This window comes from Actinomyces marseillensis (assembly GCF_900155605.1).
Taxonomy (GTDB): domain Bacteria; phylum Actinomycetota; class Actinomycetes; order Actinomycetales; family Actinomycetaceae; genus Pauljensenia; species Pauljensenia marseillensis.
This window is the reverse complement of sequence record NZ_LT707420.1, coordinates 470,375-528,045: the sequence shown is the minus strand read 5'-3', so window position 1 is coordinate 528,045 and position 57,671 is coordinate 470,375. Positions and strand designations below refer to the sequence as shown.

Genomic DNA, 57,671 nt, shown 5'->3' with positions numbered 1-57,671 from the left:
GGGCATCGCGTTCCTCGAGGCCAAGCTGGGTGTCCTCGAACTTGCGGATGGTGCGATGTGCGCGCAGCACGTCAATCGTTGGATTGGTCACTCCAACTTCGGGGACCTTGCGGTAGTCTTCGGCCTGCATTTTTGCTCCTTTGGTTGCAACGGTCGCTCTTATTGTCCGTTTTTCGGCTATTTTTCGCCAGTGCATCCCACTTTTGCGTCAACCGCGGATCGTCTTCACCCTGGGATTTTGGCAGCATTGCTTCATCACAATTCGGTCGCAGTTTAGGTGCAGACTTCCGAAATGTGGAGTCTGAGATGGACGCTCTTTCGAGGATGGCTAGACTGAGAGTCATGCGTAAATCTCTCATTGCAACAATGTGCATTGCCGTCATGGCAGCAACCGGCCTCGCTGCTTGCTCCAGCGGCCCCCAGTCAGCAACCAACGAAAAGTTCATTACCAAGGATCCGGCCACGGTCGTCGAAACCGGCGTGAAGCTCCCCGAGCAGCGTGACCTCGAGTTCAAGCTCGATGGCAGCGTCTCGAAGGCAAAGGTCGAGATTGCTGACGCGGAAATTGCCGAGCAGGTCAAGGGTTCCAAGAACCTTCGTATTCACCCCAAGAAGGTCGGTGAAACCACCATTAAGCTCACCGACCCCAACGGCAAGGAATACCAGATTCCTCTCGAGGTTGTTGAAGGTAACAACTGACATTTATTCAATCTCGTCCCCGGGGGCCAGGTGAGCTGGCCCCCGGGGCGTTGTTTTACCTAAGTCACCAGACTCATATTCATGTACTTTTCCTTGAACTTGTCTAGAAAATACGTACATGATGGATATTGACCTGTATATGATCTACATCATATATTGTCGCCTGTCCGCAGATTGCAAAGGAGCATGAGGTGACAAGCATTTCCCCTCCGGTCTACGAACAGATCGCACAGACTATCAGACGCCAAATCCTGGACGGCGATCTCACCGCCGGTTCACGGATTCCTTCTGAGAGCATTCTGTGCGAGCAGTTCTCGGTGACTCGGGGAACAGTTCGCCGCGCACTCCAAGTCCTCGTCAGTGAGGGCTATCTTCGGTCCTACCAAGGTAAAGGAACCTTCGTTACCTCACAGGAAAACAAGCGTGTTTTGTGGGGATTCGGCTCGTTGACCGACCGCCTCGAGGGAACAAGCGACCACGCACGCGCACGCGTCTTGGATCACTCGGTGGTACTGCGTCAGAATCGCCCCTTCCTACGACTCAAGCGCCTTCGCTTGATTGAGAACGACAACGGTTCTTTCCCGGTGAGCCTCGATATTTCTTTCCTTCCGATTGATCTATTCCCCGGCATCCAAGAAGTTGATTTCACCGATGCCTCGATCTATCACATCCTTCGCGATGCCTATCGGACAACTCCGAAGTTCTCGGTGGTTTCGATGAGCGCGCGAAGCATTGACCAAGAAACCCGCACGATCCTTGGCGAACCGGCGGGTACGCGCTGCCTTCTTCACCTCACGGGCTCTACCTACGACCACAACGGGGCATGCATTGAAGAAAGCGAAGTCACGTACTCCACACGCGTCCAGGCAACCATGACGATTGATCAGGTCAGAGGATATGCCGAACCTGTAACTCTCAAAGAGGAGAATACCCATGTCTGCTAAGCAGATGAACAAGATGACGCTCTACGTCATCCCCATCGCCATCGCTCTTAATATTGTTGTTTCCAATATCGTTTTTGCCCTCAAGCTCCCAATTTGGCTTGATTCGATCGGCGTTGTACTCACCGCAGTCATCTCCGGCTTCTGGCCAGCAACGATCGTCGGTGTTATCACTGGCCTTGCATCTCTGATTACGAACCCCTCCAATATCTTCTACATTCCGCTTTTCGTTATTACCGGTGGAGTCGCGACAATCTTGTCCCACTACAACGGCTATTCGACATTCCTGCGTTCATTACTCTCGGGAATTATTGGCGGAATTACTACCGGCGTATCGGGATCACTTATCACGATCATCGTGTACCACGGTTTGTCCTCAACAGGAACAGGCATCATCGCTGGTCTCCTGCGTCAGATTGGTGCTCCAAACTGGTTGGCAGCAATGAGTGCCGGCGTTTCAGGCGATATCACAGACAAAGTCATCACAGCTCTTGTCGTTTTCTACATTTTGATTGCCTTGCCACAGCGCACACTGGCGAAGTTCCCCAATGGAGAGAAATACCTCCAGTCTCGTCAAAAGGTTACAAAGTAAGCATTCAGACGCACACAAAGTAGTGTCATGACTACGTCTTCTAGCCAGAACACCGCGGAACACACCACGATGCGGCAGGCAATTCTCGACGAGATTGCGCAGGATGTTCCACAACGATTCGTTGAGAGAATTCACCCTCTGCTACGCCTTGCCATACCCGTGATCCTCATGATCGGGGTGCTCAGCACCGGCGATGCGCCGACATACTATGCCTTCTCATTAGTGATCATCGTTGCCTCCACTCTCTTCGGAGTTTTCTCGGTGTTCTGGCCAAGGTTTTGGAAGATTGGCACAACGATTGCGGTTTTTACCCTCTTTGTTCGCGCCTTCTTCGAATACGGAGATTCTGTTCTCTTCCATGTTGGCCCCCTAACTGTCACTCAAGAAGGGGTCGATTCTGCAATTTGGTACATCGCCATGTTGCTTGCGGTATGCGCTCCACTCATTCTTCTGAGTTCAATACTTTCCCTCAAAGACATGGCTCAGGCTCTTGAGACTATGGGAGCGAGCCGACAAGCCTCTTATGTCGTCATGAACTCCATCCGCTTGGTCCCTGAACTTGGACAGCGCGCAAGTGCCGTCCAAGATGCTCAACGATCACGCGGGATCCAAGTGGACGGAAGTCGCTGGATTCGCCTACGCGCGTTACTTCCAACGGTGTCTCCGCTGGTTCTTTCTTCTCTCGCAAGCGTTGAAGAACGCGCGATTGCAATGGAAGTTCGCGGTTTTGGTGTCTCAAAAGATACACAGCTTCTCAAACCTCACCAAAAGTTCTCTGTTAGGGACGCTCTTTACCTACTTATCTCTTTATTTGTATCAACAGCCATTGCTTTGGGAGGTCGATTCCTATGGTGAACGCAATAAGCGTCACTGATCTTTCGGTTCGCCACCCACTAGCTCCGACCAATGCCCTCGACGGCATTTCACTTGAACTCGAGCAAGGAAAGATCTACGGATTAATCGGTCCAAACGGATCTGGAAAGACGACTCTGTGCAATACTCTGCGCGGACTCATTCCCTCTATTCTTGGGGGAACAGTGACCGGAAGTATCCGTATTCTCGGTGAGGATCTCACCGAGCTAGACGAACGACAACTTGCAGCCTCTATCGGCCTCGTCTTCGAAAACCCCTACACACAACTCACAGGGGTGTGCACTACAGTCGTCGAAGAAATCGCATTCGGGTTAGAAAACCTGGGCTGGGACCGCGATCGCATGATTGATCGTGTCGCCCAGATCATTGTCGATACACATCTACAGTCCCTTGCCTTTAAAGACCCCCTCGAACTCTCAGGAGGTCAGCGTCAGCGAGTCTCCTTGGCTGCTGTCTTGGCCATGGATACTCCCATTTTGCTCATCGATGAACCGACTTCACAGCTCGATCCGCTGACCACCGACATGATTCTCGAGGTAATTTACTCACTGAAGAACACAGGAAAAACAGTACTTTTGGCGGAAAACAAAGTCGATCTACTTGTAGATATCGTCGATGAATTTATTATCGTCGACCAGGGACGTACCTACGCTCAAGGAAGTGCACAACAAGTACTCCCCAAAGCACTGGAGGATGGCGTACGCTGCGGTTTCCCTGAAGTACTGCGTCTATCGGCCGAAGTTGGGCGTTCACCATGGCTCACTCGTGAAGACGCCTGGGCTGACATCTCCACATCTACCCGAGTGACAGGTCTCGGAGCACATCATGATTGAATGCCGCGATATTTCGTTTTCATACCCGGACGGAAACCTTGCTCTCGACAGAGTTTCCGTACGCTTTGCTTCGGGGGAACGAGTTGCACTTGTCGGGCAAAATGGTGCAGGAAAATCAACGCTTTCAAAGCTTCTCAACGGTCTTATCACACCCTCGTCTGGCGAAGTTTTCCTTGATGAGACAAGCCTTACACGTATGCGGAGTGATCAGATTGCCCAACAGATCGGCTACGTTTTTCAAAATCCGAATGATCAGATCTTCTGCACGAGCGTGCGTCATGAGTGTGCCTACGCTCTGGAACGTCGAAAGACGCTCACCACCGAAGAGATCGATCAGAGAGTTAGCGATGCTTTAGAAGTCTGTGCCCTCACGGGTGAGGCCGAGACTAATCCTTTGGATCTGCCTCTTGCTCAGAGGAAATTCGTCACCTGCGCCGCAGCTCTTGCACTGCGACCTGATTACCTCATCATTGACGAGCCCACCGCGGGCCTCGATGACATCGGGCGGGAAACACTGAGTGGAATACTCCAGTGGGCTTCCCAAGAAGGAATATGCGTTATTGCGGTATCGCACGACATGCGTTTCGTGATTGAGAATTTCCCCAGAGTTGTCGTTATGTCCGAAGGAACAATCATTTGCGACGACACTGCATCCTCTGTATTCGCAAACGAGGCAGTCCTTAAACGCTCGTATTTGCGTGTTCCTCCAGGTGTTGAGGTTGCCCGCCGCGCGAATGCCTCACCGGATCTCATCACACTTGATGCTCTGCGCGCATTTTTTAATCAACTCTTCATTACTACAGAAAGCTAGGAATAATGACTCCTTCACGTAGTGCCTGTCTTGGACAATGGCCGCTCAACCGATCAAAGCTCCTGTTGGGAATGCTCCATCTCAAAGGCGAGGGACAGCAGGACATTCTGGACCGCGCGCGCAAAGAAAGTGAGATCTTCAGTGAAGAAGGTTTCGACGGAGTTATCGTAGAAAACTACTTTGGAAGCTATGACGATGTTGTCTACTGCCTTCCTCGTATTCTCGAAGAATTCCCTCAACTGTTTGTCGGTGTCGATATCATCTGGGATAACGACAAAAGCTTCGATCTTGCCGTCGAGTACCAACTTCCATTCATTCAACTCGACTCCCTGGCGGGGCAGCTTCCTCCCGAGCAAGAACCAGCTTTTGAAGAGCGAGTGAACTGGTGCCAAGAAAACTCCCCCACTGTGATCTTGGGAGGCGTGCGACTTAAGAATCAACCCGTACTTAGCGGAAACTCTCTTGAAGAGGATCTTCACCGCGCAATGCGACGAGGTGATGGAATCATCGTCACCGGACGTGCGACAGGTGTTGAAACTGAGATCGAGAAAATCTCAACATTTCGCGAGATTATTGGTGATTTTCCACTAATTGTTGGCGCCGGAGTGCGTGCATCAAATTGCGTCGAACAACTGAGGATTGCCGACGGAGCAATCATTGGCTCTTCGTTGAAGACAGACGGCGACGCCCACGGCGACCTTGAACGTCCACGTGTCGCAGAGCTTGTCCGCCTAGTTCGTAAACTTGAGGGGCACTGATGAAATCCCATGTTCGTCCCACTTATACGGTGGGTATCGATGATATCTCCGCATGGGGACAAGAATTATGTTTTTCTCCGGAGCACCCCACCGTCATTCAAGCATCCGGTGAAGGCTGGGAAGACTTCAAAAGCCGGGAGAAGATCAACAGCAATCCTGTTAACCTCGCAATGACCTTCGTGGAATGCTTCGACACGCCCGTAACTGCACTCGAGCGACATGACCACACCCAAGAAACCTTGCTCCCAACCTCCGAACCTATCATCTTCGCAGTCTGTTCTTCACAGCACCCCGTACCAACTGCTGAAGACTCAGCATTTATTGTCATCCCACGTGGCTGTGCGATGATCCTCCATCGTGGGACATGGCATTCACCGTGTTTCGGAATTGATAGTTCGACTGCGTATCACTGGCTTGCTGACTCTGACCCTTGTTTTCCTTCCGAATGGATCCCCATCGAAGGCGGTTGTGTCACAAGCGCACTATTTGCTCACTGCACAGACGGAGGGCCGAGGANGAAGTTGGGCGTTCACCATGGCTCACTCGTGAAGACGCCTGGGCTGACATCTCCACATCTACCCGAGTGACAGGTCTCGGAGCACATCATGATTGAATGCCGCGATATTTCGTTTTCATACCCGGACGGAAACCTTGCTCTCGACAGAGTTTCCGTACGCTTTGCTTCGGGGGAACGAGTTGCACTTGTCGGGCAAAATGGTGCAGGAAAATCAACGCTTTCAAAGCTTCTCAACGGTCTTATCACACCCTCGTCTGGCGAAGTTTTCCTTGATGAGACAAGCCTTACACGTATGCGGAGTGATCAGATTGCCCAACAGATCGGCTACGTTTTTCAAAATCCGAATGATCAGATCTTCTGCACGAGCGTGCGTCATGAGTGTGCCTACGCTCTGGAACGTCGAAAGACGCTCACCACCGAAGAGATCGATCAGAGAGTTAGCGATGCTTTAGAAGTCTGTGCCCTCACGGGTGAGGCCGAGACTAATCCTTTGGATCTGCCTCTTGCTCAGAGGAAATTCGTCACCTGCGCCGCAGCTCTTGCACTGCGACCTGATTACCTCATCATTGACGAGCCCACCGCGGGCCTCGATGACATCGGGCGGGAAACACTGAGTGGAATACTCCAGTGGGCTTCCCAAGAAGGAATATGCGTTATTGCGGTATCGCACGACATGCGTTTCGTGATTGAGAATTTCCCCAGAGTTGTCGTTATGTCCGAAGGAACAATCATTTGCGACGACACTGCATCCTCTGTATTCGCAAACGAGGCAGTCCTTAAACGCTCGTATTTGCGTGTTCCTCCAGGTGTTGAGGTTGCCCGCCGCGCGAATGCCTCACCGGATCTCATCACACTTGATGCTCTGCGCGCATTTTTTAATCAACTCTTCATTACTACAGAAAGCTAGGAATAATGACTCCTTCACGTAGTGCCTGTCTTGGACAATGGCCGCTCAACCGATCAAAGCTCCTGTTGGGAATGCTCCATCTCAAAGGCGAGGGACAGCAGGACATTCTGGACCGCGCGCGCAAAGAAAGTGAGATCTTCAGTGAAGAAGGTTTCGACGGAGTTATCGTAGAAAACTACTTTGGAAGCTATGACGATGTTGTCTACTGCCTTCCTCGTATTCTCGAAGAATTCCCTCAACTGTTTGTCGGTGTCGATATCATCTGGGATAACGACAAAAGCTTCGATCTTGCCGTCGAGTACCAACTTCCATTCATTCAACTCGACTCCCTGGCGGGGCAGCTTCCTCCCGAGCAAGAACCAGCTTTTGAAGAGCGAGTGAACTGGTGCCAAGAAAACTCCCCCACTGTGATCTTGGGAGGCGTGCGACTTAAGAATCAACCCGTACTTAGCGGAAACTCTCTTGAAGAGGATCTTCACCGCGCAATGCGACGAGGTGATGGAATCATCGTCACCGGACGTGCGACAGGTGTTGAAACTGAGATCGAGAAAATCTCAACATTTCGCGAGATTATTGGTGATTTTCCACTAATTGTTGGCGCCGGAGTGCGTGCATCAAATTGCGTCGAACAACTGAGGATTGCCGACGGAGCAATCATTGGCTCTTCGTTGAAGACAGACGGCGACGCCCACGGCGACCTTGAACGTCCACGTGTCGCAGAGCTTGTCCGCCTAGTTCGTAAACTTGAGGGGCACTGATGAAATCCCATGTTCGTCCCACTTATACGGTGGGTATCGATGATATCTCCGCATGGGGACAAGAATTATGTTTTTCTCCGGAGCACCCCACCGTCATTCAAGCATCCGGTGAAGGCTGGGAAGACTTCAAAAGCCGGGAGAAGATCAACAGCAATCCTGTTAACCTCGCAATGACCTTCGTGGAATGCTTCGACACGCCCGTAACTGCACTCGAGCGACATGACCACACCCAAGAAACCTTGCTCCCAACCTCCGAACCTATCATCTTCGCAGTCTGTTCTTCACAGCACCCCGTACCAACTGCTGAAGACTCAGCATTTATTGTCATCCCACGTGGCTGTGCGATGATCCTCCATCGTGGGACATGGCATTCACCGTGTTTCGGAATTGATAGTTCGACTGCGTATCACTGGCTTGCTGACTCTGACCCTTGTTTTCCTTCCGAATGGATCCCCATCGAAGGCGGTTGTGTCACAAGCGCACTATTTGCTCACTGCACAGACGGAGGGCCGAGGAGGCACTTGTGAACGCACGTGTGACATTCATCGGGGAACCGATTATGGATGTCCTATGTCCGCTCGATCACTGGCCACAGCTGGGGGACAAAGCGACATTTTCTTCACTGGCTCGAATCCCGGGGGGGACAATCGCCAACATGGCTGTCGCTGCTCGTTGCAGCACAGCCGATGTTGCTCTCATTGGCTTCCTCAAAGATTGTCCCGATTCAGGTACTTTGCTCGATGATCTCAATAGCTGTGGGATCGATACTTCACTCATTACACAAATCGCTGACGGTGTTGAGCCAGTCTGTTTAGTGTTCATAACCGAAGGTTCTAACGCTGTCATCTACCCTGATCGCCAATCTGAAACAGTCACCCTAGATGAGCAAGCTCTGGAACGAATCTCGACTTCGACTATCCTGTGCTCGACTCCTGAAAAGATCCGCAGAGTGCGAAATAACGACCAACTTGCTAAGGCCATTTCCTCTATGCAAGTGAGCGATGGCCGATTCGTCATCGATGCAGACACTGGTGCCGAATTTGACCCTACTGATCCAATCCTGTCAACAGCCAACATTCTCATTGTCAATGAGTTTGGTGTCCGCAGGTGTTTTGCGACCAGCTGGGATGACATTACAAACGGAATGTCCTTACTTACCAGCGAACACAAAGATACGACCTTGCCCCCGATTCTTGTCGTGACCGGCGCGGAGAAAGGTGCCTGGGTTTATACCAGGGAAACAGATTCATGGGAGCATCGCCCCGCAATCCCCACGCATGTAGTTGATCCGACTGGTGCAGGAGATGCTTTTGTCGGAACCCTGGTTGCAGAACTGGCCCTCGACAAACCCCTGGGCTCCGCTCTTGATAGTGCAATCAGAAGCGGAGCCCAGGCAGTCAGTACCAAAGGCGCAAGGCTCCCGCTCCCCTCAAGGAAGCACGGCCTCGGCAATCCCTAGAAACGGACGCTACGCGCAAGCGGTTCGCACTCCGCCAGCACTCGGCCGGCGCGGAAGTTCGCAAGCACGGGGGCACCGAAACTCAGCGCGTGGAACCAATCCTCGGCATCCAACACAATGAAGTTCGCGGTGTTCCCAATCTCGATGCCGTAATCGGAGAGGTTCAGCGTGCGCGCAGCATTGTGAGTGATGAAGTTGTACGAGCCCGTAATCTCCGGGCGCGCCATCATCTGCGTGACGTACAGGCCGTTGAGCACGACATCACGCAAGTTTCCAGTACCCATGGGATTCCACGGATCCTCAATGTCATCCTGCCCGAAGGAGACGTTGATTCCCGCCTCGGTCAGTTCCTTCACGCGGGTGACACCTCGGCGCTTCGGGTAGGTGTCGACACGTCCCTGCAGGTGCGTGTTGACCAGAGGATTCGACACGAAGTTGATGCCACTCATCTTGAGCAGGCGCACCAGACGCAGGAAGTACGCATTGTTGTAGGAGTGCATCGCCGTCGTGTGCGAGGCGGTCACTCGCGGCCCAATCCCGGCTTCGAGTGCGCGCGTGGCCAGGGTTTCTAGCCCGCGCGAGGCCTCGTCGTCGATTTCGTCGCAGTGTACGTCCATGAGCAGGTTGTATTCCTGGGCGAGCTCGACTGCGAAGTTCAGCGAGGACACGGAATACTCGCGGGTGAACTCAAAGTGCGGGATCGCACCGATGGCGTCCACACCCATTTCCGCCGCGCGGCGCATCAGGTCGCGTCCGTTGGGGAAGGACTCGATGCCCTCCTGCGGGAAGGCGACCAACTGCAGGGTCATGGAGTCCTTGAGTTCCTCGCGCAGATCGATAAGCGCGCGAAGGGCCGTCAGGTCCGGGTCCGTCACGTCGACGTGCGAGCGCACGTACTGGATGCCGAACTGTGCCTGCTGGCGAAGTGCCCGGCCGGCGCGATCTTTGACGTCCTCGTAGGTCAGGGTCTGCTTGCGCTCGCTCCACACCTCGATGCCCTCGAAGAGGGTTCCGCTTTCGTTGTAACGCGGCTGTCCCGAGGTAAGCGCCGTATCCAAGTGAACGTGGGATTCGATATAGGGGGGCAGCACCAGCTTGCCCGTGTAGTCGCGGACCTCTTCGCCTTCACGAGGCGTCAGTCCCGCGCCGATTTCCGCGAACTTTCCGTCCGTGATGCGGATGTCGACTCCGGCGGGTCCGTCTTCAATGCGGACACCCTTGATGAGCAGGTTCGCTCCAGCATTTGCGGGGGTGCTCATCGACGGATTCCCTTCTCGATTGCGCTTCCGATGAAGTAGACGAGGATCGCGACGACCATGGCGTTGATCGAGACGATTCCGAAGCCGGGGGTCAGCCAGCCGGTCAGCGCGCCCGCGACCAAGGCGACGATCGGTGCCCACTTGATGGTGGTTGCGCTCTCACCCTCAGTCATGTAGGTCTTCCTGCGGGCGAAGTAGTCCGCGACCAGGACCGCACCGATGGGAGGCAGAGTGGCGTTGAGCAGGCTCAGCCAGCCGACGAAGTTGTCGTAGAGCCACAGGGCGCCCAGGGTGCCGATGACTCCAGCGACCAAGACCAGGGGCTTCTTGTTGATTCCGGTGATGTTCGCGTATCCAAGACCGGTCGTGTACAGGGCGTTGTTGTTCGTGGTCCAGATGTTGGCGCCGAGGACGATGAGGGCGGGGATCAGCAGTCCCTGGGCCATCATGACGTAGAAGATGTCGTCCTTGCCGGTGAAGGCACCGCCGACCGCGCCGAAGGAGAACATCAAGGTGTTGCCGATGAAGAAGGCGATGACCGTCGTGATGACCGCCGAAGTGGTGGTCTTCGCGAAACGCGTGAAGTTCGGGGTTGCGCTTCCGCCGGAGACGAAGCTTCCGATGACGAGGCCGATTGCGGTCACCGTGGTCATTCCCTGGTTTTGTCCGAAGACTGCGTGGAGGCCGCCTCCGTCGTTCACTGCGGCGATCATCGAGTAGCTACCGAGGATTGCGATCAGGGGCACCGAGATGAAGGAGACGATTTCGATGGCCTTGATTCCGAAGTAAGCGGAAGCGGTCATGAGTCCACCTGCAACGATGACGACCGGCCAGGGGCTGATTCCCAGGGTTTCAGCTGCGGGGATGCCGAACATTGCGACGCCGACACCGAACCAACCCATCTGCGTGAAGGAGATGAGTGCCGAGGGGAGGTAGGAACCGATGCGTCCGAAGGTGTGGCGAGACATGAGGTCGAAGCTCAGTCCGGTCTTTGCGCCGATGTAGCCCAGGGATCCGGTGTAGACGGCCAAGATCGCGCCGCCGATGATCACCGCCCACACGTACTGTGAGTAATTGAGGCCGTTTCCGAGCTTTGCTCCAACGCTCATCGAGGCGGAGAAGAAGGTGAAGCCGAGCATAACAAAACCGACGGCCCAAAATGACCGTCGGTTCTGAGATGGAACTGCTTCAAATGAGAAGTCATCATCGTGTCGAGTGACTTCTTCTTTTTCTCGGGTGGGGGCGATCGTGCTCATCGGTTATCCTTCCTGTTTCTAAGGTTTCGTGGCACTACATTCGTAAACTTCATCAACCTGGTGCTGAACCAGCCCAAATTGCCAAAAGAGTATCGCGCCACGAACACTCATTGCAAACCCATTCCATGTGAGACTTAACGCACCCAGAAAAAGACCGTGGCCCCACCTCTCCCTCCAAGGAAATGGGGCCACGGCCGCTACGGAGTTCCCCAGCGGCTACCGCTCGAAACTCCATTTTTCAGTCTGCCCTGAATGACAATCCCATAGGTGAATGACTGTCCCGTTTTCGGAAGAGTCTTCCCGAACTGCCAGACATTTCCCAGTCGCCACGTTTTGCAGTTGACCGCCTGACAACTGCCTCCATTCCTGCGTGGGCGCGGGGACGCAGTCCCACAGGTGAATGGGAGTTCCGTTCTCATTGCGCTGCTCGAAGATGTCGAGGCACTTGCCGGCCAGTATGAGTTTGCCCTGATCAAAGGTCACATTCTGTGCGTAGATCGGCTCGGAGGCGCTTCGGTCAGAAGACGTCGTGCGCACACAATCCCACTCCTGAATCTTGCGACCATTGAGGCTCGCTCCGTCCCACAGGTCCAAGCACTTCCCATTTCCATTGACCAACGCACCCTGCTGAAGCTGAGTACTCGGCGTGTTGTCGGGAGTGCTGGCGTCCGAGTGACCGTCGGTGTTGCCGCCATCGTTGTGCGAGGCCTCGTCCTTTTGCGTGTAGAAGAAGTCCCACACGGAGAGCACGTCTGCCGTGAAGTTCACGGTGAGCTGTCCTTGATCGTTGGTCTTGACGGTGAAGGGAATCTCACGCGCACGACCGCCGTCAACATCAGGGCTGACCGCGTACAAGTGCGCGGGAACTTCACCGTCGCCAATCGTGTAGGAAACGGGCAAGCCAAGCAAAGTCTCGGGCTTTGCGGTGGGATCACGCCACTTGTCGTCATTGTCCTTCTCGAGGTTGATCAGGTGAAGGACCTGCGTATCGCCATTGGTCATGGCGTTTGCCCAAATGGTGTTTGCGCTTCCGTTGGAGCTGACGTTATGCCCCTGGATCGACACGCCTCGGCTGACGCGGTGAAGGTTGGGTCCGTAGAGGACATTTTCGTAACCGGTAATGACGTTGTAGTAGTTACGCAGCCAGTCCTGCAGCTCATAGCTCATGAACTTGATGCGGTCAGGGAAGAAGGGGCCATTGAGCATGTTGTTGTCCTGGCCCAGTTCCAGGTGGTGCGCGCCGTTTGCCGCGAATACCGCGTCAGCCAACTGAACGGAAGGAGTGTCGAAGGAAGAAACCGTCAACGAGTCAACGTTGATATCTCCGTAATCGCCCTCATCGAACTGGTAGGTGATTGTGTGCTGTCCCTTGTCCAGCCACGTGCTCCTGGCCTCGCCCGTGCTCCACCGGGTCCAGATGTCAGAGTTGTCGTTGAAATGTGTCGGGCTTGATCCCATGTACAGGACGCCGATCTTCGTGCCATCGACGTACACGCTGCGCACAGCCATGCGTCCGGTTGCATTCGCCCAGCGCAAGACCAGACCGTAGTTGCGACTCTCAGTGACATTGACGTTGAAGGAGACAGCCTTCCTTCGCCATTCGGGCTGCTCGACGAATCCCTTGCCCGTGTAGCCTTCGTGGTCCGAGGCCGTGGGCAGTCCCGCGTGAGACGCGTCCTCGGCCTCGTATCGGTCGCCCGTCACGGAGTCGGAGTTCATGTATGCAGCGACGACTGCGCTCTTGCCTCCGGACTCCTTGCGCTGACGTTCCAGATAGTCCGCCAAGTTCGAGTTCGAGGCCTGGCTGCCCCACAGCTCGGTGTAGAGGTAGTCGGCTTTGGACTGAGCCAATTGGCTGGAACCGTAGCCGTCAACGGCATTGAGTCCAACAGGCTTCTTCGTCTGCTCCGAAGTCTCGTTCACGAGCGACGCAAAACCGGCTTCGAGGTCGACGGGGTTCCCGTTGACATCCCACGCGCCCTGAGGGTTACCGAGCTGGTCGATATGCGTTCCCTCGAAGCCCAGTTCGATCTGCTTCTTGTACTGATCGACCATATGCTGACGCCACTGAGTATTCTGCGGGTTCATCATGTGCAGGGTTGTGTCCTGCTGGCCGGGGATCATGACGCTTGTCCAGGGGACGCGGGTGTCGTTGTCGCCTCGGATGTTGATTGCCCAGTCGCTGCTCACGCCGTGGTTTTGGTACCCCTCAAGTGCTGCATAGCTCATGGAGTAGGGCAGCGAGGCGACGCCGGCATCATCGCCCGAGGCGATGAATTGCTTGATGACGTCCGAGGAGAAGTTCCACTTCTTCCAGTCGCTCCACTGCGGCGCGACCTTGCCGTCTTCGTAGCGCACCGGGTCTTCATGACGCCACATCCAGTCGTAGTACTGGAGCGAATTGATGTGGTAGTCCTGGGCCAGCTGATCGATGATGCCGTCAGTCTTTCCGCTGAGATCAGCGCTGTAGTTACCCAGGTAGCCAAAGCGCGGGTATCGCGTCCAAGTGCTGGAAACGTCAATCGCCGTATTCGCCTGGGAATCTTTAGTGTCGACTTCCACCATGTAGCCCGTGAAGTCCGTGCTCGGGGGAGTAAAAGTCCAGGTTGTTTTGCCGTTTTCCGAGGCCTGGGCGGTGTAGTGATCGATCTGCTTTCCCAGGTGGGTGAGTGAGAAGTTTACTTCCCCGCTCCCTTGAGTTTGGGCAGTGACAGTGACAGGTGTCCCCGGCTCATAACGCGCTTTGTCGGCCCAGACTTTCGTAATTGTTGGGGCGGCTTCTGCTCGGTATTCTGCGCCGAGTACTGTCGCGCTTCCCGCGAGTACACCGGCGGTTACGAGCGCCCCGATCTTCTTTGCGGTTCCAATCCGCATGCGTATCCCTCACTCTGTTTTTCTGCGTGTTATCAGCGAAAACAGCCTGTTAAAGCTTCGCGATGACGCTACAAAGATCGCCTGAACGCATCCAGAACCATTCCTGCACGCAACATTGGCATAACAATGAATCACAGCGACTTAATTCTGGATTGAAAAATCGTTGAAATACCGCGGAAGAGTGACAATAAAACAGCTCTGACCTGCACTGATAACTATCAGCGCAGGTCAGAGCCTCAATTCACCGAATACGTATTCACTATTTCTCAGAAAAATCGTGAATTTCCAGCGAGTTCAAACATGAATGGTCTCAATGGTTGACACGATGACTATCGAAGAAAAACCCGCGCCCTCCACGGAGCAAGCGGCGCACCCATCTCTTCCCACACATTCGCATTGGTCAGGACTGGGACAAACGCAGGTACGGCCTCGGAAATCTCTGAAGGAAGGACCGGGGCCAGATCTTTCGAGGAAAGATTTGCAATAACTACCAGCTGGCGCTCACCCAAGGTGCGGCGGAAGGCGAAGATCTCACGATGTCCCGCATCGATGCGCTCGAAGCGCCCATCGGCAACAACCGGCAGGTGATGACGCAGGCGAATGAGCGCGCGGAAGTAGGAGAACACCGAGACCGGGTCCCCCACCTGCTCGGAGGCGTTGATGACCGGGTAGTTCGGATTGAGAGCAATCCACGGCGTACCCGTCGTAAAACCAGCATTGTCCGACGCATCCCACTGGACGGGAGTGCGCGCGTTATCGCGGCCCATCGCACGCAGGCCATCAAGGACGCGCTCGGGATCATCTCCGTGTTCGGTGGCCACACGGTAGTAGTTGGTGGACTCGATGTCCTCAAAGTCCTCGATCCCCGCGAAGACCGTGTTCGTCATGCCCAGTTCTTCACCCTGGTAGATATAGGGGGTTCCGCGCAGGAGATGAAGAATCGTCGCAAGCGCAGTCGCACTGTCATACCAGTACTTTTCATCGCCGAAACGACTGACCGTGCGCGGTTGATCGTGGTTGCACAGGTAGAGGCTGTTCCATCCCCGCTCGGCGAGGCCTTCTTGCCAGCGCGTGAGCGAGTCCGCGAGGTCTCCCGCTTCCAACGTGCGGCGGCCGAATTTTCCTTCAGGCAGCCCTAAGCCGACGTGCTCGAATTGGAAGATCATGTTGACTTCGTGGCGCGCGGGATCAGAGTAGAGAGGCGCATTTTCGAGGAGTACCCCGGGGGTTTCCCCAACGGTGAAGATCGCTCCACGGCCCTCGAAAACTTCACCGTGCATTTCCTGGAGGAATTCATGCAGGCGCGGCCCCTCCATGTAGAAGGGGCTTCCGTCGGCAAGATCCTGACCGGGCTGGCAGGTGCCATCGGGAAGGCCGGGGACCTTGGAGATCAGGTTGATGACATCCATTCGGAAGCCATCGACCCCGCGGTCCAGCCACCAGCGCATCATTTCGTAGACGGCCTGGCGAACTTCGGGGTTCTCCCAGTTCAGGTCGGGCTGTTTTTCTGCGAAGAGGTGGAGGTAGTACTGACCGGTATGCGGGTCGTATTTCCACACGGGACCTGAGAAGAATGACCCCCAATTTGTGGGTTCGGCTCCGGGGGTTCCTCCTTCAAAACCCGGACGCGGGTCACGCCAGTAGTACCAATCGCGCTTTGGATTATCGATCGAGGAACGCGACTCAATGAACCACGGGTGCTCGTCCGAAGTGTGGTTGACGACCAGGTCCATGACCAGTTTCATCCCTAGGGAGTGAACGTCTGCGATGAGCTCATTGAAGTCGTCCATGGTCCCGAAAGCGGGATCGATGTCCTGATAATCGGAAATGTCGTAGCCATTATCGGCTTGGGGTGAACGGTAGATCGGCGAAAGCCACAGGACATCAACGCCCAGTTCCTTCAGGTATCCCAACCTGGAGCGGATCCCTTGGAGATCGCCGAAACCATCTCCGTTCGCGTCATTAAATGAGCGGGGATAGATCTGGTAAACAACCGCGCTCTTCCACCATTCATCGGCCGGAAAATGAAGTGCCGAGTGCGTTTCGGGAAGTTGAGTTTCATCGAATAACACAGAGAACCTGCCAAATCTTCGTTGGTGGAGGTGCGAATGCCCTGCGGACCTTGGATGTTCGTGATCTCAGTGAACACCAACTTCTGGGCGATGTCTACACGCGTCCATCCCCTCCTGCTTTAGCTCGCTCACCTACGGCCTCAGAACAGTCATAGGCCCGGAGTCAGTGAGCTAAAGCAGGAATGAGAGAGCGAAGTGGGGAGGGCACGCCCCGGCCTCGCCGCGCTGTATCCCCTTCGCCGCGTCCTCACCCCTTCGTCGCGCCACCGGCGAGGCCAGCAACGATGTAGCGCTGCAGAGCAATGAAGAGGATCAAAACCGGGATTGCAATAACCGTGGCCACAGCCATCAGGTCATTCCAGTTCGTCGCATACTGACCAATCAAGCGGTTCAAAGCAACCGTCAAAGGCTGCAGATCCGCCTTCGTCAGCAAGGTCAACGCGAAGGTGAACTCACCCCAGGTCATGAGGAATGAGAAGGACCCGATCATGATGACACCAGGGCGAATCGTTGGGATCACCACGCGAACAATGGTTCCAATGATTCCGAGGCCATCAAGTCGCGCCGCCTCCTCAACTTCCTTCGGGAACTGCTTGAAGAACGGTCGCAGCATGATGATCGCGAAAGGCAGGGTACCCGTCACGTCCGCCAAGATGATCGAGGGGAGGGTGTTAACCATTCCCGCTTGGCGGAAAAGCACGAACATCGGGATCGAGATCGCGATGGCTGGGAGGAGCTGAACGACGCTCAACAAGATCAGCATTCCGGTTGTCACTGCGCTCCTCATTCGCGCGATCGCGTAGGCCGCGGGGATTGCAAAGAGCAGCGTCAGTACCAGACACCCAGCAGCGATGATCGCCGAGTTCCCCAGTGCCTTCCAGATCCCAAAGTTGTCACTGAAGGCGACTCGGAAGGAATCAAGCGTCGGATTTTGAGGGATGAGGTGCGGTGGCTGAACGAAGGTTTCTTTCTGCGTCTTGAAGGCGGTGCACACCATCCAATAGACCGGGAAAAGATAGAAGATCGCCATGACCCATGCGGCGGCAGATTTTGCGATGCGCACGCGGCCTTCACGCTTCTCGTGCTTTGTCTTCGCAAAAGTCCTCGTTTCCGAGGCCTCGGCGCGCTTTCCGCCCTTGGGTGCACTTTCGCTGGCCACACCTTGGGCTTCAGAAGTCTCCACAGACATCACGCGTCCTCCTTATCCAGCGAACGAACATAGAACCACGACAGCGCCAGCGGGAGAACCATCGTCAGCATCGAGGCGGCTGCCCCATTGCCGAAATCGAAGACCTTGAAGGTCTGCAGGTAGGTGAAGATCGGCAAAGTCGTCGTCGCTTCAACGGGCCCGCCTTTCGTCATCGTGTAGATCAGGTCGAAGACCTTGTAGGTATTGATGACGCCCAAGAGCAAGAGCGAGAAGACGACAGGACGCATGAGGGGTTCCGTGATGGAGAAGAACGTACGGATAGGGCCCGCACCATCAACTTCGGCGGCCTCGTACAAGCCATCGTCAATGGTGTGCAATCCCGACAAGATCAGGAGCATGTTGAAGGGCATTCCAACCCAGAGGTTTGCGACAACGACCGCAACCATTGCGGTTGTTGGACCGGTGAGCCACATGACCGGTTTGTCCACCAGGTGCATTGAGGTCAAGAAGTAGTTAATGACGCCAAAATCAGAGTCGAACATCCAGCGGAAGATCGTACCGGTCACAACGGCGGGAAGAATCCAGGCGACCAGCAGTAGCGCGCGAATAATGCCGTTTCCGGGGAAGGGCTTGCGGAAGAACAGTGCCAGCGCGTATCCGACGAGGAACTGCAAAGCAAGGGACGCGACGGTGAAGATCGCCGAAAGCTTGACGCCATTCCAAAAACCGGGGCTGGCCAGCATTTCCTTATAGTTCGCAAAGCCCGTCGGGTGGTAGTCGCCCGTAATGAGATTGGAACCGTTGGCGTCAGAGATTGACAGCCAGATGTTATAGACCAGGGGAACAACGAGGAAAATTGTTATGTAGATGATTGCGGGTAGCGCAAGGAGGAACCCCAGGCGACGAGTGCGCGCCATGGAACGAGATCCTGCGTCGTGACCCGCTTTCTTTGTTCGCGTCATCGTAAATTCACTTACTCAGAGTTGCGGGCTCCCCACGCGAGTAGGGATACCGTGGCTTTGCCACGGGCTCCCATTGTTGCGTTCGTACTCGCGTGGGGTGCCACTAGGTATTGTGCGGTCCTTGACGAGGCCTACGATACTCGCCGGACCTGTGTCCTTTGCCGCTCAGTTCTTGGGCAGCAAGGGGTTCATCGTGTCCGCGGCCTTCTTTGCTGCGGCCTCGGGAGTCGACGCACCGGTCAGGGCTTCCTGCATGGACAGCTGGATGGCCTCGGAAATCTTCGGGTAGTCCTTTCCGTATGCGCGTGCGTGTGCATACTGGAGCTGATCTTCGAAGACCTTGAGCTTAGGATCGCTCGAGAGCTTGAGCTTGCCCTGCAGGTCGGGGCGCGAGGAGAGCTGGCCGGAGCCGTCGCAGTAGATCTTGGCGCCTTCTGCGCTGGTCAGGTACTTCGCGAGCTTCACGGCTGCCTCGGACTGCTTTGCACCGTTCATGACGACAACGTTTTCGCCACCCATCGAGGTTGCTGCGCGCTTGTCCTTAGGAAGCGGAGCGACGTCCCATTCGATCTCGGCATCCTTGGTCAGGGTCGAGAGCTCCCACGGGCCATTGATCATCATTGCGGCCTTGCCGGTGATGAACTGGGTACGCGCATCTTCCTGGGTGTAGTTGGAGACGGCCTCGGACATCGAGCCTTCTTCAATCATGCCGCGCAGGTAGGCCAGTGCGGTTGCGCCGGACTCGCTGTAGTTGGACAGGTCGCCACCGGTCTGCCACACGAAGGGCAGGATCTGGAAGGTTGCGGACTCAGACTTCACACCGGAAATCGCCAGGCCCTTGACGTCGCCCTTTGTGGTCTTCTTTGCAACTTCCTTCAAGGACTCCCAGTCGGTCGGAACCTCAACACCGGCTTCCTTGAGCATGGTCTTGTTGTAGTACAGGGCGAGGTTGTTCGAGTTCAGCGGAATACCGTAGGTCTTTCCATCGAATTCAACCGAGGACCAGGGGCCATCGAAGAAATCAGACTTGTTGATGCCATCACCGCTGAGGTCCTTGAGCATGCCCAAAGACGCGAAGTTCTGGTTGTCGACCACGTCCACGACTGCAACGTCGGGGACCTCGCCGCCGACCGAGCCCTGGAGAATGGACTTCGACAGGTCAGCGAAAGCAAAGGTGGTGCGCTTGACCTTGATGTCGGGGTTTGCCTTCTCGAACTCTGCAATCGATGCTTCGATCGAGCTGTTGGCGGTGTCACCGCTCAGGTAGTCCCACATTTCAACGGTGACCTGTCCACCGGAGGCGCCAGACGAAGAATCCGACTTTCCTCCTGAACATGCGCCCAGTCCCAGTGCCATCACTGAAGCACCGAAAAGGGCAACGCCGCGCATTGCGAGCTTCGATGTGTGTGCCATTATTCTCTCTCCTTTGAGTGTTGATAGTTGTCCGTCAGCAACTACCAAGTTCCGTGTTTTCACGGACAAATACGGGGATGCACTCAAGTGGTGCATCGATGGTGACCTCTTGCCCACCCTCGAAGACGTCTCCCAGGGTGTACGAGGCCGTACCTGCCTTTTCTTCGCCGCCTGCGATCAGCAGCTGCTGCCAGCGCACTCCCGCGGGAAGGTAGACGCGGGCGCTGCGGGCGCCGGCCTCGACAATGGGGGCGACAAGGAGGTCGGGACCAAGGAGGAATTCTCCTTCTTCTTCCCACGCGCGCGGATCCTCGGGGAATTCGAGGAAGAGTGCGCGCATCGGGGGGATTCCACGCTCGGCGGCCTCGTCCATGACGCGGCCGATGTAGGGGCGCAGCGCTTCCCTGAGGTGGATGTAGCGTGCGCAGATCTGTGCGACTTCCTCACCGTAGGACCAGATTTCGTTGGGTCCGCCGGGGTTGTCCGAGGCCACGTCCTCGCGGGGTTCGCGGTGACCGTGGACGCGCATGAGCGGGCAGAAAGTACCGAACTCGAACCAGCGAGCGAAGAGCTCCTGGTACGCGGGGTCGCTGGGGTCGCCTCCGTGGAAGCCGCCGATGTCACTGGTCCACCATGGGATCCCCGAGATTCCAATGGATTGGCCTGCTCGGACCTGAGTGAAGAGCGCTTCCCAGGTGGGGGCAATATCGCCGCTCCATACCGCCGAGCCGTACTTGGCTTGGCCGGCCCACGCGCTGCGACACAGGCTGAGGAATTCGTCTTCACCCTGTTCGCGCATTCCTTCCCAGACCATGCGCGCGTTCTCGCGCGGGTAGAGGTTGGAGACATTCAGGCCGCTTCCGGCGTAGAAGCGCAGGTTGGAGGGGTGACCGGGGTTGAGTTCAGGTTCGCAGGCATCGAGCCAGAACACGCGGACACCCAGATCGAAGTAGTTGTTCTTCAGCTTGTTCCAGACGTACTCGCGGGCCGCGGGGTTTGTCGGGTCGTAGAAGGCGACGGGGAGCGGCCGATCCATTCCCTTATCGCGGAATGTTTGGTGGTATTCGACTCCGGCTTCGGTGCCGACCAAGAGGCCCTTTGCGCGAATTTCTGCGTCCGTTTCAGCCAGAGGTGACACTGTTGGCCACACGGAAACCATCAGTTTCGTACCCATTTCCTCCAATTCGGCCATCATCGCCTCGGGATTTGGATATTCGTTTTCGTCGAAGCGCCACTCCCCCATTGCGGGCCAGTGGATGAAGTCGGTGACGATCACGGACAGGGGCAGGCCGCGGCGCTTGTATTCGCGCGCAACATCCATGAGTTCTTCTTGGCTGGTGTAGCGCAGCTTGGATTGCCACAGGCCCAGTGCCCACTGCGGAATGCGCGGCGCGTGGCCGACCGCGTCGGCATAGGCCTCGAGGATTTCCTTGGGGGTATCGCCCACGCACACCCAGTAGTCGATCCACTCGCTTTGCTGTGCGACCCAGCGGGTGCTTTCTTTGGCGAATTCGACGCGGCCGACGGAGGGGTTGTTCCACAAGAATCCGTAGCCCTTGTCAGAGAGGACGAAGGGGATGGAGACTTCTCCGTTGCGTTGGATGAGGTCAGAGACGATTCCTTTGTGATCGAGGAAATCGTAGGAGTGTTGTCCCATTCCGTAGAAGCGTTCGCCGGGGTCGGAGGCGAAGCACTGGTGGACTTCGTGTCCGCCGAAACCGGGGTAGATTCCGTGGGCGCCTGGCCACCAGAAGTGCTCGGGGGCTTCGCGGAGGATAGATTCGCCGTCCTTGCGGAAATCCAGAAGGAAGCGGGCAATTCCTGTTCCACCGTCAAGGTTGGCAACGACGCTGATACGCCCGTTGGTGAAGACTTCTTCGGGTGTGTCGTAGCCGGGGATCTCGGTGACCTTTGCTTCTTCCGTGCTTGTCCCGAGGCCGGTGGCAGGCCCCGCTTCGAGGGCTCCTAGTCCTTGTGGGAAGTCTGCAGAGGGGCCGATGCGCACACGAAGCGCATTGCGCCCCCATGCCTCAATGCGGATGAACTCGTGCGCGAAGCAGAGTTCAACTGCGCCGGGGTACTGCTTCTTCGTGTACACCTGTGCTCCTTTTTGACCGGACGAATACGTATTCGTTTAATGACAATTTTCAGGAGTTTTTCTGGTATTATTCATTACGCATACGTATTCGTCGGATAAAAAATATTTGCGGGCATCGACGCCCGCACATGTGATGCGGAACTCACAATAAGTTGTTCACGCGATCCTGTCAAGATACCGGGAGGACCTGAGATGGCGCGTCAGCCAACCAGCAGAGATGTCGCAAAACTAGCGGGAGTCTCGCAAACCACGGTCTCGTATGTCATGAGTGGACGCCGAGCCGTCTCCCCCGAGACGGAAAAGCGTGTCCAAATTGCAATGAAAGAGCTGGGGTATCAGCCCCATGCGGGTGCCCGATCCTTGCGTTCACGAAAGTCCCGCGTCCTGGGAGTGGTGGTCCCCTACCACGAGGGAGCGGACGCGGCGGCCCAGCACTACATGCTGATCACTTTGGCGCAGCTCTTGCGCGAGCACGATTTCGACCTGCTGTTGATCACCGCCGACGAGGGCGCCGCCGGGCTTCGAAGAGTCATGCAGACCGCGCTGTGTGACGGCCTGTTCATCATGGAGGTGCGCTTCAATGATGCTCGTTTGGGCGTCGTTGCAGAGAGCAAGATCCCCACGGTTTTCATTGGAACCCCGGGCTCTGGGCCTTTTAATGCACCGATCCAGTCCATCGACGTTGATTATTACGAGGCCGGGCGCGCCGCGGTTCACCGCCTGCGTGACGCGGGAGCGCGCAACATTGCTTTCGTCCATTCGGCAAGCCCCGATGTGCAATCGTTGAACTTCGTCTCGCAGTTCAGGCAGGCGGTTGTTGATACGGCGGGCGAGTCCGGGATTCCTTTGCTCTCGCGCACGTGCGGGACGGGAATTCGCGAAATCCGTAAGCTCGTTGGGCAAATTGCCGGTGATAATCGGATTGATTCCTACATTTTGGGGCCGACGATCTCTGCGGATGACTGGTGCAACGCCCTGATCGATCTGGAGATTCGTCCCGGCCGTGATGTCTCGCTGGTAGCCAGCGGCTGGTCTGCCGAGCGCGCGCACTGCCTATTCGATGTCGATCACTTTGATACGCGCCCCGGCGAGCTATTGAGGCGTGCGGTTGAAATGTTGGTCGCCCAAATTGATGGCGAGCCCCAAAAGGAAGCGGCCGCGGAAGCTGTAGCCGCCGGTTCCGTGACGTCGGCAGATTCCGAGGCGAAGATCCGCCGCCCTGTGCATGGTCTGACCCTGCTTGATCCGATCTTCGTGCCCGGAAATACGGTTGTTGGGGCAGATCGGACATAGCGTGAGGCCGCATGTAGGCTTCAGTTTTTCTTCCGTAGATGCCGAAAAGTGCGAAAAATAGCGTTCGGGGCTTCGAATTTTAATCGTTCGAAGCCCCGAAAACCTTGCTATTCCAAGGGAAAACCAATCCTCTGAAGTCTATCAAGAGGATTGGTAACTGATTCCCAACGCAGCGTCATCGCCCCGAGCACGCGATGGAAGTCTATCAAGAGGATTGGTAACTGATTCCCAACCACGGCACACCTTGTGCCCATTCAATCCGAAGTCTATCAAGAGGATTGGTAACTGATTCCCAACGCGCTCGTGCGATCTGCAAAGAAGTGCGGAAGTCTATCAAGAGGATTGGTAACTGATTCCCAACTCGTCCTTGTAGCGTTCGATCTGGTCCGGAAGTCTATCAAGAGGATTGGTAACTGATTCCCAACTGATTTCGAGTCCGTCGGCCGTGTCTTTGAAGTCTATCAAGAGGATTGGTAACTGATTCCCAACCGACTCCGATCTCATCGATGACCTGCGAGAAGTCTATCAAGAGGATTGGTAACTGATTCCCAACCATCGTCACGCTCGGTATCACCGTCGCGGAAGTCTATCAAGAGGATTGGTAACTGATTCCCAACCGACGCGATCGTGAAAGAAGCGACAGGGGAAGTCTATCAAGAGGATTGGTAACTGATTCCCAACAGATCCGAGACCTCGAAGCAGGTCAGCTGAAGTCTATCAAGAGGATTGGTAACTGATTCCCAACGGAGTGACTGTCGGATACATCATCATCAGAAGTCTATCAAGAGGATTGGTAACTGATTCCCAACGACCTTGTAGGCGGTGATCGCGTCGGCGGAAGTCTATCAAGAGGATTGGTAACTGATTCCCAACTGGCTGATTCTTGGAAGGCTGCTGGGGTGAAGTCTATCAAGAGGATTGGTAACTGATTCCCAACCCAAGCGCAGGATAACCTCAATAGATCAGAAGTCTATCAAGAGGATTGGTAACTGATTCCCAACGCCGCCGATGCGTGCGGGGTCAACGCAAGAAGTCTATCAAGAGGATTGGTAACTGATTCCCAACCGTATTCGCGGGTTAAGAGTTGTTCGGTGAAGTCTATCAAGAGGATTGGTAACTGATTCCCAACGATCCAAGCGGCACGCGCGGGATTAACCGAAGTCTATCAAGAGGATTGGTAACTGATTCCCAACATCAGGCCGCAACCTTGGCCCTAATTATGAAGTCTATCAAGAGGATTGGTAACTGATTCCCAACGCAGCTTTTGCAGGGCTTGGCGGATGGGGAAGTCTATCAAGAGGATTGGTAACTGATTCCCAACACTTAAAGAAGTCAAACCGCCCCTAACCGAAGTCTATCAAGAGGATTGGTAACTGATTCCCAACGGTTGATTCTAGCGAAGCGGGCGGATGGGAAGTCTATCAAGAGGATTGGTAACTGATTCCCAACAAAGCATTCGAGAGCTGAGGCATCGACTGAAGTCTATCAAGAGGATTGGTAACTGATTCCCAACTGCAGCGGTTATTTACGAAGGATTGTCTGAAGTCTATCAAGAGGATTGGTAACTGATTCCCAACACTGCATCCGAGACGTGGAGGTGGAGCGGAAGTCTATCAAGAGGATTGGTAACTGATTCCCAACCGGGCGGTTCCTTCTTTCCAGACTTGCAGAAGTCTATCAAGAGGATTGGTAACTGATTCCCAACTGCCGCTTATTGGCATGATGGCTTCTGGGAAGTCTATCAAGAGGATTGGTAACTGATTCCCAACCCGGGGGTGGTTATAAATCTTTCGATTTGAAGTCTATCAAGAGGATTGGTAACTGATTCCCAACTCGCGGATGGTATGCAGCGCCGAGGTCAGAAGTCTATCAAGAGGATTGGTAACTGATTCCCAACGTTCATATTGAGTTGGATTCTGAGGTTGGAAGTCTATCAAGAGGATTGGTAACTGATTCCCAACAGAATCGCGGCGTGACGCACTGCCCTTTGAAGTCTATCAAGAGGATTGGTAACTGATTCCCAACGGTCGGCGCCGAGGCCGATCAGCTCGTTGAAGTCTATCAAGAGGATTGGTAACTGATTCCCAACCTTTTTGTGTTCCCTAGAGGCGGGCGAGGAAGTCTATCAAGAGGATTGGTAACTGATTCCCAACCTTGGCCCCACACTCCACAAACCCCAACGAAGTCTATCAAGAGGATTGGTAACTGATTCCCAACCAGCCTCGATGACCTCAAGCAACTGCATGAAGTCTATCAAGAGGATTGGTAACTGATTCCCAACTAAACGGCGCGTAGCAGAGCAAGGAACCGAAGTCTATCAAGAGGATTGGTAACTGATTCCCAACGCTGAGGAAGCGGACGATCTTGCGTGGCGAAGTCTATCAAGAGGATTGGTAACTGATTCCCAACGGATGCTAGTAAGGTTGACGAGTTGCCTGAAGTCTATCAAGAGGATTGGTAACTGATTCCCAACCCCGCCAGGTCGCGCTCAGCCATGCCTTGAAGTCTATCAAGAGGATTGGTAACTGATTCCCAACGCGACGATCTTCGTCCTAACCGCAGGCGGAAGTCTATCAAGAGGATTGGTAACTGATTCCCAACCGGGCGACCTGTGGTTTAGGCACGTGGAGAAGTCTATCAAGAGGATTGGTAACTGATTCCCAACTTATGCGCGGGGAGTGGCGCGCCGTAGCGAAGTCTATCAAGAGGATTGGTAACTGATTCCCAACGTGAGTCGCGCGGCCTCGATGGTCCCCAGAAGTCTATCAAGAGGATTGGTAACTGATTCCCAACCTAATACCATTTTCTCAGACATCTCGCGGAAGTCTATCAAGAGGATTGGTAACTGATTCCCAACTTGATTCCGGGGAACAAACCGCTCAATGGAAGTCTATCAAGAGGATTGGTAACTGATTCCCAACCGCTTGGCGAGGCAATGCGCGCAGCCGGGAAGTCTATCAAGAGGATTGGTAACTGATTCCCAACGCCAGATGCTCGCACTCAACGGTGCGTGGAAGTCTATCAAGAGGATTGGTAACTGATTCCCAACTGCAGCGTGTTCCCCACTGCCTATACCCGAAGTCTATCAAGAGGATTGACTCGTAATTCAGAAGATAGTGAGCTGCTCAGGAGCCCCCTCCGTTTTCTGTTTCTTAGCCTGTTCAAAATGCAGTCCCGTGGCCCATTGACGGTCAGTAATACCGATAACCCGCACTTGACCGCCTTCGGGAAGATGCGACTGGATTTGTCGAAGGGTGGAATGGTTCTGCCCACCGCTTGGCCAGTATTTTGCGTAAACACTGAACTGGACCATTGTGAATCCCCAATCCAGCAACGCTTGTCTAAACCGCGTCGCTTCCCGCCTCTGGGCTTTTGTTTCAACCGGAAGATCAAACATGACCAGGCACCACATGGGACTATCCACCATCTCAACCACTCAGATCAGTGGATGCGGGTCCCTGCCATGAGGGAACTTTTAGACGCTCTTCTTCTCCTTCAACATAACGCCCGTATTGCTGCGCAAGATCTTGGGCAACTGCTGAAATGCCGTAACCAACCGCATCGAACTTCTGTGAAGCCGCAGCAACCAATACCCGCTTCACATCACTATCTGAAGGAGATGCAGTTGGAGACAATTGCAGAGCGACTTCATCAATCGCCGGGCGGAAAGGTTCGATGAGGTCATCTGCAAGCGCGAAAGCATTGCCCCTTCCACGATGAAAGACACCTAACGCCGGAGCTAATCCAGCGGACAGTACCGCCCGAATCACATGACCACGCAACACAGCGTATCCATAATCAAGACACGCATTCGAACCAATGAGCTGACCAGCACCGGGCTGTCGCCCCTCACCTAGAACACGCGACCAGTAAAAACGCGCTGCACGAGCCTCAATATTGTCGGGGTCACCTGAGCGAACTTGATCCGCGAGTGCAAAAAGCTCACTACTCCCTGAACGACCGAGATTCTGAAGAACGTTTGCCTGTCCCTCAATCTTTGCTCTAATGATGCGTGCCCACGCGTTTTTCTTTCGAGGAAGAGTCATGTCAGCCTGAGCCCGGTGACGAGCTGCTACCCGTCCGTGATCCGACCAGGAATAACAACCACCTTCAGGAATCCCCCTCCAATCACAGAAGAGAACCGCAACATCTGCATCCGCAAGCCGGTGCAGAACAGCAGCACTAAGATCAACCTTCATCCCGATGAGAACAACCGCAAGCTCTGCAACGGGAAGAGTGACTGGCTCCTTGCCCTCAGGACACACCTCTATCCCACCTCGTGTGGAATGAAGTGTTCCCTGGAACTCACAGAGGTCAATCACGCGCCACTGTTCAGCCATGGTTCTACCTCAGCAGGTGAGTAACTGGAAGTGAATCCTTAGTGCTGAACCGCACTTCACCAAGAGAATTTCGCCGAACAACCCAAACATCACCCGACGACAAAAGCGTATTAATTGCCGGAAGCCAGCCTTTTCCCTCAACAACTTTTCTCAAGCTATCTGAGGCGTCAGATGGAATCCCTTCTGCAGCCAGCATGTAAGGGCGTAGTCGCAACTGCGTCACGCCGTAGAAACCCGCAACCCGCCAGCTTATGAGCTGTGGATACTGAGCAAGCACATTACCGACAGACCCGCTCGTGTACTTATCCGTCTCGATCTGCAGCTCATCGCCTTCAACCAGCCAGCCGATCTGAGTGGCCGTTCCGTCAGCTAGTGCCTTCCGAATCTTCGGCTCAGCAGTACGCATGGAAATCGTCGATGCTTTCAGCGGCGTAGTGAAGACATCTTCGTGAGTCATCTTCACCAGGTCCGTAGCAAAAACACGCACCATAGCGTAGGTGGTTTTCTTCCCATCGATCCGGTAGACCCTCGCGTGGTGAATCGAGCTTCCAATCTCCACATAGCCACCACGAACCTTCAAACAGGCAGATGGCGAATTGAAGAAGTTCAGCTCCTCATCAGCGGTAATCTTCCGACCGTGGATATAGATCTCCCGTGACTGATCTTCAGGTAGCCCCTCCTTCGGATCAAAGTCAGGAAGCCTGGTCAATGCAGTCCACAGCGCAGGTGTTTCCGCGCGATCGATCATTGCGACAGACAGAGCTTCGCCAAGCTTCGCGTGAATGAACTTTCGAACCGTATCGTCGTGAACCTTGCTTGAACCGACACGCAGACGAACATTCTCATGGAAAGGAATAGCATTCTTCGCGAGCTCAATATTGAAGAGCTCGACCGCACGAAGCATTCCTTCACGCCATTGCTCAAAACGTTCGCTGGCTTGACCCGGCTTCCCATAGAAGTTCTTCCAAGTTTCTTCCTGGCCGGTGATGCGCTGCGATTCCCGCATGTTGACGCGCAACGCCAAGGTCTGTGAAACAGACTGGTTCATCAGTGCAATTACCAAGGCATCCATCGCATGGTGCCTGCGATCAAAACGCGTCTTTCCCTTTCCACCAATCAGGTTGACGCGATTTTCAAATCCCGAGGCCTTGCGCGCTTCCGCAGTCAACTGACCGCGATAAATACCAATGCTTGGGACCGACTCTGCTTTGAGCTTCCGGTAGAAGCCATCAATACGCGTACGGAGCTCAATCGCCATCCATGCAACGGACTCCATGGAACGTCCGTCGAACTCTTCATCCGGCTTACGCGACTTCAGGCGGGAAATCACCTCCTTACGGAAATGAGCATATTGCTTCGGACTCATAGCCGGATCGCGTTCCCACGCACGGACTCGCTCGATTGCACCCTCTAAAGAAACACCTGCGTGCGCCTGACCCGAGGTCGCCCACACAGCAAAGGGCACTGCACCCTTTTGATGGTTACAGGTACGGCAGACAGCGGCAAGATTCGAACGCTCATTCGAAGATCCTGAACTTGCACGCGGAACAATATGATCCATTTCTGCCGTTTCAAAGCCAATCGCGGTTCCACAGTACAAGCACATCGAATTCTGACGTTGAATTGCCTGGTGCTTCACTAGAGCAGAACGGCGCGCCTTACCTGAAATTCCCAGTTGCTGGATCATCTCATCCATATTTTTCTGGTTGAGATCCTGCCGCCTCTGGCTCTCACGCAATAGCTCTCTGGCAACCTTCTCCGAACCCAAACCATCACGCGTGTGCTCAATATTGATAACGACCGGTTCACCCCAGCGATCCGTAGCCATATTGAGCCAACGTGCAACCTGCTTGAGAACACGGTCAACTGCGGGGTTTCCAACCGGAGCCTCAATCGGCTCGGGTTCTGGTCGCCAATCATCATCGACATTAAAAAGCTGCTTTCGTGCAGTGTGCAGGTCCGCGCCCTCAGCCAGCATCCGCTCCGTGAGCTTGCGTAAGCTATCCAAGGAATAGGCCGCTCGTCCTTGAGGAAGCTGGATCTTTTCCAGTTCAGCCTGTTCATCTTCCGTCGCTGCCTCAAGAAGCTCTGCAACTTCATCATCGATGTCGTCGTCACCCGTCGAACCTCCCGAATTCGACAGAGCATCGACCATGAATCCGCGTCGCTCACTATCCGCAGACTTCCACCATTCCTTGAGCCACTTCACCTTTGAAGCCATGATCATCTCGGTAGTGACATCTGTTGGCGGGAAACGCAATGCGGGCTCTCCATCAACTGAGGGACGTGCCGTTCCACGCAAGTCAGCGCGCTCGATACCCAAGTTATCCGCTAGATCGGCCCAAGTCACCTGCTGTTTCAGCCCCGCATCGAGAAGGAAATCTGTCAGCCCGCTCAGTTCTTCGGGTGTCAGACAACGTTCCGCTCCTGCCTCACGAACACGCAGATTCGTCAGCACTGAAACAATCCGGAAGAGCTGGAAATCAGGATGCGCTTTCTCTGCACGGATGAATTTGCCCTGACCCGGGAGTTGATCATGACCGACAAGTCCCGCGGCACTCCCCCTAGGTGACTTTGCGAAGAAAACTTTGCGGACCAAGAGCTTAAACACATCATGGTCCAATCTCTGGATTTCGCAGATCTTTCGAATTTCAGCGGTATTGTCGTATTGGTGAAGCTTGCCCTGGAGAATACCATCGTCTCCACGGATACCGTTGCTTTCCCTGTACTTCGGATCGCTCATGTATTCGCTAATCAATTGGCCCGGCGTTGTTTCCTCAGGAAACTCCCGCCCCAGCGCCTCACCGACGCGTTCATTTAGACCGCGAAGGAATTCGCTGGGCTCCACCGGAGTCAGGAGCGAATCAACCTTGATATATGGATTCCTCCACCCACGATGTCGAGCCATGTGCCTGACCGCAATCGACAGTGCTTCCAAGCGCTCGGATTCGTCCTCAATGTAGTGATCGACAAGCTCCGCGCGGGTATGCCACGGCTCGTAGGGATCCTCAAAATCCTCAAGATTCGGCAGGGGCCAATGCAGTTCTTCAGATAGCACACGGTCGAGCTCCGCAAGACGGCGCCTATTCTGAGCGGTTCTGCGCTGAGTCCGCCGAGCGACGCCCGCAGTGAGCTTACGGCTCTTCGCGGCCTTATTCTCATTCGGGTCAACACCGGCGTCGTGAATGAACACCATGGAGTTCAACAGGCGCAATGGCTGATCCTTGTCATCAACCTCAACCGCGCAAAAACCAATTGATTTCAAGCCGACGTCAATGCCGACACGGTAGCGAAGATCATCATTAATCTTTGTCATGGGGAAATCATGCCACAGACAACAAGCATTTTTGTACAGTTTCCGCAGCTATTTTTCAGCGATTTTAAAGCTGTGTGAACCGTGTCAACCATGCGCATCGAGGTAAAAAAATACCGGCCCGAAGGCCGGTGGAGCAATCAGTACCGCTAACCTGTCGGTACCTTATTGAGAATCAGTTGGCACAACTATAAGCCCTGGTCATCACTTCACGCAAGCAACTATTCAAACAACATCAATTCCCCGCTCTGCCCCCGCCCCATCTCCTGGTTTAGCTCGTTGATTCCTGACGTATGAGCGTTCATAGGCCAGGAATCTGTGAGCTAAACCAGGAAAGAGGGAGCTAAAGACGGAGGTAGAGCAGGAAACCAGGAGTGAGGGAGCCAAAGACAGAGCCAAAGCCGGAGCCAAAGCCCTCAGACCCTACACCCCTTACTTGCGTCCGCCTCGCGCGGCGTACTTCTCGACGTGACGCTCAAGTGCCGCGCGAACGAGGCCCGCGAATAGCGGATGAGCCTTCGTCGGACGCGACTTGAACTCGGGGTGCGCCTGAGTTGCTACATAGTAGGGGTGCATGGAGCGATCCAGCTCGACAAACTCGACCAGGTTCCCATCGGGGGAAGTACCCGAGATGTGCAGGCCAACCGATTCCAGCTGATCGCGGTAGTCGTTGTTGACCTCGAAACGGTGACGGTGGCGCTCCGAAACCTGGGTCTTGCCATAGGCCTCGGCGACAACAGAACCCTCTTGAAGGACCGCGGGGTAGGCGCCCAGTCGCATGGTCCCACCCAGATCACCATCGCCCTCAACAATGTCGACCTGGGAGTCCATCGTGTGAACGACCGGATCCGGCGTCTCGGGATCCATCTCGGTCGACGAGGCCCCCGTCAACCCCAACAGATCACGCGCGGCCTCGATCACCATGCACTGCAAGCCCAAGCACAGGCCAAGGGTCGGGATCTTATGCTCGCGCGCCCACCGCAGCGCACCCAGCTTGCCTTCAATGCCTCGGATGCCGAAACCACCGGGGACGATGATCGCGTCCACGCCTTCGAGTGCCTTCTGCGCTCCCTCGGGAGTCTCGCAGGTGTCAGAGGCAACCCAACGCAGGTCTACGCGCGCATTATTCGCAAAACCACCGTGCTTAACAGCCTCGGAAACCGAAAGGTAAGCGTCGTGCAGGTTGATGTACTTTCCAACCAAGGCGACCTCGACGCGGTACTTCGGGGACTCGACGCGCTCAAGGAGCTCGTTCCACTCACTCCAGTCCACATCGCGGAACGCCAAGCCCAGTCGCTGGACCAGGAATGCATCCAAGCCCTCGCGGTGCAGTGTCGGGGGGACCTCATAAATAGAGGCCGCATCCTTGCATTCGATGACAGCATCGCGGTCAACATCGCACATGAGCGCAACCTTGCCCTTGATTCCCTCGGGCAGCGGGCGGTCCGTACGCAACACTAGGGCATCGGGCTGGATACCGATCGAACGCAGGGTCGCAACCGAGTGCTGGGTCGGCTTGGTCTTGAGTTCACCAGCCGCAGGCAGGAAGGGAATCAGCGCGACGTGAACGAATGCGACATTGTCACGACCCAGGTCGGCGCGCACCTGACGCGCGGCCTCCAAGAAGGGCTGGGACTCGATATCGCCCACGGTTCCGCCAATTTCCGTGATGATGACATCGGGAGCGTTCCCCTCGGCATCGGGGATGGCCTGCGCGCGCATGACGCGCTTGATCTCATCCGTGATGTGGGGAATGACCTGGACGGTGTCACCCAAGTATTCGCCGCGGCGTTCCTTTGCGATAACAGTGGAGTACACCTGACCGGTGGTCGCATTCGCCGCGCCGGAGAGGTTCACGTCCAAGAAGCGCTCGTAGTGGCCGATATCAAGGTCGGTTTCCGCGCCATCTTCCGTGACGAAAACCTCACCGTGTTGGAAGGGATTCATGGTTCCCGGATCGACATTGATGTAGGGATCGAGCTTCTGCATGGCAACGCTCAGACCGCGTGAACGCAGCAGGCGCCCCAGCGACGAGGCCGTCAAACCCTTACCTAAAGAAGAAACCACACCTCCGGTGACAAAGATGTGGCGAGTGATGTTTTCCTGTGCGTCTTGTCGACGTCCATAGCTGTTTACCATGGAATCTCAGTTTACAACCACCCATTCTCAGTCGCGACCTTGAGCGCTTCGGCGCGCGTGTGCGCGTGGGTCTTATCCATCGCCGAGCTCACGTAGTTGCGTACCGTCCCCGCCGACAGCATGAGCTCCGAGGCCACGTCCTCCACGGTCCCGCCACTTTCGAAAGCGCGCAGTACCTCAACTTCGCGGGCGCTGAGCGGGCTTTGGCCTTTCGTGAGCGCATCGACCGCGAGTGCGGGGTCGACGACGCGAAGTCCCTGTGAGGTTCGACGAATTGCATCGAGCAGTTGAGCAGCGGGAGCGTCCTTGACAACGAAACCCAATGCTCCTGCATCGAGTGCGCGCTGGACGTAGCCGGGGCGCCCGAAGGTTGTCACCATGAGTACGCGCGCGGCCGATCCTCGTTCTTTCAGTGCAGTGGCAGTACTGATCCCATCCATGACGGGCATTTCCACGTCCATGATCACGACCAGCGGGACCTCGCTGCCCGGATGTGCGCTCGTGTGGGCCTCGATTGCAGCCAAGGCCTCGTGCCCATTACCCACCTGAGCGACAACTTCCATGTCGTCCTCGAGGTCAATGAGCGCACTCAAGGCACCACGGATCAGGGCCTGGTCGTCGACCACAATCACGTGAATCATGCGGCGTCCTTCGAAGCGCGAGTACTTGACTCGTCAATCGTACACGCAGCTCAGAGCGCCTCGCCCTTAAAAGCCAAGCGCAGCTCCCAGGTGCTCCCTTCACTCCCCCAGGTCACATCCCCTTCCGAGGCCGCGCGCTCACGTAGTCCCTCAAGTCCCGTTCCCCCACCTCGCGAGGCCAAGGAGTACTTCTGCGAGTATCCGTCGTTTCGTACGAGGACCTCAGTGGGAGTCAGGCGCACGCGGATGCTCTCGGGGTGGGCGTGGGTAATAGCGTTGGCAGTTCCCTCACGGATGATGTGAGCAGCAAGGGAGGCGCGAGGGCCGGGTGGAATGTCGCCTCGGATATCGGCGGTGAATTCAATCCCCGCTTGCTCGCACAGTTCGCGTGCCAAATTCACTTCTTCTTCCGGGGACAAACTGCGCGAGGCCGCAATGATCCCCCGCAAGTCTTCTTTCGCTTGGCGGGATAACTCCAGGGTCTGCGCAATCTGTTCACCGGCCTCGTCAATCTTTCCAACGGAAAGCAGGCGCTGGGTGAGTTCGTTCTTCATGGTGATGACGGTCAGCGAGTGGCCGAGGATATCGTGTAGATCTCCGGCGAAACGCAGGCGTTCGCGTTCGCGGACCAGACTGATTGCTTGACGTTGGCGTTGTTCCTCTGAGTGGCGGTTGTCGAAACTGCGACGCACGGCCAGGGTTAAGCCCAAAACCATGAGCAGGGCGATGATCGCGTAGCTCAAGGCCAGTGCGTCAATGCTGCCAATGGGCAGCAAGATGGCGATCACTTCCCAGCCGACGAGCGCCACCAGGCCGGGGACCACGTAATTCCGAGGTGCTTGAAGGTTCCAGCCCGCAATTGAGTAGGTGATGAAAAGTGCCGAGGTCACTCGCGATGCGCCGGCTGCGACCAGAACTAGCCCCAGCGCAACCACCAAAACCAGCAAGATCCCGTGCGAGATCCACATCTGCTTCTTGATGTGTGCTCCCCATTCGGGGGTTGGGTTCACGACGTAGATCGCGATATCGGCGACTGCGACTGCAAGAGTGAGGGCCAGGATCACTACCGTCATGCCGAAAGATTCGACACTCGGGACCATGACCAGGGGGAATGCCAGGAAAGCCAGGTAGGGAAGTGCCCACAACACTGCGGACAAGCGCGGGTGGCGCCGTGTCCACGATGCTTTGGCTGTGGTGGTATCCATGCTCTTCCCTCTCCCGGCTATTTCCTGGAATTCTTCCTGTGGCACGTGAGTCTGTCAGCGATCAGTGTCCCTGTGCTGCGCCCAAACTGCAAGCACGACAAAGGGAATGAACCAGGCCGCTGCAGAAATTACCCAGGTCCACTTGAAGGAATCGAAACCGTACAGGGGTAGTTGCGAGAGGTAGAAGATTCCGTAGAAGGGGCTTCCCGGCGCGATGCTCTTGAAGAAGCTTCCCATGGAATCAATCGGGATGAACATTCCGGCAAGGAATGCGCCCAGGACAACGACGCCGTTGATCACTGCGAAGGAGGTATCCGAACGCAGGAGGAATCCCAGTGCCAGACCCAGCGTTGCTGACATCATGGCCGCAGCCAGGACAATCAGGGCGCTTTGGATCCAGGCTGCGGGAGTCATGCGCGCTCCAGTCGCATAACCCACGCCGTAGGTGATAGCAATGACGACGGCGCTCATGGAGATTGCTGCGACCAGGCGGGAGAAGATGAAGGCTCCGGAGCTCACGGGAGTAAGCGCGAAGAGGCGAGATGTTCCGGACGTGCGCTCCAGGGCGACGACCGTTGCAGCTGATGCCCCGGCGATCATCACGCCGTAGAGGGTCATGGAGACTAGGACAGTTGCACCGACATTGGCGTTGACCGCCCACTCCTTCGAGTATTCCTGTCCGGCACCGAACATCATGTAGAGGAAGATCGGCAGAATCAGTGCGAAACCAAACATGGCCGGGTTTGCCACCAGTTTGAGGAAAGCCTTCCAGGTGAGCATCCCGATTCCTTCCCATGAGCTAACTGCGGTGCGTTTGCTCCAGGGGTTGGTTTCTGCGTGAGTGTGCGTTGTCATTTTGAATCCTTATATACGTAAAAAGCTGTGGGGAAATGTGCGCGAGGCTCGTCGGATACCGCGGCTAGTCGGGCACCGACGTACTGCCCGCTTCTTTACTGGGTGAGCTCCGAGAAAACGTCCTCGAGGCTGGAGAAGACAACCTCAAACTCGCGTGCATTCTCAAGGCCAATGACAAAGCGCGCTGCCTCATCGGAGAAGGTCGTGCGGAACTCTACGCGCAGCCACTGCTCATCGGTGCCGCCCTCCCTCGCGGAACTTTCGGTATCGGACTGGCGGACCTTGGCCTCGGCAATTTCGCTCAGCTCCCACGTCGTTCCCAATTCTTCGGCGCGAGCAGCCAAGGAGGCGCGGACCTCGCCCAGGCGCGCACGGGGAACAGAGAAGGCAAGGCGCGTTGTCGAGTGGGCGCGGCGGATTTCCTCGGTCGGGGCGTCGGCGGTGATCTCGCCGGCGTTGACGATGATGGTGCGCTCGGCGTAGTCCTGCGCCTCGGCCAGGTAGTGGGTGGCGAAGAGGATCGTCTTGCCTTTCGAGGCCTGGGCGCTCATGAGCTCCCAGAACTCCTTGCGCATGGTGGCGTCCATACCGGCGGTCGGCTCGTCGAGGATGATGAGTTCAGGGTCGGGCAGGAGGGCAAGTGCGAGGCGGACGCGCTGCTGCTCGCCGCCGGAGAGCTTGCGAATCTTGCGCGCGAGGAGGTGTCGGAGGTAGGTCTCGTCAACGATGGGGTCGATGGATTCTTCGCGCTTGTAGACGCGGGCGAAGAGCTTGAGGAGTTCGGCAACGGTGTAGTCATTGGGCAGTGCGCCGGTTTGCAGCACGACTCCCACAAGGCGGCGACGAATCGCTTCCTTGGCGCTCATGCCGAAAACTTCGACCGTGCCGCCATTGGCCTCTTGCAGGCCCAAGATAATGTCGATCGTCGTGCTCTTTCCTGCGCCATTGCGGCCCAAGAATGCGACGATTTCGCCGGAATCGACGCGCATGTTGATTCCTTTGAGGGCCTGAACCTGCCCGTAGGTTTTGACGAGGCCTTCGGCGAAGATCGCCGGTGTGGTTGAGTGATCCGTGTTTGTGTTCATGCCTCTAGTCAACCATCGAGGCGCAAAGGGCAACAGTGGCGTTTGAACGAAGTTTCACATGACACTTGTCATGAGATCTTTATGAGGCTTCTTCTACTATTAAGGGGTGAGTTCTTGCGATTCCCATTTAATTACTCTCCCCGTCCGCCGTTTTTCACACTTCTATCCTCAAGTTCGCGCGCTACTCACCGAGGCTTTCCCCTCTTCTGAACTCGTGCCTGAATGGGTACTCAACACCTTCGCACTGCGTCGTTCCATTGATTTTCTGGCTTACTTTGATCCCGCTCAAAAATCGAGTTTTTGCGGGATTACCCTCACGATTCACTCTGAAGATCTACTCTTTGTCATCTTCCTGGCAACGGACCGTTCCGCACGTTCCAAGGGGTATGGTTCGCGCATCCTGTCCCAACTCAAGGAGCACTACCCCGAACACGCGATTGCGCTGGAAATTGAACCGATGCTTCGCGATGCCGAGAATTTTCACCAGCGCGAGAGGCGACTGGCTTTCTATCAGCGCAATGGCTTCGATGAGACTGGGTTGTTTACGAATTATGAGGACGAGAACTACGAGATCTTGCTCTACCTACCCGCGCTGCTTCCCGACGAAGGTGCAACAGCGCAGCGCTACAAGGATTTAGGCGTATTGTGTGGAGCCCTTGAGGAGCTCCTTTCGTCTTTGACCATGCCGGTCTTCATCCCCACCATCCACGTCGGCATGAGGGAATAGCCGAGGCCGAGGCCGCAGCTATGCGAGAGGGTCTGGTAGGTCGCGGTGGTCGTTGGGAATCAACACCGTCGGGTCAGACACCACCACACCTCCTCGCCGTCGTTGAGGGCAACCTCAGCCTAACGAAGAAAGCTGATTCAGCAAGTAATTACTCGTCACTATTTCGATAGTTGAGAAAACAACCCATCGTAGGCAATTCGCGGGCACTGGCCTCGTACCGAAATCATCCCGCACGGCTCAAAGCCATAAGCCTCCAGCGCTCGGCGCATCGGCGCATTGTCAAGATGCGTATCGCAGCGCAAATACGGGACTTGTCCCGCGCAAAAGTCCATGACCACGCGAGTGACCCCACGGCCTCGGACGCTGGCAAGGCGATGGATCACGCCATACTCATCATCGAAGTGCCACGCACCATCAATCTGGGAATACTCCTCTTCCGGCCCGCGAGCGAAACTAAACACCGCCAAAGGCCCCTGTTCATCACAAACAAGGAAGCACTCGCCTTTTTCAATATCACTGAGTGCATCACTGCGGTTGGGGTAATCGCTGGGCCACTGCGTCGGATTACCGTTCGCCCGCATGAATTCGCGGGCGTGGTCAAAAGCAGACTCGATAAAATCCACATCATTAGTAGTGGCGGGGCGTATGAACATGCCATCAGGGTAGCTCACACACGAATTCCCCCTTCGCCACCGGGCACCCATTCATCCAAACCGTTACGCTGCACCTATGGCCAGCGAACATCCCACACGAAACGAGCACTTCGGAAAATACCTTGCTTTAGGTATCGGCACTCACGTCATGTGGGGATTTTTTCCGCTGTACTTCCACCTTCTTGAACCGGCCGGCTCGCTGGAAATCATCGTTCACCGAGCGCTGTGGGCCTTCATCGCCTGCTTGATTGCACTGGCACTGACTCGCTCCCTGCCCAGAATGTGGCGCGTGATCCGAACCCCCGCGCTCATGGCGCCACTTGCCGCTGCAGGTTTCTTGGTTGTCATCAACTGGACCACCTATATTTACGCGATCCTCATCGGCCACACGACCGATGCCGCGCTCGGCTATTACATCAATCCCCTCTTCACGGTCGCCCTGGGGATGGTCGTTCTCCACGAGAGAATCTCGCGCCTTCAAGGCGTTGCTCTTGGCCTAGGCATTCTTGCAGTGATTGTCATCATCGTGGGGCTCGGCCGGCTCCCGTGGATTTCGCTCGCACTTCCCGCATCCTTCGGCCTGTACTCACTGGTGAAAAAGAAGGTCGCACTCAAGGTTGCTCCCCTCGATGGAATGGCCATTGAAACCGCGGTCGTCATCCCGATTTTAGGGATTTATTACGCCTACCTTGTTGCCCACCAATCGACGTCATTCCATACCCTTCAGCGTGCCGGCGATGGTGCGATGTCCTGGCAGCTTCACCTGGCAATGCTCATCGGAGCGGGAATCCTGACCGTCATTCCGCTCATCACATTCGCCAAGGCATCGCAGGGACTCCCACTGGGTCTCTTGGGCTTTCTTCAGTACATTTCCCCCAGCATCCAGCTGGTTATTGGCGTGTGCATCTTCCACGAGTACATGGAGCCGACGCGCTGGATTGCGACCGGAATTGTCTGGGTCGCTCTTGCTCTGCTCAGTGTCGACGGCGTGATCAGAATGCGACGCGCCAGGCAATAACGACGCCCACCGCGACGATAATCGCCACCACGATCCCCGCGATCACGCGGTTTCGCACGCTCTTTTCCCCGCGAGACTTACGCGAGCGCATTCCGTTTGCGAAGGCCTCGAGGTCGCTGAGTGGACCGCTATTCGCCGTTTCCCGCCAGCTCCAATCCACGGCTTCACCTGACGAGGCCGTGGTGGGAATCGGCGTTGGAGCGTACTGCGACGCTGTGGTTTGGGCAGGTTCAGACTGAGGTGGCTGAAGCTGCTGCGGTGCTGTTGGCGCTGCCTGGACGCCGTAATCGATGATCGGTGTCCCCATGGCCGGGGGCATACCCATTTCGGAAGCGCTCGGGCCAATCGGCATGCTCGAGGTGTACTGAATCTGCGGTTCGAGCGTTCCCCCAGAGGAGTCAAGGATCCACTGGCGCAATTGCGGATACAAGCTGGGATTTTTCAGCAGATGCCGACGAAGGTCAGGGCGCTCGGCCGCGAGTTGCGCCATGAGTTCGGGCGGCATCGTGGGGTCTTGAGCTTGGGCGGGGGTGATCGAATTGAGGTCGTACATTAGGCGGGTTCCTCGCGAGAGGTGAAGTTCGCAAAGCGCGCCATGTGTCCTTGGAAGAGGACGCGAATTGTTCCGGTTTCACCGTTACGGTGCTTCGCCAAGATAATGTCGGCTTCGCCCGGACGATCCTCGGGATTGTAGTATTCGGGCCGGTGCAAGAGGATGATGATGTCTGCGTCTTGCTCAAGTGAACCCGATTCACGCAGGTCACTCATCATCGGCTTCTTATCGGTTCGCGCTTCGGGACCGCGGTTCAGCTGCGCGACAGCGATGACCGGGACATCGAGGTCTTTTGCCAATAGCTTGAGGTTTCGCGACAGGACAGAAACTTCCTGCTGACGTGATTCGACCTGCTTGCCCGTTGTCATGAGCTGGAGGTAGTCCACGACGACCAAGCCCAGATTGTGCTGCTGCTTGAGTCGGTAGCATTTCGAGCGAATCTCGGTCATGGTGACATTCGCTGAGTCGTCGACGAAGATCGGGGCTTCAGAGATCTTCCCGGTCGTTTCCGAAACCTTGCGCCAATCGCGTTCGGTCATCTCGCCCTTCATCATCTTGCTCATGAAGACCGAGGACTCGGCGGAGAGCATACGCATGGCGATGTCGTTTTGGGACATTTCCAGCGAGAAGATGACCGATGTGATGTCGTGCTTGATGGAGGCGGAGCGGCAAAAATCAAGTGCCAGCGTGGACTTACCCATCGCAGGACGCGCCGCGACAATAATCATCTGCCCGCCTCGCAGACCACCGGTCATTCGATCAAGGTCGACGAATCCGGTGGGGACGCCGGCGACCTTACCCTGGTTAAGTTCGATCTTTTCGAGCTCGGTGAGGATGTTTTCGGACATATCGGCCATCGACACATAGTCGGTTTGCGCTTGGCGTTCTGCGACGGCGAAGATCTCCGCCTGGGCTTTGTCGACGATTTCATCGACATCGCCGCCAGCGTCCGCGTAACCGAGTTGGACGACTCGCGTGCCCGCAGTGACGAGGCGACGCAAGATCGCGCGCTCTTTCACGATTCGCGCGTAGTAGCCCGCGTTTGCTGCGGTAGGAACCGATGCGATCAGGCTGTGGATGTACGAGGCCCCGCCGACCCTGGACAGATCCCCTTGCCTTTGAAGTTCACCAACGACCGTCACTGCGTCCGCGGGTTCGCCCCGGCCCATGAGGTCGATGATCGTGTTGTGAATGGTTTCGTGGGCAGGCTTGTAGTAGTCACTTCCACGAATCTCTTCGCTGACATCGGTGATTGCTTCTTTGGAGAGCATCATGGAACCCAAGACGGACATCTCTGCGTCGATGTCTTGGGGTGGGGTGCGATCGAAGTCTTCCGATGCCATGTGTGAAGCTCTCCTCAGGCGGATTGTGCGCATGTGGATGGGGGTTAAACGCAAAGCGCGTACACGCGAGCCTACTGCCAAGCGAGCGCCACTGCCACTCTCAAGTTCAACACGAATGTGGACGGATTGTGGATACTCTGTGGATAGCGCCGCGTGTCTTCCACATGCCCTGTGGATGAAGTCTCTTTCACAAGCCTATTCTCAGCTTGCCTTCAGTTTAGGCTTTCCCCGGAAAGCCGCCATTTTCCGAGTATGATCTTTCCACAGATGTGTACACAGTCTGTGGATAAAAAGTGGAGGGACAATCAGTGGATAGCGCCGATCAGCGAAAAGACATGTTTCAATCGCAGATTGAAGGTTTACCGGAGTCACAACTTGCGATCCACAATCAGGCTGCATCAACTGCTAAAGAGTGTCCTGAACAGGTTTTATCCACAGATAAATCCACTTCCGTGGATAAACCAGCACTCACTGACACATCCGAGGATATTTCCAGAACTTCCCCAGCTAAGCGCGATGAATCCGCACAAACTCACAGCAAACAGCCCAGCCTGACACGCCAAATCCTCTCCCTCGCGATCCCGACCCTGGGCGCAACAATTGCGCAGCCACTTTTCCTCACGATCGACTCCGCAATGGTTGGCCACCTCGGCGCCGAAAAAATCGCCGGCATGTCACTTGCCATGATCGTGATCAATACGGTCTACGGCATGTCGATCTTCTTGGCCTACTCGACCACCGCCGAAACCGCTCAAGCAATGGGAGCCGGAAACGAGCGCCGCGCACGCGAGCTCGGCGTCCACGCCATGTGGTTGGCCGCCATCATCGGCATCACACTCGCAGGGGTTCTCGCACTTATCGGCACTCCCCTTTTGCGAGCACTCGGAGCAGCCGAGGAAATCATGCCCTATGCCTCGTCATTCCTGCACGCATCACTGCCAGGGCTTGCGGCATCGCTGATCACCATGGCCGCCACCGGAGTTTTGCGCGGAATGAAGGACACCACTACCCCACTCATCGCCGCAGGAGTCGGTGCCCTCCTCAACGTCGGCCTCAATGCATTCCTCATCTATGGGATCAATCTGGGAATCGTCGGCAGCGGAATTGGAACCTCGATCGTTTCAACCATCATGGCCATCAGCTTGGTCGCAATCCTCGCCCGCCCCGCACGAGCCGCGGGTGTCTCTTTGCGTCCGTCACTGACGGGAATTCGCCAATCCGCGCGCGTCGGTGGTCCTCTCCTGGCACGCTCGGTCGCAATTCGCCTGGCCTTCCTCACCTCGATCTGGAGCGCGACGACGATCAGCGTCAACGGCCTCGCGGCCTACCAAGTCGTCATGTCCGCCTGGCAAATCCCGCTCTTCCTTCTCGATTCCCTTGCTATCGCCTCGCAAACTCTGGTCGGATTCGCCATCGGTTCGGGGGATCGCTCGCAACTGCGCACCCTGCTCCGCACCCTCTCGTGGTGGGGAATCGGAGCGGGTGTCATCATCGGCGCGCTCACAGCTTCCCTTTCCCCGTGGATCCCTTCCTTCTTCGTTTCCGAGGCCGTCGTCCGTCACATGGCGATCCCCGCGGTCATCGTCAATGCGGTCTTCTTCCCCGCACAATCACACGCATTCCTGCTCGACGGTGTCTTGATCGGTGCGGGGCGCGGAGCTTCCTTGGCAAAGGCAGCATTCCTCAACCTCGCGATCCTGCTTCCCGCGCTGTGGGGATTTACGCTTCTTCGGCCCTACCTGAGTGAGACCGCGGCGGTAGCGGTACTCATTGGTTTGGTAACCGGCTTGTACATGGTGACTCGAGCGATCACGAACTCGTGGATCACGTGGTTTTCGCCGCGAAATGTGCTTATTCCACGGAATGATTCACTCGCTCCATCGCAGGCCGCAGTGTGATTCACCGCTCGTGACAGGAAGCTGAAAAAACGCTAGACTTGGACGCTGGACTGTTTCCACCCACCCGGGATGGAACTCAGTCTCGCGGACACCCATGTGTCCGTGTGCAAAAGCCGGTGGAACTCCGGTGATTGCAACGCATGACCCTCCTGTCACGGAAATACCGTGACCGCGAAGACCACAGGAGGTGGGTATCAACGTGCGTGAATACGAACTGATGGTGATCCTCGATCCTTCGATCGACGAGCGCACCGTCGCCCCGCAGATGGAGAAGTACCTCGAGCAGGTCACCGCTAACGGCGGCTCCGTCGAAAAGGTCGACATCTGGGGCAAGCGTCGTCTTGCCTACGACATTCTCAAGCGTTCCGAGGGTATCTACGTTGTCATCAACATGACGACCACCCCCGAAATTGCGCTGGAAATCAACCGCTTGATGACTCTGAACGAGTCCATCCTGCGCACGAAGCTCCTGCGTCCGGACGCCCACTGACCTTCGCTCACCTGAGCAATCACCTCACACAGCCCACCAAGGAGATCCAATGGCTGGAGAAACCGTCATCACGATCATTGGCAATTTGACCAATGATCCGGAACTGCGTTGGACGCAGAGCGGAGCACCCGTCGCCGACTTCACGGTGGCATCCACCCCGCGTTCCTTCGACCGCCAAAGCGGCGAATGGAAGGACGGGGAAACCCTGTTCATGCGCTGCTCCGTCTGGCGCGAAATGGCTGAAAATGTCGGCGAATCCCTGCGAAAGGGAATGCGCGTCATTGTCACCGGTCGCCTCGTGCAGCGCTCTTTCGAAACCCGTGAGGGCGAACGCCGTACCGTCGTCGAACTTCAGGTCGAAGAAGTCGGCCCCTCACTGCGTCGCGCAAAAGCACAGGTCACCCGCACGGGCGGCCAGGCCTCGGCAGGTGCACCCCAGGGAGGCTACTCCCAGGGCGGCGGATACGGACAGCAGCAGGGCTACGGAAACCAAGGTGGTTACTCGCAGAGCCAGGCCAGCTACGGCGCACCTGCCGGCGGTTCCCAAGACGATCCATGGCGCACATCCGATTCCGGTGCTGCGACCTCTTTCGCCGAGGACCCGCCCTTCTAAATAGCACCGCGCGCCAAGTAACCGGCGCACACACGTGCTGAACACATGCTTGGGAGCGTTCACTCGCTCAGATCATCAAGGAGAACATCATGGCGAAGCCTCAACTTCGCAATAAGCCCATCAAGAAGAAGGCCAACCCGCTGAAGTCGGCCAAGATCGAATCGATCGACTACAAGGACACCGCTCTGCTGCGTAAGTTCATCTCGGACCGCGGCAAGATCCGCGCTCGCCGCGTCACCGGTGTCTCCGTCCAGGAGCAGCGTCGCATTGCTCGCGCCGTCAAGAACGCACGCGAAATGGCTCTGCTGCCCTACACCTCTACCGGCCGCTGATTCGAAGGGAAGGACTGAAAAATGGCTACTACCAAGCTCATCCTCACCCACGATGTGGATCGTCTCGGATCCGCCGGCGATGTCGTCGAGGTCAAGGCTGGATACGCTCGTAACTACCTGATCCCCCGTGGCTTCGCCACCAAGTGGACCAAGGGTGCACAGGTTCAGATCGATCAGATGGCTGCTGCTCGCCGCCGTCGTGAGATCGCCTCCATCGACGATGCTCGCATCGTGCGCGATGCCCTGCAGGCCGCGGTTGTGACCGTGAACAGCAAGGTTGGCGCACATGGACGCCTCTTCGGTTCCGTCTCCGCTTCTCAGATTGCAGAAGCAGTGAAGGAACAGCTGGGCCAGACCATCGATCGTCGTCGCGTGATCATCGCTGACCCGATCAAGACCACCGGTGACCACACCGTGACGGTCAACCTTCACTCCGAAGTCACCGCGAACCTCAAGGTCCGCGTGCTGGCTGTCAAGTGAGCGTCTGACAAGACCATAAAGAGGGCCGGGGCACTCCCTTTCGGGAGGCCCCGGCCTTTTTGTCTTTCTTTTGGTGTCAGGCAGCTGCCTGAGCAGCGCTCCATTCGACGCTCGAAGACGTGTCCGCGCCGATGGAACCCCCGCGGAAGCTACCTGCCTTCTGCCCGACTCGGACCGCCACCCTCGGAGCCGGCAGCACCCGTATTTTGAGCGGTCGGAGTCTGGGTCGGCTGTACCTCAGATCCCTGCGTCGGCTCACTCGCCTCGGGGGTCGGGGTCGGCGTCTCTTCAGTAGGCGTAGGTGTTGTCGATACCTGAGGCGCGGGAACCACAGGTGTCGCTGACTGACGGGTATACCAATCGAAGTGGAGCTTCGTCTGGTTCGCGGTCGCCTGCTTCATGTAGCGCATCCACACGGTCACCGGCCAGTCACCACCGTGGAATTGGCCAAGCCCACCGATATTCGTCAAAGAAACGGGACTTCCGTTTTCGTCGAGCTGGTACATGCTCACTGCAGTGACCAGTTCAGGCGTAAAACCAACGAACTGCGCGGTCTTTTGGTCTTCGGAGGTACCGGTCTTACCGCCCGTGTCCTGCTTGAGTGCGGCCGCGGCCTCGGCAGTACCACCCGAAGCGGTCACTGCTTCAAGCGCAGGAAGGACGGTCGACATGGTCTTCGTATCGAAGATCTGCTCCGGGTCAACGTTTGTCTTGAAGACCTTGGAGCCATCGGAGTTTTGAACCTCGCGGACAATGTGCGGAGTGGTTCGCTTTCCGCCCGAAGCAATCGTCGAATAGGCGTGCGCAAGGTCAATGTTGTGGGGAGCCGCAAAGCCCAAGACGTTGAGCAGCGAATCATCCAAACCGTTCGTGTCCTCGGGGATTCCCAAGTCGATCGCGACCTTCTTCGTGGTTGCGGGGCCAACTTCCTGGTTGAGTCCAACGAAAACGGTGTTGATCGAGTTCTTCGTTGCGTTCACCAGGTTCTGACGGCCCCAAGACACACCATAATCGTTGCTCACCGCACGCGACATTCCACTGAAGGTCTTGGGCGAAGAGCCATCGTAAACGTCGTAGATCGAGCCCCCCTGCTCGACGTGAGCAACCAGGGCGAAAGGCTTGAAGGTTGAGCCGGCAGCCATGATGTCTTGCGTTGCCGCATTTTGCTGGCGCGTGAGGTAATCCTTGCCGCCGTACTCCGCGACGATTTCGCCGGTAGCGGGATCCAATGACGTCAAAGCCACGTGCATGGAATCTTCATTCCATCCGCGCACCGTGTACATGTACTCTGCAGCGGCAACGGCCTGATCCTGCTTGTCCTTATCAATCGTGGAAATAATGCGGTATCCGCCGGTCGCCAGCTGGTCTGCCGTGAAGCCTTCTGCCGCGAGTTCAGTCCGGACCTGCTCCATGAGATAGCCGGTCGGGCCTTCCATCGTCGGACCACCCAAGGTATCGGGATCGATGGTCTTTGGGAACTCGGCGGCGTTAGCGTCTGCCTGCGAAATCCAACCGTCCTCAACCATCAGGTTGATGACGCGCTGCCAACGCGAGCGTGCTTTCTCTTCATCGACTGCCGGATCCCACGCGGAAGGAGCGGGGATGATCCCAGCGATCATTGCGGCCTCGGAAAGGGTGAGATCCTTTGCTTCGTGGCCGAAGTACGCCTGAGATGCGGCTTCGATCCCGTAGGCACCGCGACCAAAGTAAATGGTGTTGAGGTAGTTGCCAATGATCTCGTCCTTGGTCTGCTCTCGATTGATCTTGAGAGCAAGGATCGCTTCCTTGGCTTTACCCACATAACCGGTCGTTTCGCCGACGTAGTAGCGCTCAACATACTGCTGGGTCAGGGTCGAAGCACCCTGGCGCGCCCCGCCCCTAATATTGTTGACCAGCGCGCGACCGATGCCTTTGAGATCAACACCCGAATTCGTGTAGAAGGTGCGATCCTCCGAGGCAACCACGGCGTGTGAGACATAGTCAGGCAGGGTACTGGAATCGATGATCTTCCTATTCACCTGCGACATCCGGCCCATTTCGGTGGTGCCATCGGCGTAGTAGACGGTCGTCGTCTGCGCAAGAGCAACCTGATCCGCCTGCGGAATCTTCAACGAGGCATAGGCAATGAGGAAGGTACCAAATCCGGCAATAATGAGGCCGAGGAAGGTGTAGAAGGCTCCTCGTGCAATCCGTGCTGCGANTCCGCGTGCTGGCTGTCAAGTGAGCGTCTGACAAGACCATAAAGAGGGCCGGGGCACTCCCTTTCGGGAGGCCCCGGCCTTTTTGTCTTTCTTTTGGTGTCAGGCAGCTGCCTGAGCAGCGCTCCATTCGACGCTCGAAGACGTGTCCGCGCCGATGGAACCCCCGCGGAAGCTACCTGCCTTCTGCCCGACTCGGACCGCCACCCTCGGAGCCGGCAGCACCCGTATTTTGAGCGGTCGGAGTCTGGGTCGGCTGTACCTCAGATCCCTGCGTCGGCTCACTCGCCTCGGGGGTCGGGGTCGGCGTCTCTTCAGTAGGCGTAGGTGTTGTCGATACCTGAGGCGCGGGAACCACAGGTGTCGCTGACTGACGGGTATACCAATCGAAGTGGAGCTTCGTCTGGTTCGCGGTCGCCTGCTTCATGTAGCGCATCCACACGGTCACCGGCCAGTCACCACCGTGGAATTGGCCAAGCCCACCGATATTCGTCAAAGAAACGGGACTTCCGTTTTCGTCGAGCTGGTACATGCTCACTGCAGTGACCAGTTCAGGCGTAAAACCAACGAACTGCGCGGTCTTTTGGTCTTCGGAGGTACCGGTCTTACCGCCCGTGTCCTGCTTGAGTGCGGCCGCGGCCTCGGCAGTACCACCCGAAGCGGTCACTGCTTCAAGCGCAGGAAGGACGGTCGACATGGTCTTCGTATCGAAGATCTGCTCCGGGTCAACGTTTGTCTTGAAGACCTTGGAGCCATCGGAGTTTTGAACCTCGCGGACAATGTGCGGAGTGGTTCGCTTTCCGCCCGAAGCAATCGTCGAATAGGCGTGCGCAAGGTCAATGTTGTGGGGAGCCGCAAAGCCCAAGACGTTGAGCAGCGAATCATCCAAACCGTTCGTGTCCTCGGGGATTCCCAAGTCGATCGCGACCTTCTTCGTGGTTGCGGGGCCAACTTCCTGGTTGAGTCCAACGAAAACGGTGTTGATCGAGTTCTTCGTTGCGTTCACCAGGTTCTGACGGCCCCAAGACACACCATAATCGTTGCTCACCGCACGCGACATTCCACTGAAGGTCTTGGGCGAAGAGCCATCGTAAACGTCGTAGATCGAGCCCCCCTGCTCGACGTGAGCAACCAGGGCGAAAGGCTTGAAGGTTGAGCCGGCAGCCATGATGTCTTGCGTTGCCGCATTTTGCTGGCGCGTGAGGTAATCCTTGCCGCCGTACTCCGCGACGATTTCGCCGGTAGCGGGATCCAATGACGTCAAAGCCACGTGCATGGAATCTTCATTCCATCCGCGCACCGTGTACATGTACTCTGCAGCGGCAACGGCCTGATCCTGCTTGTCCTTATCAATCGTGGAAATAATGCGGTATCCGCCGGTCGCCAGCTGGTCTGCCGTGAAGCCTTCTGCCGCGAGTTCAGTCCGGACCTGCTCCATGAGATAGCCGGTCGGGCCTTCCATCGTCGGACCACCCAAGGTATCGGGATCGATGGTCTTTGGGAACTCGGCGGCGTTAGCGTCTGCCTGCGAAATCCAACCGTCCTCAACCATCAGGTTGATGACGCGCTGCCAACGCGAGCGTGCTTTCTCTTCATCGACTGCCGGATCCCACGCGGAAGGAGCGGGGATGATCCCAGCGATCATTGCGGCCTCGGAAAGGGTGAGATCCTTTGCTTCGTGGCCGAAGTACGCCTGAGATGCGGCTTCGATCCCGTAGGCACCGCGACCAAAGTAAATGGTGTTGAGGTAGTTGCCAATGATCTCGTCCTTGGTCTGCTCTCGATTGATCTTGAGAGCAAGGATCGCTTCCTTGGCTTTACCCACATAACCGGTCGTTTCGCCGACGTAGTAGCGCTCAACATACTGCTGGGTCAGGGTCGAAGCACCCTGGCGCGCCCCGCCCCTAATATTGTTGACCAGCGCGCGACCGATGCCTTTGAGATCAACACCCGAATTCGTGTAGAAGGTGCGATCCTCCGAGGCAACCACGGCGTGTGAGACATAGTCAGGCAGGGTACTGGAATCGATGATCTTCCTATTCACCTGCGACATCCGGCCCATTTCGGTGGTGCCATCGGCGTAGTAGACGGTCGTCGTCTGCGCAAGAGCAACCTGATCCGCCTGCGGAATCTTCAACGAGGCATAGGCAATGAGGAAGGTACCAAATCCGGCAATAATGAGGCCGAGGAAGGTGTAGAAGGCTCCTCGTGCAATCCGTGCTGCGAGGCTACGCTTCTTTTTCCCCTTGGCCGGACCCTTCTTCTTTCCGCCGCCCTTGCCGGACGCTGCCGTGCGCGAGCTTGCCGGACGCGTCGACCCCGTGCGCGAGGTACTCCCCGACGAGGCCGCGCGAGTGCTTGCGCGCCGACTTCCGCTTGAGCTGGCTGCTGCCCCACTCGAGGAGCCGCGAGAAACTCGCGCAACCGCTGAAGTGCGCTTAGGTGCAGAAGAAGCAGGTGTCTGGGGGATGGTTCCCTCGCCTTCACGACGGGCCTGCTGCGCAAGTCGACGTCGAGTCGCCTCGGCTCGCGAGGGAAGGGCGCGACGTCCCTGATCGTCGTTTGCTTGTGAAGGTGCCACGAAATCCAGCCTTTCAGCATAGGTTCATCGTGACTAGCCTACGCAGAAAGGCAGGCAATTGCCTAAAGGTAGCTCCGGATCGGCTTAGTTTTCGCTGGCAGCGCGACGTTTACGAGCCCTCTTCTGCGCGGACATTTCTTCCCAGCGAGCCTGCTGAGCCTGATACTCTTCGGCAACTTCTCGCACCTCATCGGATGCCCACCACGCAAGCAGGGCCTCGCGCGCGGCCTCTTCACCCATGGGCCCGTTTTCCATACGCAGGTCAAGGAGGTAGTCACGCGCCATCTTCACGGCCTTTGAGGGGCGGATCCCCAGAATCTCCATGATCTGATCCCCGTCAAGATCGGGGCGGATCGCGTCGAGTTCTTCTTGCGCGCGCAACGCGGCAATACGCTCTTCCAGATCGTCATAGGCGGCAGACAAGAATGCGGCCTTACGCTTGTTGCGAGTCGTGCAGTCTGCTCGGGTCAATCGGTGAAGGCGCTCGAGAAGTTCTCCCGCGTCCGCCACGTAGCGACGAACCGCCGAATCGCTCCACTTCGCATCGCCATAACCGTGAAAACGCAAGTGAAGAGCAACCAAGTCAGACACGGCGTCCGTCGTAGCCTTGTCGAAACGCAGGGCCTTCATGCGCTTGCGCGTCATCTTTGCACCCACCAATTCATGATGGTGGAAAGAGACCGTGCCATTGGATTCGAAGCAGCGCGTAGCCGGCTTACCGACGTCGTGCATGAGGGCAGCAAAACGCAAGATAAAGTCCGGCTCGGGAACCGGGCCATCCGCGTCGGTCTCCAGGTCGATCGCCTGATCCAAGACGGTGAGCGTGTGCTGATAGACGTCCTTGTGCCTATTGTGCTCATCAACTGTTGACACGAGGGCTGACAATTCAGGAAGGACAATGTCAGCAACGCCCGTGTGGACCATGAGCTCAAGGCCTCGCCTGGGCCACGGGGAAATAATCAGTCGCTCGAGTTCAGCGCGAATACGCTCTGCCGAAACAATCTCCAAGCGCCCCGCCATAGATTCCATAGCGTCCATGACGTCCTCATCCACGTCAATGCCAAGCTGGGCGCTAAAGCGTGCGGCTCGCATGATGCGCAGCGGGTCATCATCAAAGGATTGCAGTGCGCTAACCGGGGTGCGAAGACGACCAACGGCCAGATCAGAGAGGCCGTCATGGGGGTCGACGAGCGCCAATTGCGGCAGGCGCATCGCCATAGCGTTGACGGTGAAGTCGCGGCGAGTGAGGTCACCTTCCAAAGTGTCGCCGTATTCGACCTCGGGCTTTCGCGACCCCACTTCATAGGAATCAGTGCGATAGGTCGTCACCTCGACGACAAAGTTCCCGCGCCTGCCACCGATGGTGCCGAACTCGCGGCCGATGTCCCAGGTTGAGTTTCCCCACTGAGCAAGAAGCTCTTCGGTTTTCTCTGGGCGAGCAGAGGTCGTGCAGTCAAAATCGTGAGGGGTCAGCCCCAAGAATGCATCGCGAACCGGTCCTCCGACCAAGCTGATTTCCTCACCGGCCTGGGTGAAGATCTCACCCAGTTCGAGGATTTCCTTGGGAATACGGGAGAAAGCCTCTTTCGCCTGGGCCATGAGTAGGCCCAAATCACCCTCGCCTAAACCAGAGGGGCGGGGTGCGTGAGAGCGGGCTTGACCCATTGTTCGCGACAGTTGTGTACTCATCCCCTCCAGCATGCCATGTTTTGGGCTTCTTTGGCTTGCTCGCATCACGGCTTCATTCATGGTTGACACGGGAATAAGGTCACTCGCAGCCATAGCACAGGCTGTAAAAAGTGCGGTAATTCCCACTCGACCGATGGTGCGACCTGACCCGGAGGGGTAATCCCGCTTAAAGTGGAACTATGACTGTACCTTCTGAAGCGTTACGACCCGGAGTGCCTCAGCCTCCGCGTCGTCATCCTTCGTTGCGTGCAGCGAATTCGGCCCCTCATTTCCTTCCCGTTTCCTCTGAGACTTCTGCCGGGGGCATCGTTGTCGATGTTCGCAATGGCCAGCCCTACGCAGCGATCATCGCCAGACGGAATCGCTCGGGGAAGATTGAGTGGTGCCTCCCGAAGGGGCATCTTGAAGGCTTGGAGTCTCCCGAAGAAGCCGCTCTTCGCGAAGTCGCTGAAGAAACTGGTATTCACGGGCGCATCATTCGCCACCTCGCCTCGATCGATTATTGGTTTTCCGGCGTAGATCGGCGGATCCACAAGGTTGTCCACCACTACCTGATGGGTTACATTTCCGGGTCCATCACCGTTGAGGGGGATCCGGATCACGAGGCCGAGGACGCCGCCTGGGTCCCCTTGCGTGAGCTCTCGCATGACTTGGCTTACCCCAACGAGAGGCGCATTGTCGGGATCGCTTTGGACTTGCTTTACCGGGATGCATCATGACGCGAATGCGAGCCACTCGAATTGCACTGACTCTTGTGCCCCTCGGCGCCCTGCTTCTTTCACTTCAACCCGCGAGCGCGGCCACCCTTGCCTCGCTTCCCACCGGAGGCACTCACGAGGCCTCGGCAGCGTCAGCCTTACCCGCCGCTCTTGCACCCCAGGCCAGCGCGCGACCGGAGGTTTTGGGTGAGGCACCCCAAGCCTTGGGAGTGGACGTTCGGATTAACCGCCTCGAACCGCGAGTGATCACTGCTCAAAACAATGTGCAGGTCTCGGGCGTTGTTCGCAATCTGACAGATAAGCCCATCCAGAATCCGTCTTTGGATGCCTATGTTCAGACTTATTCACCGCTGACCGCTTCGGACCTCTCGGCTTATGTGACGGGGAAGTCCTATCAAGGTCGGCGCGTGCATACGGGAACCTTGGAAGCAACAATCCAGCCCGGCGCCGAACAGCCCTTCCATATGACAATTCCTTTTGAAGACCTCCCCTTCAACTCGGACTTTGAGTGGGGACCGCGAGGTATCACGGTCGTCGTTGAAGGTGATGAAAACCGGGGAAGTGACCGCTCCATCCTGATCTGGGATTCGGCATATTCCCTTGAACATACGCGCGTCAATGTTCTCTTGCCCTGGACATCCTCAACTCCACGCATGACCAGTGATTCCTATTCGATCCTATCTGCGGCATCCATGTCGGGAGTAACTTTCGCGACCGACTCGCAAACTCTGGTCGACGAGCTCACCGTTCCTGAAGATCGCGCAACTTCCAGCGCCTCATCTTCTTCGCCAACGCCTTCTGCTTCTTCTTCCGAGGCCAGTGCTTCCCCTTCCGCTTCCGCAACCAGCGCCTCACCGTCTCCTTCCTCTTCCGCTACCCCGCGTTCCGAGGCCGAGATCACCGCTGATCGCCATACACGCGCTGCTTTCCTCCAGACCTTCTTTGAACGCACCCGTGAGCTCGTGGCTCTGCCCAGTAACGATGCGGACCTGACGCTTGCAACAACTCTCAATAACGACACGATCATGAAGTATCTTGTCGACTCGCGGGCACAGGTTCCTACGACTCTTGCCAAGACGCAGGCTCTCCTTCCCTCGTCCTCCCGTTCCTCGGCAAGCGCCTCGGCTTCTGCCAGCGCGAGCTCCTCTGCCAGCCCAAGTGAGGCCTCGCAAAGCCCAAGTCCCTCACCAAGTGGCGAGGCAAGCCAGACCCAGAGCAGCACTACAGCACCCAAGCTCATCGATAATGTGTCATGGACGACCTCGGGAAGTTGGGGAAAGCAGTCCTTGAACGGGCAACTTGGCTCAACCTTCATTGCTCCACCCGGCGAGCTAGCGCCCGAAAGCGAGCAAAACTTCACCTCCATGGCGAAAGTTGAGCTCTCAGCCGATGGCCAGACCATTACCGATAATGATGATCACTCAGGCGAAAGCTACACGGCTCTCAGTTCCCTCTCGCCCATGACGGACCTGCTCTCGTGGGATGCTCAAAGCCTTGATGATGAACTCGATACCCAGCAGTTCCTCACGGCCATGACCGCGATGATCACCCGCGAGCGCCCGAGCTTGTCGCGGACACTTTTCGTTCCACTTCAACGGTCTTCCTCACTGGACGAGACCCGGCTTGAGCGCGTGCGAGCAATCCTCGATAACCGCTGGGTTGAGGGGATTTCCTTTAGCGACCTGGTGAACTCTGAGGCGACAGACATCGAGCGTACGGCCGTCCAAGATTCGCCTTTTAGCGACTCACTTCGCTCAGAGATGAGCGCGTTGAGCGGCGCCTACGCAGCTACCCTTCCCTTGGCGGGGGCAACGGAAAATGTTGATGCGGCTCGCCTGAGGGTGGATGCAACCGTTTCGAGCGCACTTCGGGCAGACCTTGGGGATCAGCGATCCGAGACGATCGTGAGCAGCATTCAGTCGCTCAATACTTTTAGTTCTTCCGTATCGGTTGAGTCTTCAAACGCGGTCAACCTCATTAATAAGAGCGCTAATTTCCCCGTTCGCGTGCGCAATTCTTTGCCGTGGCCGGTCAATGTCGAGGTCACTTTGCTTCCGGGCGATCCCAGATTGCGTGTCACCAGTACCTCGACGGCCACGATTCCGGCGAATTCTTCCTCAACGGTTGAAGTACCCGTGACCGCCATCGGTTCGGGAGATATACGCGTGACTTACAAGGTATCGACACCCAGTGGAACCATCCTTGATGATTCGCAAAAGGTTCTAGTCCGCATGCGTGCCGGATGGGAAGATGCGGCAACAGTCGTCATGGCGGTTCTTGTCGGGCTTGCCTTCGTTGGCGGAATTATCCGCACGGTTCGGCGTCGCTTCAATGCCTCGACCGCTGAGGAGTCCTCGCACCTGCCCGGCGTTGGTGGCGTTGAAAAAGGGACGGTCAACGTTCCACTGTCCACCGGAGCATTCGTGAAAGCCGGGCGTCCCCCGGCCAAGCCGACTACATCCGACTCACATGAAGAGGATCAGGAATGAGTGAAAGCCAAGCTCGCAACGGTTCGCTTTTACGGGCCAGCGTATTGATGGCCTCGGGAACAATGGTTTCCCGAGTCCTTGGCTTCATCAAGACCGCAATGCTATTGGCGGCGCTGGGTTCGGCCGGCGGTGCGGTCTCGGCTGCATTCCAGACAGCAAACACCCTGCCCAACACGATCTTCAATCTCCTTGCCTCCGGCGTTTTCGACGCTGTTTTGGTTCCGCAGATTGTTCGCGCACTCAAGAGAGATGAGGGCCAGGTTTACATCAACCGCCTCATCACCCTGGCCGGAACGATCCTCTTCGTGGTGGCTTTTGTTTCGACCCTTCTTGCGCCACTTCTCATCATCATCATGGCGCCGGGCTACAGTATGGAGATTCGCTCCCTTGCGGTTTCCTTCGCCTTCTTGTGTTTGCCGCAGATCTTTTTCTACGGGCTGTATAACCTGCTCGGTGAGCTTCTCAATGCCCGTGGAGTTTTCGGCCCCTATATGTGGGCGCCGGTGCTCAATAACGTCATTGCGATCGCAGGTCTGACCGCTTTCTTGGTTCTGTGGGGTTCCCACGAAGACTTCGCCATCACGGACTTCACCTCCCCGCAATTCTGGCTCTTGTCGGTGACAACGACCCTGGGCGTCGTGTGCCAGGCACTTGTTTTGTTTATCCCCATGAGACGAGCGGGAATCTCATTCAAACCTGACTTCCACTTCCGTGGGACTTCTTTCGGTTCGGCCTCGAAGGTTGCAGGCTGGACATTTGCGACCTTGGGCGTGTCCCAGGTCGGTGTTCTCTCAACGAACGCCATCGCCTCGATTGCGGATAACTACCTCAACCAGAATCCCCAGCCCATCGCGGGTCTGGCCGGATATTCGGCTGCATTTTTGATCTTCATGCTCCCGCAGTCGGTCATTACCGTTTCTCTTGCGACCGCAATCTTCACACGATTGAACTACGCGGTCGCCGAAGATAACGACGAGGAAGTTGCCGAGCACTACCACACGGGTATTCGCCTCATTACCTCCCTAACGGTTCTTGCTGCCGCGATCTTCATGGCGGGCGCTGCCCCGATGATGCAGCTGGTCGTCACCAATACGACCCGGCCCGAACTGATCTCTTCCTACGCGCTGATCCTGGTTTCCCTCATGCCCGGCGTGGCCTCGACGGGAATCGTGCTGATGAGCCAGCGCGTCTTCTTCGCTTACGAGGACGCAAAACCCGTGTTCCTCATGGGCATTGTCCCCACGATTTTGCAGATCATCGTTGGGTGGTCGATTTACTTTGCGACGGGCGTGCGCTGGTGGGTGATCGGCGCGGCTCTTGGCGAAACAGTGTGCCGCATCGTTCAGGGTTTGATTGCGATGCGTTGGGTTGGTAATCGCAATCGCTTCGTCAATTCTTCGCTCATTGTGCGCTCCTACCTGACCTACGTCTGCTGCGCGGTTGTGGCTGGAGTCGTCGGTTTTGGCGTGCTGTGGCTCATGGGAATCTACACGACGATTTCTTCGAAACTGGTGCGCTGGCTGGTATCTGGCGTGAAGTTCGGGGTCGTCGCAATCGTTGTCACCGTGATCTACATGCTTGCGATGCGTTTCATCAACCCGCAAGAATCTGCAACCAGTATTCGTCCTCTGCTCACTCGTCTGCGTCTCCCCGCAGCACTGTGTGCGTTCCTTTCGGCCGCGCCGTCGGCGCAACGTCCCGAAAGCATTCATAATAGGCTGGCAGCATCACGCAAGGAGGAAGTCATGTCCGCTGAGGATCACCGCACCCCTGCCGAAGGTATGCCTCGCTGGGTTCCGCTCTCCGTCGACCTCTCCGTGCCTGCTTTCGATGAGATCGTCAATCCCGATGCGCCGCATGAGTCGGCTCCCGCGCCGCAGACTCCCGCGCCGGCAGTTCCTGCCTCGCAGCCCACGCTTCCCCAGGAGAACCACGCTTCCCGAGGCCGCGTCGAGATGAGCCAGGCCAAGCCTGAGCTTCCCATTGTTCCCACCCTCCCAGCTACAGCGCGCGTCTACGACCTCGATGCGACCGCGCCTGCTGGTATTCCCTTGGGTGCTGCAGCTGCCGAGGCCGCGGCGGAAACTTCCGCCGCAAAGTCTCCTTCAACGCCTTCTCCTTCTCGTATCCCCGCACCGCATCCCAAGGGTTTTGCTGAGGGTGCTGTTGTGGGCGGCGCTGCTGCTGCCGAGGGTGTGGCGGCGACGGCTGCTGCGCGCGTCAGTCACGCTGGTGCTTCCTTCGCAGGTAGCGGCCACAGCGGTGGGACCGGTGGCGGAAACGGCGGCGGCCGAGGCGAAGGTGGCCGCGCACAAGGATCACCGGCCTCGGGCGGCGAAAGCGCGGAGCGCGGAATTGATCCCACGCGCCCAACGATTATCTTTGCCGCAGTGCTGACGGTCCTCGCTACCATTTGGGCGGGTGCAACTGTACTCAGCCCGGTCAAGCACTCCGGTGTTGACGACATCGTGAACCAAGCGAAGAGCGCTTCGCCTTCGGCTTCCGCATCGGCTCAGCCTTCCGACAATCCTTCACAGACGACAACTGTGACACCGGTGATCTCCAGTGTGTCTGTGCTGTCGTGGAAGGATGACAAGGGCGACCACGAAGAAATGGCCGTCAATATGATCGATGGAGACGCAAAGACCAGCTGGCACTCGCGCTACTTCGATTACAACCAATTCCTAGACGACACCGCGGTCACCGTGCTCGTGAAGTTCGAGAAGAAGTCAACGGTTTCTGAAATCACCTTGACGATGGATCCCTCGACGAGTGGCGGTGAAGG

Annotated in this window: 46 protein-coding genes and 1 CRISPR repeat array (1 of these 47 cut by a window edge); of the genes, 23 read left to right on the top strand and 23 right to left on the bottom strand. The window is 56.6% G+C overall.

The features are described 5' to 3' along the window. Window positions 1–130 carry the start of a nitroreductase family protein gene (locus tag BQ8011_RS02255; protein ID WP_173656065.1) on the bottom strand. The gene continues 671 nt to the left of window position 1, outside the view, so 130 of the gene's 801 nt are visible here — the first part of the coding sequence; the start codon lies at window positions 128–130; its stop codon lies off the left edge, out of view. Window positions 131–342: 212 nt separating this feature from the next. On the opposite strand from BQ8011_RS02255, the gene BQ8011_RS02250 reads away from it, so the two are divergent. The 12 genes from BQ8011_RS02250 (at window position 343) to BQ8011_RS02195 (ending at window position 9,148) form a co-directional block, all read left to right on the top strand. Then, window positions 343–699: an Ig-like domain-containing protein gene (locus BQ8011_RS02250; protein ID WP_231945342.1), complete on the top strand. Its 357-nt coding sequence runs from the start codon at window positions 343–345 to the stop codon at window positions 697–699. Between the two features lie 191 nt (window positions 700–890). Next, window positions 891–1,643: a GntR family transcriptional regulator gene (locus BQ8011_RS02245; RefSeq protein ID WP_072457111.1), complete on the top strand. Its 753-nt coding sequence runs from the start codon at window positions 891–893 to the stop codon at window positions 1,641–1,643. Next, window positions 1,633–2,232, top strand: a complete 600-nt coding sequence (locus BQ8011_RS02240; protein ID WP_072457109.1) for a histidine kinase — start codon at window positions 1,633–1,635, stop codon at window positions 2,230–2,232. Before BQ8011_RS02245 ends, BQ8011_RS02240 begins: the two co-directional genes overlap by 11 nt. Window positions 2,233–2,259: 27 nt before the next feature. Further along, window positions 2,260–3,087 (top strand): energy-coupling factor transporter transmembrane component T, encoded by an 828-nt coding sequence (locus BQ8011_RS02235; protein WP_231945341.1) that lies wholly within the window; start codon window positions 2,260–2,262, stop codon window positions 3,085–3,087. Further along, on the top strand, window positions 3,081–3,938 hold the full coding sequence (locus BQ8011_RS02230) for an energy-coupling factor ABC transporter ATP-binding protein (RefSeq protein ID WP_072457105.1): 858 nt from the start codon (window positions 3,081–3,083) through the stop codon (window positions 3,936–3,938). The genes BQ8011_RS02235 and BQ8011_RS02230 overlap by 7 nt, the downstream gene beginning before the upstream one ends. Continuing rightward, window positions 3,931–4,749, top strand: a complete 819-nt coding sequence (locus BQ8011_RS02225) for an energy-coupling factor ABC transporter ATP-binding protein (RefSeq protein ID WP_072457103.1) — start codon at window positions 3,931–3,933, stop codon at window positions 4,747–4,749. Before BQ8011_RS02230 ends, BQ8011_RS02225 begins: the two co-directional genes overlap by 8 nt. Window positions 4,750–4,754: 5 nt before the next feature. Next, window positions 4,755–5,507: a BtpA/SgcQ family protein gene (locus BQ8011_RS02220; protein ID WP_072457101.1), complete on the top strand. Its 753-nt coding sequence runs from the start codon at window positions 4,755–4,757 to the stop codon at window positions 5,505–5,507. Further along, window positions 5,507–6,094: an ureidoglycolate lyase gene (locus BQ8011_RS09280; protein WP_077209663.1), complete on the top strand. Its 588-nt coding sequence runs from the start codon at window positions 5,507–5,509 to the stop codon at window positions 6,092–6,094. The genes BQ8011_RS02220 and BQ8011_RS09280 overlap by 1 nt, the downstream gene beginning before the upstream one ends. Before the next feature lie 18 nt (window positions 6,095–6,112). Next, window positions 6,113–6,931, top strand: a complete 819-nt coding sequence (locus BQ8011_RS02210) for an energy-coupling factor ABC transporter ATP-binding protein (RefSeq protein ID WP_072457103.1) — start codon at window positions 6,113–6,115, stop codon at window positions 6,929–6,931. A gap of 5 nt (window positions 6,932–6,936) precedes the next feature. Then, complete coding sequence (locus tag BQ8011_RS02205; RefSeq protein WP_072457101.1) at window positions 6,937–7,689, top strand: BtpA/SgcQ family protein; 753 nt, start codon at window positions 6,937–6,939, stop codon at window positions 7,687–7,689. Beyond that, entirely contained in the window at window positions 7,689–8,216 is a 528-nt protein-coding gene (locus tag BQ8011_RS09275) for an ureidoglycolate lyase (protein WP_072457099.1), read from the top strand. The genes BQ8011_RS02205 and BQ8011_RS09275 overlap by 1 nt, the downstream gene beginning before the upstream one ends. Continuing rightward, window positions 8,213–9,148: a carbohydrate kinase family protein gene (locus BQ8011_RS02195; protein ID WP_157885001.1), complete on the top strand. Its 936-nt coding sequence runs from the start codon at window positions 8,213–8,215 to the stop codon at window positions 9,146–9,148. The genes BQ8011_RS09275 and BQ8011_RS02195 overlap by 4 nt, the downstream gene beginning before the upstream one ends. On the opposite strand, the gene codA is transcribed toward BQ8011_RS02195, so the two are convergent. The 8 genes from codA to BQ8011_RS02155 form a co-directional block, all read right to left on the bottom strand. Further along, window positions 9,145–10,407: a cytosine deaminase gene (gene codA / locus BQ8011_RS02190; protein WP_173656064.1), complete on the bottom strand. Its 1,263-nt coding sequence runs from the start codon at window positions 10,405–10,407 to the stop codon at window positions 9,145–9,147. The genes BQ8011_RS02195 and codA overlap by 4 nt on opposite strands. Further along, window positions 10,404–11,663, bottom strand: coding sequence for a cytosine permease (gene codB / locus BQ8011_RS02185; protein ID WP_072457097.1), 1,260 nt, complete (start codon window positions 11,661–11,663; stop codon window positions 10,404–10,406). The genes codA and codB overlap by 4 nt, the downstream gene beginning before the upstream one ends. 216 nt (window positions 11,664–11,879) lie before the next feature. Next, complete coding sequence (locus tag BQ8011_RS02180) at window positions 11,880–14,537, bottom strand: glycoside hydrolase family 66 protein (protein ID WP_083429969.1); 2,658 nt, start codon at window positions 14,535–14,537, stop codon at window positions 11,880–11,882. Between the two features lie 329 nt (window positions 14,538–14,866). Beyond that, entirely contained in the window at window positions 14,867–16,609 is a 1,743-nt protein-coding gene (locus tag BQ8011_RS02175) for an alpha-glucosidase (RefSeq protein ID WP_072457093.1), read from the bottom strand. Window positions 16,610–16,856: 247 nt separating this feature from the next. Further along, window positions 16,857–17,798, bottom strand: a complete 942-nt coding sequence (locus BQ8011_RS02170; protein WP_072457091.1) for a carbohydrate ABC transporter permease — start codon at window positions 17,796–17,798, stop codon at window positions 16,857–16,859. Beyond that, window positions 17,798–18,676, bottom strand: a complete 879-nt coding sequence (locus BQ8011_RS02165; RefSeq protein ID WP_234952137.1) for a carbohydrate ABC transporter permease — start codon at window positions 18,674–18,676, stop codon at window positions 17,798–17,800. Before BQ8011_RS02165 ends, BQ8011_RS02170 begins: the two co-directional genes overlap by 1 nt. Window positions 18,677–18,886: 210 nt before the next feature. Continuing rightward, on the bottom strand, window positions 18,887–20,134 hold the full coding sequence (locus tag BQ8011_RS02160) for a sugar ABC transporter substrate-binding protein (protein WP_034500964.1): 1,248 nt from the start codon (window positions 20,132–20,134) through the stop codon (window positions 18,887–18,889). Window positions 20,135–20,168: 34 nt separating this feature from the next. Then, a complete protein-coding gene (locus BQ8011_RS02155) occupies window positions 20,169–22,232 on the bottom strand; it encodes a glycoside hydrolase family 31 protein (protein ID WP_072457089.1) in 2,064 nt (687 codons plus the stop codon). A gap of 192 nt (window positions 22,233–22,424) precedes the next feature. Between BQ8011_RS02155 and BQ8011_RS02150 the strand changes: the two genes are divergently transcribed. Further along, window positions 22,425–23,525 carry a LacI family DNA-binding transcriptional regulator gene (locus BQ8011_RS02150; protein ID WP_072457087.1) on the top strand — a complete coding sequence of 367 codons (1,101 nt, stop codon included), beginning with the start codon at window positions 22,425–22,427 and terminating at the stop codon, window positions 23,523–23,525. Window positions 23,526–23,658: 133 nt separating this feature from the next. Next, window positions 23,659–26,574: direct repeats of the CRISPR family, unit length 36 nt; unit sequence GAAGTCTATCAAGAGGATTGGTAACTGATTCCCAAC. Window positions 26,575–26,631: 57 nt separating this feature from the next. On the opposite strand, the gene cas2 is transcribed toward BQ8011_RS02150, so the two are convergent. From cas2 to BQ8011_RS02110, 8 genes are all read right to left on the bottom strand, one after another. After that, a complete protein-coding gene (cas2, locus tag BQ8011_RS09270) occupies window positions 26,632–26,952 on the bottom strand; it encodes a CRISPR-associated endonuclease Cas2 (RefSeq protein WP_407639767.1) in 321 nt (106 codons plus the stop codon). Window position 26,953: 1 nt separating this feature from the next. Then, on the bottom strand, window positions 26,954–27,865 hold the full coding sequence (gene cas1, locus BQ8011_RS02140; RefSeq protein WP_072457085.1) for a type II CRISPR-associated endonuclease Cas1: 912 nt from the start codon (window positions 27,863–27,865) through the stop codon (window positions 26,954–26,956). 4 nt (window positions 27,866–27,869) lie between these two features. Then, complete coding sequence (cas9, locus tag BQ8011_RS02135) at window positions 27,870–31,181, bottom strand: type II CRISPR RNA-guided endonuclease Cas9 (protein ID WP_072457083.1); 3,312 nt, start codon at window positions 31,179–31,181, stop codon at window positions 27,870–27,872. 429 nt (window positions 31,182–31,610) lie between these two features. Beyond that, window positions 31,611–33,317: a CTP synthase gene (locus BQ8011_RS02130; protein ID WP_034500969.1), complete on the bottom strand. Its 1,707-nt coding sequence runs from the start codon at window positions 33,315–33,317 to the stop codon at window positions 31,611–31,613. 11 nt (window positions 33,318–33,328) lie between these two features. Then, window positions 33,329–33,958 carry a response regulator transcription factor gene (locus BQ8011_RS02125; protein WP_072457081.1) on the bottom strand — a complete coding sequence of 210 codons (630 nt, stop codon included), beginning with the start codon at window positions 33,956–33,958 and terminating at the stop codon, window positions 33,329–33,331. 50 nt (window positions 33,959–34,008) lie between these two features. Then, the gene (locus BQ8011_RS02120) at window positions 34,009–35,163 is read right to left on the bottom strand and encodes a sensor histidine kinase (protein WP_072457079.1); all 1,155 of its coding nucleotides are present in this window, start codon (window positions 35,161–35,163) and stop codon (window positions 34,009–34,011) included. 54 nt (window positions 35,164–35,217) lie between these two features. After that, complete coding sequence (locus tag BQ8011_RS02115; protein ID WP_072457077.1) at window positions 35,218–36,018, bottom strand: ABC transporter permease; 801 nt, start codon at window positions 36,016–36,018, stop codon at window positions 35,218–35,220. 95 nt (window positions 36,019–36,113) lie between these two features. Beyond that, entirely contained in the window at window positions 36,114–37,103 is a 990-nt protein-coding gene (locus BQ8011_RS02110) for an ABC transporter ATP-binding protein (protein ID WP_072457075.1), read from the bottom strand. A 106-nt stretch (window positions 37,104–37,209) separates the two neighbouring features. Between BQ8011_RS02110 and BQ8011_RS02105 the strand changes: the two genes are divergently transcribed. Beyond that, window positions 37,210–37,830, top strand: a complete 621-nt coding sequence (locus tag BQ8011_RS02105) for a GNAT family N-acetyltransferase (protein ID WP_072457073.1) — start codon at window positions 37,210–37,212, stop codon at window positions 37,828–37,830. A gap of 158 nt (window positions 37,831–37,988) precedes the next feature. Here BQ8011_RS02105 and BQ8011_RS02100 read toward each other — a convergent pair whose 3' ends face one another. Further along, a complete protein-coding gene (locus BQ8011_RS02100) occupies window positions 37,989–38,483 on the bottom strand; it encodes a GNAT family N-acetyltransferase (protein WP_072457832.1) in 495 nt (164 codons plus the stop codon). A gap of 76 nt (window positions 38,484–38,559) precedes the next feature. Here BQ8011_RS02100 and rarD point away from each other — a divergent pair, with 76 nt between their 5' ends. After that, the gene (gene rarD, locus BQ8011_RS02095; protein WP_072457071.1) at window positions 38,560–39,501 is read left to right on the top strand and encodes an EamA family transporter RarD; all 942 of its coding nucleotides are present in this window, start codon (window positions 38,560–38,562) and stop codon (window positions 39,499–39,501) included. Here the strand turns inward: rarD and BQ8011_RS02090 are convergent. Then, entirely contained in the window at window positions 39,476–40,054 is a 579-nt protein-coding gene (locus tag BQ8011_RS02090) for a variant leucine-rich repeat-containing protein (protein WP_072457069.1), read from the bottom strand. The genes rarD and BQ8011_RS02090 overlap by 26 nt on opposite strands. Beyond that, window positions 40,054–41,397, bottom strand: coding sequence for a replicative DNA helicase (gene dnaB / locus BQ8011_RS02085; protein WP_072457067.1), 1,344 nt, complete (start codon window positions 41,395–41,397; stop codon window positions 40,054–40,056). The genes BQ8011_RS02090 and dnaB overlap by 1 nt, the downstream gene beginning before the upstream one ends. A 452-nt stretch (window positions 41,398–41,849) precedes the next feature. On the opposite strand from dnaB, the gene BQ8011_RS02080 reads away from it, so the two are divergent. From BQ8011_RS02080 to rplI, 5 genes are all read left to right on the top strand, one after another. Further along, window positions 41,850–43,295: an MATE family efflux transporter gene (locus tag BQ8011_RS02080; protein WP_234952136.1), complete on the top strand. Its 1,446-nt coding sequence runs from the start codon at window positions 41,850–41,852 to the stop codon at window positions 43,293–43,295. Window positions 43,296–43,494: 199 nt separating this feature from the next. Continuing rightward, entirely contained in the window at window positions 43,495–43,785 is a 291-nt protein-coding gene (gene rpsF / locus BQ8011_RS02075; protein WP_026066645.1) for a 30S ribosomal protein S6, read from the top strand. Window positions 43,786–43,834: 49 nt separating this feature from the next. After that, the gene (locus BQ8011_RS02070; protein ID WP_072457063.1) at window positions 43,835–44,398 is read left to right on the top strand and encodes a single-stranded DNA-binding protein; all 564 of its coding nucleotides are present in this window, start codon (window positions 43,835–43,837) and stop codon (window positions 44,396–44,398) included. 89 nt (window positions 44,399–44,487) lie between these two features. After that, window positions 44,488–44,730 (top strand): 30S ribosomal protein S18, encoded by a 243-nt coding sequence (rpsR, locus tag BQ8011_RS02065; RefSeq protein WP_034500985.1) that lies wholly within the window; start codon window positions 44,488–44,490, stop codon window positions 44,728–44,730. A 21-nt stretch (window positions 44,731–44,751) separates the two neighbouring features. After that, window positions 44,752–45,210 carry a 50S ribosomal protein L9 gene (gene rplI / locus BQ8011_RS02060; protein WP_072457061.1) on the top strand — a complete coding sequence of 153 codons (459 nt, stop codon included), beginning with the start codon at window positions 44,752–44,754 and terminating at the stop codon, window positions 45,208–45,210. Window positions 45,211–45,359: 149 nt separating this feature from the next. Here rplI and BQ8011_RS02055 read toward each other — a convergent pair whose 3' ends face one another. The 3 genes from BQ8011_RS02055 to BQ8011_RS02045 form a co-directional block, all read right to left on the bottom strand. Continuing rightward, the gene (locus BQ8011_RS02055) at window positions 45,360–47,321 is read right to left on the bottom strand and encodes a transglycosylase domain-containing protein (protein ID WP_077209662.1); all 1,962 of its coding nucleotides are present in this window, start codon (window positions 47,319–47,321) and stop codon (window positions 45,360–45,362) included. A gap of 262 nt (window positions 47,322–47,583) precedes the next feature. Next, window positions 47,584–49,989, bottom strand: a complete 2,406-nt coding sequence (locus tag BQ8011_RS02050; RefSeq protein WP_072457059.1) for a transglycosylase domain-containing protein — start codon at window positions 49,987–49,989, stop codon at window positions 47,584–47,586. 84 nt (window positions 49,990–50,073) lie between these two features. Further along, a complete protein-coding gene (locus BQ8011_RS02045; protein WP_034501171.1) occupies window positions 50,074–51,588 on the bottom strand; it encodes a CCA tRNA nucleotidyltransferase in 1,515 nt (504 codons plus the stop codon). Window positions 51,589–51,857: 269 nt separating this feature from the next. Between BQ8011_RS02045 and BQ8011_RS02040 the strand changes: the two genes are divergently transcribed. The 3 genes from BQ8011_RS02040 to murJ all read left to right on the top strand — a co-directional run. Next, window positions 51,858–52,397: an NUDIX hydrolase gene (locus tag BQ8011_RS02040; protein ID WP_231945339.1), complete on the top strand. Its 540-nt coding sequence runs from the start codon at window positions 51,858–51,860 to the stop codon at window positions 52,395–52,397. Beyond that, window positions 52,394–54,886, top strand: a complete 2,493-nt coding sequence (locus BQ8011_RS08950) for a DUF6049 family protein (protein ID WP_157885000.1) — start codon at window positions 52,394–52,396, stop codon at window positions 54,884–54,886. Before BQ8011_RS02040 ends, BQ8011_RS08950 begins: the two co-directional genes overlap by 4 nt. Beyond that, a partial coding sequence (gene murJ, locus BQ8011_RS02030) for a murein biosynthesis integral membrane protein MurJ (protein ID WP_077209683.1) occupies window positions 54,883–57,671 on the top strand: 2,789 nt, incomplete at its 3' end. The genes BQ8011_RS08950 and murJ, both read left to right, overlap by 4 nt.

Coding starts and splice junctions, on each gene's coding strand:
- BQ8011_RS02250 (WP_231945342.1), top strand. CDS start 343: ATGCGTAAATCTCTCATTGCAACAATGTGCATTGCCGTCATGGCAGCA.
- BQ8011_RS02240 (WP_072457109.1), top strand. CDS start 1,633: ATGTCTGCTAAGCAGATGAACAAGATGACGCTCTACGTCATCCCCATC.
- BQ8011_RS02235 (WP_231945341.1), top strand. CDS start 2,260: ATGACTACGTCTTCTAGCCAGAACACCGCGGAACACACCACGATGCGG.
- BQ8011_RS02230 (WP_072457105.1), top strand. CDS start 3,081: ATGGTGAACGCAATAAGCGTCACTGATCTTTCGGTTCGCCACCCACTA.
- BQ8011_RS02225 (WP_072457103.1), top strand. CDS start 3,931: ATGATTGAATGCCGCGATATTTCGTTTTCATACCCGGACGGAAACCTT.
- BQ8011_RS02220 (WP_072457101.1), top strand. CDS start 4,755: ATGACTCCTTCACGTAGTGCCTGTCTTGGACAATGGCCGCTCAACCGA.
- BQ8011_RS02210 (WP_072457103.1), top strand. CDS start 6,113: ATGATTGAATGCCGCGATATTTCGTTTTCATACCCGGACGGAAACCTT.
- BQ8011_RS02205 (WP_072457101.1), top strand. CDS start 6,937: ATGACTCCTTCACGTAGTGCCTGTCTTGGACAATGGCCGCTCAACCGA.
- BQ8011_RS09275 (WP_072457099.1), top strand. CDS start 7,689: ATGAAATCCCATGTTCGTCCCACTTATACGGTGGGTATCGATGATATC.
- codA (WP_173656064.1), bottom strand. CDS start 10,407: ATGAGCACCCCCGCAAATGCTGGAGCGAACCTGCTCATCAAGGGTGTC.
- codB (WP_072457097.1), bottom strand. CDS start 11,663: ATGAGCACGATCGCCCCCACCCGAGAAAAAGAAGAAGTCACTCGACAC.
- BQ8011_RS02180 (WP_083429969.1), bottom strand. CDS start 14,537: ATGCGGATTGGAACCGCAAAGAAGATCGGGGCGCTCGTAACCGCCGGT.
- BQ8011_RS02170 (WP_072457091.1), bottom strand. CDS start 17,798: ATGTCTGTGGAGACTTCTGAAGCCCAAGGTGTGGCCAGCGAAAGTGCA.
- BQ8011_RS02165 (WP_234952137.1), bottom strand. CDS start 18,676: ATGGCGCGCACTCGTCGCCTGGGGTTCCTCCTTGCGCTACCCGCAATC.
- BQ8011_RS02160 (WP_034500964.1), bottom strand. CDS start 20,134: ATGGCACACACATCGAAGCTCGCAATGCGCGGCGTTGCCCTTTTCGGT.
- BQ8011_RS02150 (WP_072457087.1), top strand. CDS start 22,425: ATGGCGCGTCAGCCAACCAGCAGAGATGTCGCAAAACTAGCGGGAGTC.
- cas2 (WP_407639767.1), bottom strand. CDS start 26,952: ATGGTGGATAGTCCCATGTGGTGCCTGGTCATGTTTGATCTTCCGGTT.
- cas1 (WP_072457085.1), bottom strand. CDS start 27,865: ATGGCTGAACAGTGGCGCGTGATTGACCTCTGTGAGTTCCAGGGAACA.
- cas9 (WP_072457083.1), bottom strand. CDS start 31,181: ATGACAAAGATTAATGATGATCTTCGCTACCGTGTCGGCATTGACGTC.
- BQ8011_RS02130 (WP_034500969.1), bottom strand. CDS start 33,317: ATGGTAAACAGCTATGGACGTCGACAAGACGCACAGGAAAACATCACT.
- BQ8011_RS02125 (WP_072457081.1), bottom strand. CDS start 33,958: ATGATTCACGTGATTGTGGTCGACGACCAGGCCCTGATCCGTGGTGCC.
- BQ8011_RS02120 (WP_072457079.1), bottom strand. CDS start 35,163: ATGGATACCACCACAGCCAAAGCATCGTGGACACGGCGCCACCCGCGC.
- BQ8011_RS02115 (WP_072457077.1), bottom strand. CDS start 36,018: ATGACAACGCACACTCACGCAGAAACCAACCCCTGGAGCAAACGCACC.
- BQ8011_RS02110 (WP_072457075.1), bottom strand. CDS start 37,103: ATGAACACAAACACGGATCACTCAACCACACCGGCGATCTTCGCCGAA.
- BQ8011_RS02100 (WP_072457832.1), bottom strand. CDS start 38,483: ATGTTCATACGCCCCGCCACTACTAATGATGTGGATTTTATCGAGTCT.
- rarD (WP_072457071.1), top strand. CDS start 38,560: ATGGCCAGCGAACATCCCACACGAAACGAGCACTTCGGAAAATACCTT.
- BQ8011_RS02090 (WP_072457069.1), bottom strand. CDS start 40,054: ATGTACGACCTCAATTCGATCACCCCCGCCCAAGCTCAAGACCCCACG.
- dnaB (WP_072457067.1), bottom strand. CDS start 41,397: ATGGCATCGGAAGACTTCGATCGCACCCCACCCCAAGACATCGACGCA.
- BQ8011_RS02070 (WP_072457063.1), top strand. CDS start 43,835: ATGGCTGGAGAAACCGTCATCACGATCATTGGCAATTTGACCAATGAT.
- rpsR (WP_034500985.1), top strand. CDS start 44,488: ATGGCGAAGCCTCAACTTCGCAATAAGCCCATCAAGAAGAAGGCCAAC.
- rplI (WP_072457061.1), top strand. CDS start 44,752: ATGGCTACTACCAAGCTCATCCTCACCCACGATGTGGATCGTCTCGGA.
- BQ8011_RS02045 (WP_034501171.1), bottom strand. CDS start 51,588: ATGGCCCAGGCGAAAGAGGCTTTCTCCCGTATTCCCAAGGAAATCCTC.
- BQ8011_RS02040 (WP_231945339.1), top strand. CDS start 51,858: ATGACTGTACCTTCTGAAGCGTTACGACCCGGAGTGCCTCAGCCTCCG.
- BQ8011_RS08950 (WP_157885000.1), top strand. CDS start 52,394: ATGACGCGAATGCGAGCCACTCGAATTGCACTGACTCTTGTGCCCCTC.